We start from the raw sequence: 55,801 nt of genomic DNA, 5'->3' as shown, positions 1-55,801 counted from the left end.
GACCTTGGTCGCCGGCGTAAACGACCGGTTTGTGTAACGCACCGTGAGAGGCGCGGGGCAATTGGAGGAAAGCAATGAAGACCATCGCTAAACTGCTCTGCGGCGTCGTACTCGCGGCTGCCGCCATCGCGCCCGCATCGGCCAAGGACCTCAACAAGGTCGGCATCTCGGTCGGCCTGCTCGGCAACCCCTTCTTCGTCGCCACCATCAAGGGCATCGAGGACGCAGCCAAGAAGATCAACCCGAAGGTCGAGGTGACGTCAGTGTCGGCCGACTACGACCTCAACAAGCAGGTCTCCCAGGTCGATTCCTTCATCGCCGCTGGCGTCGACGTCATCATGCTCAATGCGGTCGATGCCAAGGCGATCGGCCCGGCGGTGAAGAAGGCGCAAGCAGCGGGCATCGTCGTTGCCGCCTTCGACGTCTCGGCGCCAGGCGCCGACGTCACCGTGATGACCAACAACGTCAAGGCCGGCGAAGAGGCCTGCCAGTACCTGGTCGACCACACCGGCGGCAAGGGCGACTACGTTATCCTCAACGGCCCGGCGTCGTCGTCGATCCTGGAGCGGGTGAAGGGCTGCAAGGACGTCCTTGCAAAACACCCCGACATCAAGATCCTCTCCGACGACCAGAATGCCGAAGGCTCGCGCGACGGCGGCCTGAAGGTCTTTCAGTCGCTGCTGACCCGCTTCGACAAGATCGATGCGGTGTTTGCCATCAACGATCCGACGGCGATCGGCGCCCAGCTTGCGGCCAAGCAGCTCAATCGCTCGGAGTTCATCTTCACCGCAGTGGATGGAGCGCCCGATATCGAGAAGGAACTCGCTTCCGGCACCTCGATGATCAAGGCCTCGGCTTCGCAGGATCCCTATGTGATGGCTGGCCAGTCGCTGACGATGGCGGCTGAGCTGCTTGCCGGCAAGAAGCCGGCGGAGCCGACCGTGCTGCTCGACCCGAAGCTGATCACGGCCGAGAACCTGAAAGACTACAAGGGCTGGACCGCAGCCCGCTAAGCCTCCCAAGGCCGATGCGGCCGGGGCAACCCGGCCGCATCTCAATTCAGAAACGGGAGACGATCATGTCGCGCATCGGTATTCATTCCTTCGTCTGGTCGGCGAGTTCGGCGCAAGGCGACCTCGAACGGACGCTGGCCAACACCAAGGAGGCCGGTTTCGACCTGATCGAGTTCTCCTATCTTGACCCGGCCAATGTCGACGTTGGCGGGTTGGCCAGGCGCATCGCCGACCTCAAGCTCGGCGTCGCGATCAGCATCGGCCTGCCGGCCGACGGCGACATTTCGAGTGCCGACAAGGCGGTTGCCGCGCGCGGCGTCGAGATCCTCAACGAGACGATCGCGCTCACCCGCGATCTCGGCGGCCAGAAGATTGGCGGCATCCTCAGTACCAGCCACGGCTTGCAGACGCAGGCGCCGACGCGCGATCAGTGGAACCGCAGCGCGGGTACACTTGCGAAGGTTGCGGAGACGGCCAAGGCCGCCGGCGTCACGCTCAATCTGGAGATCGTCAATCGCTTCGAAAGCAATCTTCTCAACACCGCTTCACAAGGCCTGGCCTTCATCGCGGACACCGGCTCCGACAACATCTTCCTGCATCTCGATACCTTCCACATGAACATCGAGGAGGCCGATGTCGGACTGGCTATCCGCCATGCCGCTGACAAGATCGGTTATGTCCATATCGGCGAGAGCCATCGCGGTTTCCTCGGCACCGGCAATATCGACTTTGCCGCCATCTTCGATGCGCTGACCGCGATCGGCTATAGGGACGACCTCAGCTTTGAATCCTTCTCGTCGAAGATCGTCGACGAGAACCTGTCACGGAAGACCGCGATCTGGCGCAATCTGTGGTCCGACAATATGGAATTGGCCCGGCATGCGCGCGCCTTCATCTCAATCGGTCTGGAGACGGCGCAGCGAAAGGCAGAGCTTGTTGCATCGAGACATCGTCCTTAGCAGGAGCGCGCTGCCAAAGCGCCAATGTTGTCGTTCATCCGGCCCGCGCCTTACGTGCAAGGAATCGACGTCGGAGGCGCTGAGTGTGGCGGAGGCAGTCGAGCGGGGTGACGCTGACGAGAGCTTTCTGATTTTGGCCCACGAAACGCAATAAAATCAACATCTTCATACGCCCTCCGGGGCCATCCGATCTCCATACTGGACGGGGATGACGTTTGACACAGCGCGGCGGAAAGAAGCAGGATGGCTGATAGAGTCGACATCGCATAATGATGTCACTATATAGCGGCGGCTTCGACCGTGTAGCTGTGGCGGTGTACCACGAAGCAGCAGAAAATGTGTTACGCGTTGCGATCCCTATTGTGATACAAATCGGCCGTCGACAGCAGGAAAAGATCGTAAGAACAACAGCATAGAGCCGAAGCCGATCCCGGCCAACGTACCACTCTATCAAACAATCAGAACGTGCTCATTGAACCCTTCCCTTCATTCGGCTCTTCGGACCTCCGACAAGATCAACTTGCCGGGCGAAGCCGACTCGGTTCGAATGGCAGCATGCATCCTTTACCGGGTGCGGACGTTTACGGTTACCAACCGGCATAGCCGCCAGGGAAAAGCAGTATGAGTGAACATGCGATCGAGTTCTTGCGCGGATGGATCGGTGAAAAGGTCCACTGCCAGCACTCGCCGGTAAAGATCGAGAAGCAGGCCGAGACCCTCGCCAAGGAGTGCGCGGCCAAGGCCGCTGAGGTCGGCATTCCGCTGGAAGATATCCAGGAAGAAGTCGGCGACATCCAGGAACTGATCGCATCGCGGCTCGAAGAGGCGGCCGAGGCCGACCAGAGCAACGCGGCCAAGCCGTGACGCAACAGGCCTGGCGCCGCCAGGCCTTGTCCTCTATCCAAATCGATCTTTCAGCCAGGCCTTCGGCAGCGCCGGCACGAAATTGCCGTCGCGTCCGCTCATATCCTCATTGGCGACCATTGCATTGAGGATCGCCTCCTCTACGCCTTGCGCCACCGCATCGAAGAACGGATCGATATCGACGTCCGGGATGTAAGCGGCGTTTGCGGTTCGTCCCGACGGTGCAAGTGCTGCTTGCGGATTGGCGGTGGTGAAGGCCAGAAAAATGTCGCCCGAACTGTGGTAGCCGAAGCCGCCTGTCATGGCGATGCCGAGCGGCACGCGCTTTGCCAGCCGCTTCATCTGGTGCGGCAGAAATGGCGCATCGGTGGCGACGATGGCGATGATCGAGCCCTTTTCGGCACGCGGCGTGCCTTCGCGCATCGCCGGCTCCACCAGATCGGGCCCGACGCGGGCGCCGCGCAGTGTGAAATTGCGCCGCTTGCCGAAATTCGCCTGCACGAATACGCCGACCGTATGCCTGATGCCCTGCCACTCGATGATGCGCGATGCCGTGCCCGAGCCGGCCTTGAAGCCAAAGGCAATCATGCCGGTGCCACCGCCGACACTGCCTTCCTCGATCGCTCCACCGGCGGCACCGTCGAGCGCGGCTTCGACATCTTCGAAGCCGACGTGATGACCGTTGATGTCGTTGAGGAAACCATCATAGGTCTCCGCCGCAACCGGCAGGCCCCAGCCGCTGTCGAGCGCCGCCGGCAGCACGCGTTGCATCCAACGCAGCGTGCCGTCGCGGGTGACGCCGCAGGAATGCGTGTTGGTGATCGTGACGGGCAGGTTGAAGGCGCCGACTTCCTCGATAATGTGCGACCCCGTCAACTCGCCATTGCCGTTCTGGCTGAAGACACCCGCAAACACCGGCGTGGCGAGCTCAGCCAACGGCCGCGGCAGAATGGCGGTGACGCCGGTGCGCACCGGCCCCGTGCCAACCTCGAGCAGACCCTCGCCGGAAATCAGCGTCGCATAGCCGACCGATACGCCGGGCACATCGGTGATGGCGTTGAAGCCGCCCGGCGTGCCCTCGAAGGCAATGCCGAAAGCACGGGCGCGCGGCTTGCCCGCCGGCGTTTGAAGATGCGGGTCATGTCCGGTCATGCGGTCCTCTAAAAAAGCGAGCCCTGATTGCCCGGTTCTTTCGGTTTGCTGGCCGTCGGCTTTGCGGCGGGTTTGCTGGCCGCTGGTTTGGCAACGGCCTGCACCCGCTCGGCGTCGCCGGTCGCGACTGCATTTACGATGCCGTCGGCGAACTCCAGCTGCAGGCCAGCGCCCGGCGCCACATCAACTGCCAGTTTGATCACCGCGCCGCCGGCATCCTTGACCAGCGCGAAGCCGCGGGCCAGCACAGCCTTGTGCGACAGCGTTGCCATCAGCCTCTCGGATTGGACGATGCGGCCGCGCAGTCGCTCCAGCCTGAGCAGTACCGCTTGCGTGCCTCGTCTCGTCAAAGCTGTCAGAAGATCCCTCTGCACGGTTTGCCGCCGTGCCGTTGGCTCGATCGTAATGCGGCCTTGCAGCAAAGCCAGTTGCTGCCTGTGCCGTTGCAGGGATGCTTTCGCACATTTTGGCAACTGATCCGCCGCACGATTCAACTCCGCGCGCCGGGCTCTCGCCAATGCGCGCAGCGCCCCCTGGGCGCGCAAAAGGTTGCGGTCGTTGGTGCGTCGCGCCTCGGCAATCCGCCGCGACAGCGTTGCCGGAGTGAGCTTCACGGCGAAGAACCGAGCTTGCTTTCTTTCGGTGGAGACCATCAGCCCCCGGCTAAGCCGGCTGGCCGCCTCGTCCAGCCGCCGTCGCGGCAGCGCCAGCAACTGGTCGGGCGAGGGCAGCGCGCGGGCGGCCGCACGCGAGGCCTGCCGCTTGCGTTCGAAATTGCGCAAGGTGGCTGCTTTGAGCCGTGCGCCAAGACTGGCTAGTGTCGCTTCGAGGTCCGCTTTCACCGGCACCGCGATCTCCGCCGCACCTGTCGGCGTCGGTGCGCGCATGTCGGCGACGAGGTCGATCAAGGTCCAGTCGGTCTCGTGCCCGACGGCCGAAATCACCGGAATGCGCGAGGCGGCGACGGCGCGCGCCAGCCCTTCATCGTTGAACCCCCAGAGGTCCTCGAGGCTGCCGCCGCCGCGCGCCACGATCAGAAGGTCGGGCTGGGCAATCGCGCCATCCCAGGCCAGCGCGTTGAAGCCGTTGACGGCGGCCGTCACTTCCGCCCCCGCCGTCTCGCCCTGGACTCTTACCGGCCAGACCAGCACATGCAGCGGAAAGCGGTCCTTGATGCGATGGATGATGTCACGGATCACCGATCCGGTCGGCGAGGTGACGACGCCGATGGTGCGCGGCATGAACGGCAGCCGCCGCTTGCGGCCGGCATCGAAAAGTCCTTCGGCCTGCAGTCGCCGCTTGCGCTCTTCCAAAAGCGCCATCAGCGCCCCGGCGCCGGCGGGTTCTAGATTGTCGATGACGATCTGGTAGTTGGATTTGCCGGGATAGGTGGTGAGTTTGCCGGTGGCGATCACCTCCATCCCCTCTTCGGGACGGAATTTCAGCCGGCTCATCGTGCCTTTCCAGACCACGGCATCGAGCCGCGCGCGGTCGTCCTTCAGGGTGAAATAGGCATGGCCGGAAGAGTGCGGCCCGCGATAGCCGGAAATTTCGCCGCGCACCCGCACATGGCCGAAGACATCCTCGACCGTGCGCTTCAGCGCGCCGGAAATCTCGCTCACCGTGTATTCGGTGGCATTGGTTCGTGATTCGGATTCTGCGTCGCTCATCGGCCGATTGAGCGGCTGTTGTCGCTCCGCGTCAAGATTCCATAACTTGATCTTAAGCCTGGCCTGATTGACTCTGGGCCAAGGAGGACGCATGAGCGCCCGCAAACAACGCAGCCCGTTGACGTTCCAGGTCACCCTGACGGTGCTGACGCTTGCCGTTTTTGCACTGGCCATCGTTGTCGGCTTCGGCCTTTACGCCACCATGCAGGCCGACCGGGTCTCGCTCGAGCGGGAGAAGGTTTTCCTTGCCAACGGCCTGCAGGACCTGATCGCCGCGGTAAAGCGCGAGCAGGAAAGCGTCGCCGTCTGGGATGATTCCGTTATAAACGCCAAGGCCGGCAACCAGACCTGGATGGCCGAGAATTTCAGCGTCTGGATGTACTCGTATTACGGCCACAACCGGGTCTATGTGCTGGACAACGCCAACCGGCCGGTCCACGCCATGCGCGAAGGCAAGGTCGTGTCGCCTGCCGTCTTTGGCGAGGACGAACCCGCTTTGCGGCCGACCATCGCCAGGTTGCGCCAGATGATGAGCAAGGACGCAAGCCAGGCCGGCGCAAAATTCGTTGCCGACGATCTGGTCTCGCTTGGCGGTCAGCCTGCCATACTCAGCGTCATGCCTCTGGTGCCGAGTTCGGATCGCGTCACCCAGGCATCCGGCAGCGAATATCTGCATGTCTCCATAGAGTTCATCAACGACGCGGTGATCGGCAAGATCGCGCAGAAATATCTGCTGGCGGGGGCGCATCTCCTGCCGATGGCTCAGCCGCTTGGCTCGGCTGCCATTCCGCTTATCGACAAACAGGGTGTCATCCTCGGCTATATTGCCTGGGACCAGGAACGGCCCGGCCTGACGCTGGTGGGCAAGGCCAGCCCGGCCCTGGCTCTGGCCGCGCTGGTTGCGGCGAGCGTGCTCGCCTTTCTGCTCCGGCGTCTGCGCCGTGCGTCATCGGCGCTGCAGACCAGCCAGGCCCAGGCGCAATATCTCGCCTTTCACGACACGCTCACCGGCCTGCCCAACCGGGCACTGTTCGAGGACAGGCTGCGGCGTGCCTTGCTTACCTCCGGCAATGAAAGCAAGGTCGCGCTGCTTTATCTCGATCTAGATCGCTTCAAGCATGTCAACGACACGCTTGGTCACCCGGCAGGCGACGAACTCGTGCGCCAGACGGCGGCCAGGCTTCAGCATACGGTTCGCGACGTCGACACGGTGGCAAGACTGGGTGGCGACGAATTCGCGGTGATCCTGATCGATGTCCGCGACGTAAGGAACGCCGAGGATATTTCCGAGAGGGTGCTGCAGAAACTGCAGGAGCCGTTCAAGCTGATGGACGATCAGGTCTTTATCAGCGCCAGCATCGGCATAGCCTTGTCGACAGGCCCTGATGCCGACGCAGACGATCTGCTGCGCAAGGCCGACATCGCGCTCTACGAAGCCAAGAAGAACGGCCGTGGCCGCTACCAGGTCTTCGCCGGCGACATGGACGACCTTTTGCTGCGCAAGCGCAAGGTCGAGAGCGAGCTGCGTAGCGCGCTGAATGGCGGCACCGGTATCAAGCTCGCCTACCAGCCGGTCTTTGCCAGCGACGGCAAGACCATTGTCGGCGCCGAGGCGCTGATCCGCTGGGCGCATGAGGTCCATGGCGCACTGCCGGCGGCGCAGTTCATCGCCATCGCCGAGGAACGCGGCATGATCGGGCAGCTCGGCGCATGGGCCCTGCTGGAAGCCTGCCGCTTCGCCCTGAAGACCAAACTGCCGTGGCTCGCCGTCAATGTCTCGCCGCTGCAATTGCGCGACGCCGGCTTTGCCGAAGAGGTTGCCTCGATCCTCGCCGAAACCGGACTGGCGCCGAAGCGCCTGCAGCTCGAAATCACCGAAAACGTTCTCCTGGAAAACAACGACACCACCAGAGCGGCTCTGGCAGCCTTGCGCCAGTCGGGCGTCGGCATTGTGCTCGACGATTTCGGCACCGGCTATTCGTCGCTGAGCTATCTGCGCCGCCATGCCATCGACAAGCTCAAGATCGACCGCTCCTTCGTGCGGCTTCTCGACGGCGACGGCAATTCGGGCGCCATCGTCAAGGCGCTGATCGATCTCGCCGGCGCGCTCAAGGTCGAGGTCACCGCCGAGGGCGTAGAGACCGAGGTGCAAAAGGCGCTGCTGGTCGCCATGGGCTGCCAGCAGCTGCAGGGCCACCTCTTGTCGCCGCCGCTGGAGCCGGCGCAATTGGTGGCGCTGCCCGGCCTGTCGTCGGCCAACGCAACGACGGAGGCGGCAGCGTCGGCCTGATCGTTCCTACCAGCCAGGCAGGATCTGGTTCGGCTTGCTCCGCTTCATCTTGGCGAAGGCGAGCGAGGCGAAATCGAAGCTTCCCGTTTCTTCGCCGAGCGGCACGGAAATATTGTCGAGGCTTTCCGAGATGTGTCGGGCCAGAGCGTCGACGATTTCGGGACGCGAGGTCTGGCCGCGCATGATGCCGATGCGGCAGTCGGGCAGGGCGCCAAAACCGTCGGCTTCGCCCAGCACTCGCATGCCGGGCCGCAGCGCGCATTCCGGCAGCACCGAGATCGCCAGCCCCGACAGCACCGCGGCGGTGATGACGGTGGCCGAGAAGCTGGTGAACAGGATTCGATAGTCGCGGTTTTGCCGGTCGAGCACATCGACGGCGGCGCGCCGCCAGATGCAGTTCGGCCGGCCGAAGGCCATCGGCAGCACTTCCTGTTCGTGCGTGGCATGGTTAGCCGAGGTCACCCATAGCAGCGGCTCGCGCCGCACCACTTCCGACTGGCCGCGCGTATCGTTGTGCGTCACCAGCGCAAGATCGAGATTGCCGCGCTTGATATGCTCGACCAAGCCTGGCGTAGGCTCGCAGATGACGGTCAGTTCGACGCGCGGGTTTGACCGTGTGAAGCGTGCCATGATTTCGGGCAGGAACCGGTCGGCATAGTCGTCGGGGGTGCCGATGCGGATGGTGCCTTCGAGCCGCTGGTCATCGAAGGCGGCTAGCGTTTCGCGGTTGAGATAGAGCAGGCGGCGCGCGTAGGAGAGCAGCTTGTCGCCTTCCTCGGTCAGCCTGTTGGTGCGGCCGTCCTTTTCGAACAGCGGCTTGCCGATCCGCTCTTCCAGCCGGCGCATCTGCATCGACACCGCCGATTGCGTGCGCAGCACTTCCTCGGCCGCGCGGGTAAAGCTGCCGGTATCGGCAATCGAGATGAAGGTCTGCAACTGGTCGAGATCGAGTGGCGCTTTCATCGGTCCAATCCATCAGTAGCGTTGATGCTAAAGATTAGAAACATTCGTTCGATTAATCAATCGGTGCGTGGCAAATTCACATTGTCCACATGAAGGCATGTGAATCCAGACCGGAACGGCCGCTGTCCCCAGCGCCGATCGCCTGGTCTTGTCCAGTTCGAGTCTGAAGGAGACCGACATGACCACGTTTGATTTCGCCACCGAGACCTCGCGCATCACCTCGCGTCCGGCCGTTGCGACGCGCGTGGCCAACACCCTTCTCAATGCCTACCAGGCCTGGAAAAATCGCCGGGCCTTCTATCGCCTCGGCGAGATGTCGGACGCCGAACTCGCCGATATCGGCCTGACGCGCGCGGATCTCCATGTCGCCATCGATGTGCCGTTCGGCGCCGATCCGACCGTGAAGCTGCGTGCGATTGCGAGCGATCGCGCCGATACAATCGAAGATCTCGCCCGCCAGATAGCGTGATATCGGGCGCATTGTTTCGGTTGCCGTGAACCTTTCTCAGGCTCGCTACGACCAACGAGTATAGCAGGCTCCCCACTCCCTGCCGGTTCCCCGCCGGCCAGCCTGCACACTGGCCCGGTCCTCCTCCAGGACCGGGCTTTTCTTTTAAAGCTCCGTCGTCATCGTGCGGTCTGCGCCGCGTCGCTTCGTTCCTTGCTCCGAAGCCGCGAAGGTCAGCGCCCAACTACCACCAACTACCGCCGGTCCATGTCCCGCTTGAACTGGTCGAAGATCGTTTCCACGCCCTTCTGATAGTCGTCGCGCTGCTGGGCGCCGGTCTCGAACATCTTGCCGAAAATATCGTCGAACGGATTGCGTGGCCTGCCGCTCGGATTGGCCTGCGGTTGCGGCGCCTGGCGCTCCTGCGGTGCCTGTCGCGGCTGGGGTGCTTGCGGCTGCTGCGGCGCCGGCTGCCCACCGGGCAGGCCGAAGCCGCCACCACCGCCTTGCCGCATCATCTCTTCAAAAATCTTGCCCAGCGGGTTGTCGCCGTAAGGGCTCTGCGTCTGTTGCGGCTGTGTTGGCTGCTGCGGCCGGCCCTGCGGTTGCTGTGCCGCGCCACCGCCGAACATATCCTGCAGCACCTTGCCCAGCGGATTGTCGCCATATGGGTTGGGCGCCTGTTGCGGCTGGCTTTGCGGCTGTTGGGCGCCGCCGCCGAACATGTCCTGCAGCACTTTGCCCAGCGGGTTCTCACCGTAAGAATTGGGTGCTGGCTGCGGCGCAGGCTGTGCCCCGCCGCCCGCCTGCCGCATCATCTGTTCGATGATCTCGCCGAGCGGATTGCTGCCGCCGCCGAAGCCACCGGCGGCCTGCATCTGCCCCCCGGTCAACTGGTTTGTCGTCTGCTTGAACAATCCGCCCATCACCATCGAAGCGATGGCCGGCAGCATCTGCTGCAGGATCTGCTGGCTGACGCCGGTCGCCTGCGCGGCCTGGCTGGCCACCGCGCGCGACAGCTCCTTCGAGCCGAACAGATGACCCAGAATGCCATCGCCCTCATTGACGCCTTGCGGTGAGAAAGCCCTGGTCGCGTCCTCGAAGTATTTGGCGTGCTGGCCGCTCGCCATCGCCGTCATGAAGGCGCCTAGCCCATAGGGATCGGCGGTGTTGCGTTGCAGCCCTTGCGAGAAGGCCGGCAGCAGAGCGGCGACAGCCGCCTGCGTCTGCTGCATGGAAAGCCCGTACTGCTGGGCAAGCGCCTGCATGCCGTTGCCGTTCTGCGCCTGCGCCAATATGTCGAACAAGGTAGGCATCGGTTTCTCCTCCGGGAAATCCTCGAGGGAGAACCTAGTTCGTTTCGATGTTCGATTGAAGCGGCTTTTGCCGCTGCTCAAGGCGCGACGCTAATACGCATATTCCATGAACACCGGCTCGATCGAGCCGCCCCAGCGCGTGTGGTAGGCCGACAGCATTTCCTCGGCACTGGTGGTACCGCGCGCCACGACTTCGTCCAGCGTGTTGAGGAACGAGGTCTCGTCATAGCCGTCGCGGTTCTTCCTGCCGCGATTTTTCAGCCCAAGGCGCGAAATCGTCATTACATCGCGGCCGATCTCACGCAGCGTCGTGTTGCGGAACGGCGCGGAAATGCCTTGTTCCGGCACCGCATTGCGCATCGCCAGCGTTTCTTCATAGGTCCAGCTCGAAGTCAGCGCCTCGGCGGCGTCGAGCGCGGCCTCGTCATAGAGCAGCCCGACCCAGAAGGCCGGCAGCGCGCAGATGCGGCGCCACGGCCCGCCATCGGCGCCGCGCATTTCGAGGAAGCGCTTCAGCCTGACGTCAGGGAACAGGGTCGACAGATGGTTCGCCCAGTCGCCCATGGTGGGCAGTCCGTCCGGTACTTCATTGCGGGCAACGCCGGCCATGAACTGGCGGAAGGTGATGTGCGTCATGTCGTGATAGTGGCCGTCGCGGATGACGAAATACATCGGCACGTCGAGCGCCCATTCGACATAGTCGGCAAAGCCGAACTCGGGCGAGAAGCAGAATTCGAGCAGGCCCGAGCGCTGGTTGTCGGTGTCGCGCCAGATGTCGCCGCGCCAGCTCTGCAGTCCGTTCGGCCGGCTGTCGGTGAAGGGCGAGTTGGCAAACAGCGCCGTCGACAGTGGCTGCAGCTTCAGCGACACCTGCATCTTGCGGCGCATGTCGGCTTCGCTTTCGAAGTCGAGGTTCACCTGGATGGTGCAGGTGCGATACATCATGTCGAGACCCTTGGTGCCGACCTTGGGCATGTAGCGGGTCATGATTTCGTAGCGCGATTTCGGCATTTTCGGCGTCTCGGCCAGCGACCATTTCGGGCTGCCGCCGAGGCCGAGAAAGCGGATGCCCATCGGCTCGGCGATCTCGCGGACCTGCGCCAGATGCGCATTGCCCTCGCGACAGGTCTGGTGGATCGTTTCCAGCGGCGCGCCCGACAGCTCGAACTGGCCGCCCGGCTCGAGCGAGATCGCGCCCTGGCCGGTCGGCTCGACCAGGCCGATGATGCGGCCGTCATCGATGATCGGGTCCCAGCCGAGCTTTTGCTGCATGCCTTCGAGGATGGCGCGGATGCCGCGCTCGCCGCCATAGGGCACCGGCGCGTTGCCGTCGACATAGAAGGGGAACTTCTCGTGCTCGGTCCCGATGCGCCACTTGTCGCGCGGCTTGTTGCCTTCGGCCAGATGTTCGACCAGTTCGTCGATGCCTTCGATTGGCCGGAAATCGGTTGTGTCGCGCGCCATGGGGCCCCCTCTGCGGCTCTCGGAGCCCGCCGGCGCTAAATGGACGAAATGTCAGCAGCCGATCAAGCGAAAAATCCTGAGCCACAGGTCAACAGGAATTGATCTTTACGCTTCTTACCAGTCTCCGACCGTCGCCTGCATCACCGCAAGCGCCGCTACAGCTGCTGTGTCAGCGCGCAGGATGCGCGGTCCGAGCGGGATGGCAGTGACGAAGGGGAGCGCCCGCAGCATCTTGCGTTCGTCATCGGAAAAGCCGCCTTCCGGCCCGACCAGCAGCGCCAGCTTCCTCTCAGGTATTGCCTGCAATGCCGGCAGCGGGTTGTTGGTCGAGGCATCCTCGTCGCAGAAGATAAGCCGGCGTTCCTTGTCCCAGCCGGAGAGCAGGCGCTCGAATTTCTCGGCCTCGCGCACTTCCGGCACCGCCAGTATGCCGCATTGCTCGGCCGCCTCGACGACATTGGCGCGCAGCCGGTCGATGGAGGGTTTTGCCACTTGCGTGTGCTGGGTGATCACCGGCTGCAGGATGCCGGCGCCCATCTCGACCGCCTTCTGCACGAGATAGTCGAGCCGGCCCTGTTTCAGCGGCGCAAAGCAATAGATCAGGTCAGGCAGGGGCGGTTGCGGTCTCTGCGAGGCCAGCACCTTCAGCCGCACCGCCCTTTTCGACCTGGTGGCAATCGCCGCCGACCACTCGCCGTCGCGGCCGTTGAAGACCAGGATCTCGGCGCCTTCGCCGAGCCGCAGCACATGCGTGAGATAATGGCTCTGCTGCTGGCCGGCATCGAATTCGATGCCTGCCGCGAGGTCGTCCGGCACGAACAGCCGCTGCATCTTGTAATTGGCGCGCATCGCCGAGGAATGGGGGAGGCGGTGCCTGGCGTCAAGTCTCGGCGGAACGATGCCACACCGGTTCAAAACCGTGCCGCAGCACCGAAACGGTCGTGGCCGGTGTGAGCAGGCGCAGCGACCGGCCGGCAAGGCTGTCGAAGGCCGCCGCATCGCCATAGCCTGCGAACGACCAGGGCAGCGCGTTGCCGCCGCGCAGCGCATAGGCCGAGCCGCCATCCGCGATCATCGCTCCGTCCGGCAATTCGGCAAGCTCTCCCATGGTGACATCAGGTGGCTTGCCGCCGGAAGCCAGCCGCTCCTTGTGCAGCCGCTTGTCCACCGTTGGCGCGCGCGGTTCGTTTACACCGAAGACTTTGCCGAAAAGCCCGACAAAATCCGTGGCTCGCTCACGCCGGCAATAGAAACAGGGACGGTGCCCGGCGGCCAGCGCCGTCACCTCGTCGAGGAAGAACAACTCGGTCCAGCCGGCCCTGCCGCCCGGCCTGTTCCTGCCCATCGGCTCGCGCCGCACATTGCGGAATTGGCAGACGCAGATGATCCAGGCCGGCAAGGCCCAACGCTTTTTCAGCAGCGTCTTGGTCTCAGGATCGTGGATGATGCCGCGATTGCCGGTGAACAGGCCGCGCTCGGATATGGCATGGATGGCGCCGAACGGATCGACCCGGTTCTGCAGTGGCATAGCTCTCTCCCGAATACGCATCTTGGCTGCAATACGGGCGACATGATATCGCTCGTCGCGTCATTTCATGTCAGCAGGGTTTTGCGATGCGGGTGCTGGTGGTCCAGAACTACGACAACACCGGCCTTGGCCAGGTTGGTGCCGCGCTCGCCGAAGCCGGCGCCGATCTCGACCTGCGCCGGCCCTACAAGGGCGATGCGCTGCCGGACGACGCGACCGGACACGATGCCATGGTGATGCTTGGCGGCGGTCAGAATGCGCTGGCCGACGATGACTACCCGTATTTCCCGGCGCTGCTCGAACTGACCCGCGATTTCGCCGCCAAGGATCGCTCGGTTCTCGGTATCTGCCTGGGCAGCCAGTTGGTTGCCCGCACTTTCGGCGGTGAGAACCAGATCGGCGCCGCCTCGGAATTCGGCTGGCACAAGGTATCGCTGACGCCGGACGCCAGAACCGATCCGGTGCTTGGCGCACTTCCCCAGGATTTCCCCATCTTCGAATGGCACGACGACACTTTCGCGCTGCCGTCAAATGCGGTGCGGCTTGCCGGCAGCGAGATTGCTGAGAACCAGGCGTTCCGTATCGGCCGCGCCGTCTACGGCTTCCAGTTCCATTTCGAGGCCGACCGGCCGATGGTGAGGGACTGGAGCACGTCCTTCGCGCCGCTGATTGCCGATCGCCATCCCGACTGGCACGATCGCCTCGACAGCGAAATGGCTCTCAACGGCCCCGAGGCTGATGCCGCGGGCTTGGCCATTGCCCGCGCCTGGGTGGCGACGATCTGAACCCAGCCAACGCGCGGCCGTTGCATAATTGGCACGCGGCGGGGAATCTGCCGGGGACAACTTCTTTCGTCCTTGGTTTGTGGCCGAACGCTATCCTACAAGGCGCGCGCTATGCATCGGCAATGCAACCGCGATGAACCTTCTGTGTGATCCGCGCGACACACCGCCGATACAGAATCGACCTACAAGCGCGAAATCGTCGAAACTTTGAGACGAATTCTCGGTTTCAACCCATTGGTAACCGCCTCGTGCCCAGATGCAGGAAGCTCAACTAGAGATGACGTCCGTGAAAGCAGCGCTTCTGTCCTTTGTCATGCTGTCTGCCATCGTTTTGTGCGGTCTCGGCATTTATTCCGCCGATGCAGCCAACAACCATCAGGCCGTCGACGGCTACGGCGTCACCGCCGCGCTTCGCTAAAACGCTTTTCCCTGCACAGTCAGGACACGCTTGTCCGCGCCGTCCACGGCGAGCGCGCTGAGCATGCCTGACTGCCAGGCGAGCGTGTCGACATTGACGCGGTTCGGCATCACCTCCGCCTCCGGCACCGGTGTGTGGCCGTGCACGATCACCTTCGGGTAAAGCCCTGGATGGTTGTGGAAGACGTCGCGTATCCAGACCAGATCCTGCGGGCTCTGGCTCTCCAGCGGCACGTCAGGCCTGACGCCAGCATGGCAGAAGAAGAAATCACCTGATATCAGTGACAATTGCAGCGACCGCAGGAAGTCGACATGGGCTTGCGGTACAGCATTGACCAGTGCCTGGTGTCCCCGCCGTAACGCCTCGGCCTTGCCGAACCAGCTTGCGTGTCCCGCTAGGTCGACGCCATAGGATTGTGCCGTCTGCACGCCGCCATAGCGGATGAACAGCCCTTCCGGGTCAGGCTCGTCGAGAAAATCGAGGAAGCCGATATCGTGGTTGCCGGCGAGCATCAGATGCCGTGGATCGCGTTTCTGCGCCTCGATCAGGAAGTCTATGACGCCCTTGGACTCTGGTCCGCGGTCGACATAGTCGCCGAGGTGGATGACGCGCCAATCGCTGGTCGGCTTGTATTCGAGTTCGCTCTCGATGCGGCGATGCATGGCGGCGAGCAGATCGAGCCGGCCATGCACGTCGCCGATCGCATAGAGGCGCATGCCATCGGGCGCGCGCGCGTCGAGGTAGTGGATGCCGGTCTCGGTCAAGGCGGCTTCGTCTCCGTGATCCAGCGAAGCTAGGGTCTAATCGGTGAACAAGACCCTATCGCCGCAACTGGTCCTTGCCCATCTCGGTCACCAGCCGTTTGCCGCACAGTGCCAGCGTGATGTCCATCTCCTTGCGGATGATGTCCAGCGCCAGGGTCACGCCTTGCTTGCCCATGGCGCCCAACCCGTACAGGAACGGGCGGCCGATATAGGTGCCCTTGGCGCCGAGGCAAAGCGCCTTCAGCACGTCCTGGCCCGAGCGGATGCCGCCGTCCATATGCACCTCGATCCTGTCGCCGACGGCATCGGCGATCTCCTCCAGCGCCATGATTGACGACGATGCGCCGTCGAGCTGGCGCCCGCCATGGTTGGAAACGATGATGGCGTCGGCGCCGGTCTCGACCGCCATCAGCGCGTCCTCTTTGTCGAGAATACCTTTCAGGATCAGCTTGCCGCCCCAGCGCTCCTTGATCCAGGCGACGTCCTTCCACGACAGGTGCGGGTCGAACTGCTCCGTCGTCCACGATGCCAGCGAAGCGACGTCGCCGACGCCCTTGGCATGGCCGACAATGTTGCGGAAGGTGCGGCGCTTGGTGCCGGCAATGCCCATCAGCCAGCGCGGCCGCATGGCGATGTTGGCAATGTTGGCCAGCGTCATCTTGGGCGGCGCCGACAGCCCGTTGCGGACATCCTTGTGGCGCTGCCCCAGGATCTGCAGGTCGAGCGTCAACACCAGCGCCGAGCATTTTGCAGCCTTCGCCCTGTCGATCAGGTCGAGCACGAAATCCTTGTCGCGAAGCACGTAGAGCTGGAACCAGAACGGCTTCTTCGTCACCGACGCGACATCCTCGATCGAGCAGATGCTCATCGTCGACAGCGTGAACGGCACGCCGAATTCCTCTGCCGCCTGCGCCGCCAGCATCTCGCCATCGGCATGCTGCATGCCGGTCATTCCAGTTGGGGCAAGCGCCACCGGCATCGCCACTTTCTCGCCGATCATGGTCGATTCCAGCGAGCGGTTGCTCATGTCGACCAGCACGCGCTGACGGAACTTGATCTTGCCGAAATCCTCCTCGTTGGCGCGGTAGGTGCTTTCCGTCCAGGCGCCGGAATCGGCATAGTCGAAGAACATCTTCGGCACCCGCCGGCGTGCCAGGTCCTTGAGATCGGCAATGGTGAGGATGTCGCTCATGGTGGTTCCTCGTTAGCCAGTCGTCTTGAAGCCGTCGTCGGCGTCGGAGCGCTGCTTAAGCCTGAGCCGCGACACGCGCTGCCAGTCGCCGCTGCGTTCGGCCTCGAGCATCGAGCGTTCGACATAGGAGATATGGTCCATCGCCGCTTGGCGGGCAGCTGAGGGATCGCCGGCCTTCACGGCTTTGTAGATCGCGCCGTGCTGGGCCAGCAGCGCCTCGCGCGCTCCGGGCACGCTGAACACCAGAAGCCGGTTCTGGAACACGCCTTCAGACAGCAGCCGGTAGCAGGAGCGCAGTGTGTGCAAGAGGATGATGTTGTGCGCGCATTCGCACACAGCATGGTGGAACTCGACGTCGATTTCCGCCTCGTCGTCGAAATCGCCGGTGCGGTGCGCCTCGTCCATGCGCGCCATGATGCGGTCGAGCAGCGCAATGTCGTCCGCTGTCGCGCGCCGCGCCGCATATTCGGCCGCAACACCTTCGATCTCGCGGCGGTATTCCAGATAGTCGGTCACCGCCTTGCGGTGCATGGAGACGAGGTCGGTCACCGGCTTGGTGAACAACTGGCCGATGACGTCGGCGACATGGGTGCCGCCGCCGGCCTTGGTGATCAGCAGCCCGCGCCCTTCCAGCGCCTTCAGCGCATCGCGCAGGATCGGCCGCGACACGTCGAACTGGCGCGCCAGCTCGCGCTCGCCCGGCAGCCGGTCGCCGGTGCGCAGCACGCCTTCAAGGATCAGGCTTTCGATCTGCTGCACCACCTCGTCGGCGGTGCGCGAATGCTCGATCCTGGAGAAAATATCGCTCAACGGGGGCCTGGGAAATTGAACCGGCGTCGCGCAAGATAAAGCCAGCGTCGCCAACTGGTCAAATTATTTATCCAATTTGCCCAATCGGGTCGGTCTGCGCGTCGCGCCGGCAGGACCTACGATGCTAGACTTTGGTGTTTACGCGCCTCATGGATTGCCTTTAGAGGACGCCATCACACGAAGGGTCGAGAACAGGGGGACCACCGTGTCGGACGAGACGTCCAACCTCGAATTCCAGCCGCGCGCCCAGGGCAGCGTGATGGGCTTTCCCGCGCATGAGGGACGGCCCGGCGCGATCGGCGAGGTCCATGCCCGGCCGCATCCGCTGATCGAGAAGCCGCGCGTGCTTGTGCAACTCGCCTTCATGACCGAGGGCGGCTCCGGCGTCGACATGGCCGTGCTCTCCGAACTGTCGCGGCGCCTCGGCATCGCGGCGCCCGACCGTCATGCCCGCCACCACGCCATGAAGTGGGGCAAGGGTACGCTGCGCTGGGAGCGGCATACGGAATTCTCGACCTATCTTTGGGAAGGGCCGCTTGCCGAAAGCGGCAGGGCGCAGGAGGATTCTCCTTTCGGCAACGGGTTCTCGCCGCCGGGAACGGTGATCTCAGGCATAAGGCTGGAGATCCGCAAATGGACGCCGGCAAGCGAGAAGCTGATTGCGGCCTTCGACCCGACGAGCCTCTGCTATTCGCTGGTCGAGCGCGGCAATGCGGCCATCGTCACCGATTTCCGCCAGGACGGCGACGGCCTGACCCGCATCCTGGTGCTTGATCGCGGCCTGACGCCGGCGCGGACCGGCGCGCTGTCGCAGCGGCTGATCGACGTCGAGACGTATCGCACGCTTGCCATGCTCGGCCTGCCGCTGGCGCTGACGCTGTCGGGCCGCGCCCGCCGCATCGAGGACCGGCTGGCGCAGACCACGCTGGAAATGAAGGCCGCTGAAACCCGCGACAGCCAGACGCTGCTCGCCGACCTGACCGAGCTTGCCGCTGAACTCGAGGCTGATGCCGCCTCCAGCCTCTATCGCTTCGGCGCCAGTCGCGCCTATGACGGCATCGTTGTCGAGCGGCTGGAAGCGCTGGAGGAAGAAGCCGTGCCCGGCTACGACACCTGGCGTGGCTTCCTGCAGCGGCGGGTGGCACCCGCCATGCGCACCTGCCGGTCGGTCGAGGAGCGCCAGGCCAACCTGTCGCGAAAACTGACCCGCGCCACGACGCTGCTGCGCACGTGGGTCGATGTCGAGGTCGAGAAGCAGAACCGCGATCTGCTGGCGTCGATGAACAACCGCGCCCGGCTGCAACTGCGGTTGCAGCAGACGGTCGAGGGCCTGTCGGTGGCAGCAGTGTCCTACTATGTCGTCGGCCTGATCTCCTATCTCGCCAAGGGCGCATCGATCTTCGGCCATGCCTTTGCACCCGAAATCGTCACTGCCGCGGCGGTGCCGGTCGCCATCCTGCTGGTCTGGTGGGGCGTGCGGCGAGTCAGGCGGATGCACTCCGAGCCGGCGAAACATCCGGGGGAGTAGGAGCGCACTTTACCCTCCCCCTTGTGGGGAGGGTCGATCCGCATAGCGGATCGGGGTGAGGGTGCTCGTAAAGAGCTTTCGTCGCGCGGACCCCCACCCCGCTCACTGCGTTCGCGACCCTCCCCACAAGGGGGAGGGTTAAGATCCATAGCGGCAGATTGCCGCTGCGGAAGGCTGGCAGTACGCTCTTTGCCCGACGCGGTGTTTGCAACATCCGGATGTAACTGGTAAAAGTTTTTTACCAGCCAAGCGGAGGACGCCGCCAATGTCCGGCCTTGTCATGCCCAAGCCAGACGACGCCACGATGCGAAGGCGCGCAGAGATCGTCGCCGATATGCGCATCATCGTGCCGGGCGAGGGCGTCGTCGACGCCACCAACGAAATGCGCGCCTTCGAAAGCGACGGTCTCACCGCCTACCGGCAATTGCCGCTGGTCGTGGTGCTGCCGGAAACGGTGGCGCAGGTGTCGCGGGTGCTGAAATACTGCAACGACCGCAACATCCGTGTCGTGCCGCGCGGCTCCGGCACCTCGCTCTCCGGCGGCGCGTTGCCGCTCGAGGATGCCGTGCTGCTGGTCATGAGCCGCTTCAACCGCATCCTTGCCATCGACTATCCCGATCGCGTCGTCGTCGCTCAGCCCGGCGTCACCAATCTCGGCATCACCACCGCCGTCGAGCAGGAGGGCTTCTACTATGCGCCCGATCCATCCTCCCAGATCGCCTGCTCGATCGGCGGCAATGTCGCTGAAAATTCCGGCGGCGTGCACTGCCTGAAATACGGCCTGACCGCCAACAATGTGCTGGGCATTGAGATGGTGCTGATGAACGGCGAGGTGGTGCGGCTTGGCGGCAATCATCTGGACTCGGAAGGCTATGATCTCCTCGGCGTCATGACGGGGTCCGAAGGCCTGCTCGGCGTCGTCACCGAGGTCACCGTGCGCATCCTGAAAAAGCCAGAGACGGCCCGTGCTCTGCTGATCGGCTTTCCGACCAGCGAGCAGGGCGGCCAATGCGTCGCCGACATCATCGGCGCCGGCATTATCCCTGGCGGCATGGAGATGATGGACCGGCCGGCGATCCATGCCGCGGAAGATTTCGTCCACGCCGGCTATCCCCTTGATGTCGAGGCGCTGCTGATCGTCGAACTCGACGGGCCGGGCGTCGAGGTCGATCACCTGATCGGTCTCGTCGAAGCGATCGCCTACAGGAACGGCTCCACCACATGCCGCGTCTCGCAATCCGAACAGGAGCGGCTGAGCTTCTGGGCCGGTCGCAAGGCGGCCTTCCCGGCGGTCGGCCGCATCTCGCCCGACTATTACTGCATGGATGGCACCATCCCGCGCAAGGAATTGCCGGGTGTGCTCGCCGGCATGCGCGAACTGTCGGAGAAATACGGCCTCGGCGTCGCCAATGTCTTCCACGCCGGCGACGGCAATCTGCATCCGCTGATCCTCTATGACGCCAACGTGCCGGGCGAACTCGACAAGGCGGAAAGTTTTGGCGCCGACATCTTGCGGCTCTGCGTCAAGGTCGGCGGCGTCTTGACCGGCGAGCACGGCGTCGGCGTCGAGAAGCGCGATTTGATGCCGGAGATGTTCAACCAGATCGACCTCGACCAACAAATGCGCGTCAAATGCGCCTTCGATCCCAACCATCTGCTCAACCCGGGAAAAGTGTTCCCGCAACTGCGCCGCTGCGCGGAGCTTGGACGCATGCATGTGCATCGCGGGCAGGTCGCGTTTCCGGATATTCCGAGGTTTTGATGGGGGCGGAATGTCTCACGTCGGCGATCCTTCGCGCCCCCCTCTGTCCTGCCGGACATCTCCCCCACAAGGGGGGAGATCACCAGTCATCTCTGCCTTCGCCAATCTTCGACGTTGCTAGAGAGGCGCGGTCGCCAAAGCTGCTAATCTCCCCCCAAGTGGGGGAGATGTCCGGCAGGACAGAGGGGGGCACGAAGGAACTCGACGTCTCTGCACTCGCAAGCGGCGCGTCGCCATGACCACCTTCACTCCCACCTCGTCCACCGAAGTCCTCTCCACCGTCCAATGGGCGGCTGCGGAGGAATCGCCGCTGGAGACCATCGGCCACGGCTCCAAGCGCGGCATCGGTCGGCCATCGCAAACCGAGCACACGCTCGATCTCTCAAAACTCACCGGCGTCACGCTCTACGAGCCGGCCGAACTGGTGCTGTCGGCGAAGGCCGGCACACCGCTTTCCGATATAGAAAGCCTGCTCGCCGAAAACGGCCAGCAACTTGCTTTCGAGCCGATGGACTACGGCCCATTGTTCGGCGGCATCAAGGGAAGAGGCACGATCGGCGGTGTGCTTGCCGCGAACCTGTCCGGCCCGCGCCGGCTGAAGGCGGGCGCCGCGCGCGACCACATCCTCGGCATCAACGCCGTTGCCGGCCGCGGCGAGGCTTTCAAGTCCGGCGGCCGCGTCGTCAAGAATGTCACCGGCTACGACCTGTCGAAGCTGATGGCCAACAGCTGGGGGACGCTGGCCGTGTTCACCGACGTCACCTTCAAGGTGTTGCCGGCGGCCGAGACCGAGGTCACGCTTGCCGTGCGTGGCCTGCTCGACGATGCGGCGGCCGCCGCCATGGCGCTGGCGCTCGGCTCCAGCGCCGAAGTGACGAGCGCCGCGCATCTGCCGGAGCGGATCGCCGCGCGTGTCGCCGACGGCGCGCTCGGCACTGACGCCGCGACGCTGCTGCGCGTCGAAGGGTTCGGCCCTTCGGTCGCCTATCGCATCGAGGCACTGAAAACCCTGCTGAAAAATGCCGGCCCGTTGCAGGACATTGCCGGCGAGGCCTCGCATGCCCTTTGGCGTGATATCAGGGATTGCGCTCCCTTCGCCGACGGCAGTGAAAAGCCGGTCTGGCGCGTTTCGATGGCGCCGTCCCAGGCCCACCAGATGGTACTGACGCTGCGCATGCAGATCGGCGTCAGCGCCTTTTACGACTGGCAGGGTGGGCTGGTCTGGCTGCGCATGGAGGAGGGCGATCCCGAGGCCGCCCTGCTGCGCGGGCTGATCAGAAAACATGGCGGCGGCCACGCGACGCTGGTGCGCGCCGCGCCCGCGCATCGCGCCGCCGTGCCGGTGTTCGAGCCACAGGCGCCGCATCTGGCCGCCCTGTCGGCTAGGCTCAAGGCCGAGTTCGATCCCAAGGCCATCCTCAATCCCGGCCGCATGGCCCAGGGCTAACGCGATGCAGACCAATTTCTCCCTTGCCCAGCTCGCCGATCCGCATGTCGCGGAATCGGAGAAGATCCTGCGCAAATGCGTGCATTGCGGCTTCTGCACCGCCACCTGCCCGACCTATGTCACACTCGGCAACGAGCTGGATTCACCGCGCGGGCGCATCTACCTGATCAAGGATATGCTGGAGAACGGCCGTCCCGCCGACAAGGAGATCGTCACCCATATCGACCGCTGCCTGTCCTGCCTCGCCTGCATGACGACCTGCCCGTCGGGCGTCAACTACATGCATCTGGTCGACCATGCCCGCGCCCATATCGAGGAGACTTACAGGCGGCCGCTGCTCGACCGGCTGACCCGCGCCCTGCTGGCCCTAGTGCTGCCTTACCCCGCGCGCTTTCGCGCCGCGCTGAAGCTGGCGAGGTTGGGCAAGCCGTTCATCGGCCTGTTCGAAAAGGTCCCAGCCTTGAAGCCGCTCGGTGCTATGCTGAAGCTGGCGCCGGCCTCTATTCCCGCCGCCTCGCCAATGGCCTCTCCTGGCGTCCATGCCGGGCAGGGAGCGAAAAAGGGCCGCGTCGCCATCCTCACCGGCTGCGCCCAATCGGTGCTCGATCCCGCCATCAACGAGACGACGATTGCATTGCTGACCAGGCTCGGCGTCGAGGTCGTGGTGCCTGAGGGCGAGGCCTGCTGCGGCGCGCTGGTCCATCATATGGGCCGCGAGGCAGCAGCCCTTGCCTCGGCCCGGCAGAATGTCGATGCCTGGACACGCGCCATCGACCAGGGTGGGCTCGATGCCATCGTCATCACCGCGTCCGGCTGCGGCACCACCATCAAGGACTATGGCTTCATGCTGCGCCTCGATCCGGCCTATGCCGACAAGGCTGCAAAGGTCTCGGCGCTGGCCAGGGACATCACCGAATATCTCGCAAGCCTCGACCTGCCGGAGCCGGTGCGCAAGCCCGGCACGGTCGTTGCCTACCACTCCGCCTGTTCGATGCAGCACGGCCAGAAGATCACCCGCCAGCCGAAGGAGTTGCTGGCCAAGGCCGGCTTCGTCGTGCGCGAGCCGCGCGAGGGCCATCTGTGCTGCGGCTCGGCCGGCACCTACAACATCCTGCAGCCGGAGATTTCGGAGAAGCTGCGCGACCGAAAGGTGAAAAACATCGAGGCCACCGGCGCGGAGATCGTTGCCACAGGCAATATCGGCTGCATCACCCAGATCGCTTCGGCTGCAAAGCTGCCGGTGGTGCACACGATCAAGCTGCTCGACTGGGCCTATGGTGGTCCGAAGCCGGAGGGCGTCTCCGAAGGAAACCTGGTCGCCGCCGAGTAAGCAGCTATTCCGCTGCCAGCCGGTCCACCACGCCATACGTCGCCTGGTAGCGCGCGCGCTGGCGGCTGAGCGCGACCATTGTGTTGCGCAAGAGGATCGCCACAGTGATCGGGCCGACGCCGCCCGGCACCGGCGTGATCCAGGACGCGACTTCCTTCACGCTCTCGGTGTCGACGTCGCCGACGATGCGGCTCGTGCCGTCCGGGCCGATCTCGGAATTGATGCCGATGTCGATGACGGCCGCACCGGGCTTCACCATGTCGGCCTTGATCAGCCGCGGCTTGCCGACGGCGACGAACAGCGCATCGGCGCGGCGCGCATGTGCCGCCACCGAGCGCGTCATGTGATGGCACACCGTCACCGTCGCGCCTTCGCTCATCAGCAGGAAGGCAATCGGCTTGCCGACGATCTCGGAATGGCCGACGACGACGACTTCGAGCCCCTTGAGGTCGAGGCCGGTTTCCTTGAGCAGCTCGACCGAGGCCGCAGCCGTGCAAGGCGCGAGGTCGAGCTGATTGTAGACGATATTGCCGATCGACGCCGGATGCATGCCCTCGACGTCCTTCAGTGGATGCACCGCCGCTTGCAGCGTCTTGATCGGGATATGCGCCGGCACCGGCCGCTGGATGATGATGCCGGTGACGCGCGGGTCGGCGTTCAGGCCGTGGATCGCCGCCTCGAGTTCGCCGGCGCTGATGTCGGCGGGGAACCGCCGCTCCTCGAAACCGATGCCGGCAAGGGCGGCCTTGGCGCGCTGGTTGCGCACATAGACATCTACGGCAGCGGTATCGCCGACGGTGATCGACACCAGCTTGGGCGGAAAACCTTCGGCGGTAGCGATGGCGGCATCCTCGCGCACGGATGCCATGATGCGCTGGGCGACCGGGCCGCCCCGGAGATAGCGGCTATCGTCTGGCGGAGACATGGCTGGACCTTTGCAGCGGAGTTTGGCGCAGGGGAGTTTGGCCGTCCCTATAGCAGGGGAAATGCGGCAAGGCAGCGTGAAAGCGAACCGTCATCCCCCTGGCGCGACGTTCTGGCGCAGCCTGGCTCAGCTATAGCCGCAAAGAGAAAGGGCAGCGCGGTTTCCCGGGCTGCCCTTTCCTGACTGGCCGCATCCCCACACGGCCCGTCCCCCGCAAACTCTTCCCGATCCTGAAGGTCTAACCTTCTGGATCAGATGATTCGGTAGCCGATTATATCACGACCACGGTCGTTCCAACATTGACCCTCTCGTAAAGGTCAACCACGTCCTCGTTGCGCATGCGGATGCAGCCGGAAGACACCGAGCCGCCGATGGTCCATGGCTGGTTGGTGCCGTGGATGCGGTATTCCGTCGTGCCGAGATAGAGCGCGCGGGCGCCAAGCGGGTTTTCCTCGCCGCCGGCCAGATAGGTCGGGAGGTAGCGGCCCTTGGCGGCCTCGCGCTTGATCATCTCCGCTGGCGGGCGCCAGTCCGGCCAGACGCGCTTGTTGGTGATCTTGTGCGTGCCAGACCATTCGAAGCCAGGCTTGCCTGTGCCGACGCCATAGCGCCGCGCCTTGCCGTTCTTCTCGACCAGGAACAGGAAGTTCTGCGTCGTATCGATGACGATCGTGCCCGGCTTCTGCGGGCCGTCATAGGCGACTTCCTGCGGCAGGTAGAGCGGATTGATCTGCGGCCGCATCACCACGCGCTTGGCCGGCGCCTGCACGGAAGCAGTGCGCACCCGATCGGGTCGCGCCGGCTGCGCATAGCGAAGTCGCGGCTGCTGGACCACCTGTCGGCTCTGCCGCACGATGCCGGGCGCCCGGCCAAGCTGCAGCACCCAGGGTGCGGAAAGGTCCGGGCTCACCATCACCGGCGGCCTGTCGGCATAGCGGTCGTTGGCGGCAGAGGAGGTGACGCCGGCGGCCAGAATGGCCACGGCGCCGAGCACGGAACGCAAAAAGATCTTCATCGGAACGCACCTTGATCGTCGAACGGACGGAGGCGGAACTTGCCCCCGGTTGCGCGATCCTTGGCGCGAAGCGGCAACCGAAACATGAATCGGAATGCGTAAAATGCCGCTTTGTCAGTAAACCTTTTGGTGTGGTTACCGCCGGGTTCAGGAATCTGGTAAAGCCGCGGTAAATGCAGCGCGAAAGCGCGTTAACGGATGGATTGGCCATGGCGCAAGACAACACCGGACTGCTTACCGGCTCCGACGGGATCACGCGCTGCTTCTGGCACGGCAATCTGCCGGACTATCTGCACTACCACGACCATGAATGGGGCCGGCCGGTCGCCGACGACCGCAGGCTGTTCGAAAAAATCTGCCTGGAAGGCTTTCAGTCCGGCCTGTCCTGGCTGACCATTCTGCGCAAGCGCGAGAATTTCCGCGAGGCCTTCGCCGGTTTCGACTTCGACAAGGTCGCTGCCTTCACCGACGAGGATGTCGAGCGCCTGGTCGCCAATGTCGGCATCATCCGCCACCGCGGCAAGATCGTCTCGACCATCAACAACGCCAAACGCGCGCGCGAAATGGTGGATGAATTCGGCTCGCTGGCCGCCTGGTTCTGGAAGTTCGAGCCGGGGTCGGAGGAGCGGCCGGAGATCGTCGACCTCGCCCACCTGCGGGCCAACCCGACGACAGCGGTCTCGATCAGGATTTCGAAGGAGTTGAAAAAGCGCGGCTGGAGCTTTGTCGGACCGACGACGGTCTATGCCTTCATGCAAGCGATGGGTCTGGTCAACGACCATCTCGAGGGGTGTGTTTGCCGGGAGCAGGTGGAGAAGGAACGCAAGGCCTTTAAGAGGCCGAAGTAGGGCGCTGTCCCCCTACCTCCCCCTTGTGGAGAGGTCGCGCCGAAGGCGCGGGTGGGGGGTATCTTGGCGCCGCACCCCCACCCCGACGCTACGCGTCGACCCTCCCCACAAGGGGAGGGTAAGGAACTCACGTCCCGCTGGCGCCAGTCAGGAACAATCCCGCCACAATCGCCGCCAGTGCCGCAAAGGCCGGATAAATCACCAGCAATCCGGTCATCAGCGCCTCGCGCATGGTGGAACCCTTGCGCTCGTCGGCGGTGACCTCGAACGGACCGAGGCTCGCCGTCACCTGCGCACGGCTCTCGGCCGGCCGCAGCCGGACTTCATGCAAGCCGTCGTCTCTGATATCGAACTTGTGTGCCGCAGTCATGGCCCCAACCCTTTGTTTCGGCGCGCTTATCGGCTCTGATTGTGTCGGCACGATGCCGCGCCGATGGCGGAATTGTTTCCTTTTGGTGCGTTTTGTTTCGGAGGAGAAGGAAAAAGCGCAAACCCTTGCCGCACAAAGCCGCTTCGGTTAGGACACGCCCACTCCAAACAAGTCATCGATTACTAAGCGAAAAGACCCATCCCATGGCCGACAAATCGGAAAAGACGAAAGCGCGGCTGCCGCGCGGCTTTGCCGACCGCAGTGCGGAAGACATCCGCGCCGTCGAGAAGATGATGGCGACGATCCGCTCGGTCTATGAGCTCTATGGTTTCGAGCCGGCCGACCAGCCGCTGATCGAATACACCGATGCGCTGGGCAAATTCCTGCCCGACCAGGACCGGCCTAATGAGGGCGTATTTTCTTTCCAGGACGATGACGAGCAGTGGCTGTCGTTGCGCTACGACCTGACCGCGCCGACGGCGCGTTATGTCGCCGAGAATTTTGAGCGACTGCCGAAGCCCTATCGCAGCTACCGCTCCGGCTGGGTGTTCCGCAACGAAAAGCCCGGCCCCGGCCGCTTCCGCCAGTTCATGCAGTTCGACGCTGACACCATCGGCACACCGGGCGTCGCGGCTGATGCTGAAATGGCGATGATGATGGCCGACGTGATGGAAGCGCTCGGCATCAAGCGCGGCGACTACGTCATCCGCGTCAACAATCGCAAGGTGCTCGATGGCGTGCTGGAAGCGATCGGCCTTGGCGGCGATGAGAATGCAGGGCGTCGGCTGACGGTGCTGCGCGCGATCGACAAGCTGGACAAGCTCGGACCGGAAGGCGTGAGACTGCTGCTTGGTCCGGGGCGCTGGGATGGCGGCAAGGAAGGCGAGGGTGACTTTGCCAAGGGTGCCGGACTGAATGAGGCGCAAGCCGAGGCCGTTCTTCTCGCGACAGCGAGGGAACAGGCCCGCCAGGATTCCAATGTCGATGCGAACGCGATCTATCAGGAAGGCGTTGGCGAGCTCTCCACGATTGAAGCCTTGGTCAGGGCGGCAGGGTACGGCGAAGATCGTATCGCCATGGACCGCTCCGTCGTGCGTGGCCTCGAATACTACACCGGCCCGGTTTTCGAGGCCGAGCTTCTGGCCGAAATCCCCAACGAAGACGGCCAGATCGTGCGCTTCGGTTCGGTCGGTGGTGGCGGCCGCTATGACGGGCTGGTCTCGCGCTTCCGTGGCGAGCCGGTGCCGGCGACCGGCTTTTCGATCGGCGTCTCCCGCCTGATGACGGCGCTGAAGAACCTCGGCAAGCTGGACACCACAGACGTGATCGCGCCGGTCGTCGTGCTGGTGATGGACAAGGATACCGAAAGCCTCGGCCGCTACCAGAAGATGGTGGCCGGCCTGCGCGCGGCCGGCATCCGCTCCGAAATGTATCTCGGCGGCGCCGGCATGAAGGCGCAGTTGAAATATGCCGACCGCCGCGGCAGCCCGGTTGCCATCATTCAGGGCGGCGACGAGCGCGCCAAGGGCGAGCTGCAGATCAAGGATCTGATCGAAGGCGCACGCATGTCGGCCGAGATCACCGACAACGCCGAATGGCGGGCCGCAAGGCCAGCGCAGGTGACCGTGGCGGAGAGCGAGCTGGTCGCCGAGGTGAAGAAGATTCTGGCGGCGCAGGCGGCCGACCGTGCGAAGGGTGGCGCTTGAACACCCCCCTCTGGCCTGCCGGCCATCTCCCCCTCAAGGGGGGAGATTGGATGTCATCGGCGCTTTGGCAAATCTTCATCGCTGCAGGAAACGATCCGACGCTAAAGCTGCCAATCTCCCGCCTTGAGGGGGAGATGGCCGGCAGGCCAGAGGGGGGTGCCTCGCACCCAACCAGCCGATGACTCGCTATCCCGCCATCGCATCCGAAATCACTAAGCTCTTCGCCACCCGCAACACCCATGCGGTTGAGGTCGCGGTGCTGCAGCCGGCCGACCCATTCCTCGATATGGCCGGCGAGGATCTGCGCCGCCGCATCTTTCTCACCGAAAGCGAGACCGGCAAGACGCTGTGTCTGCGGCCCGAATTCACCATCCCCGTCTGCCTCGACCACATCGCCTCGCAGGCGGGCACGCCGCGTCGCTATTCCTACATCGGCGAAGTGTTCCGCCAGCGCCGCGAGGGCGGCAACGAGTTCTTTCAGGCCGGCATCGAGGATCTCGGTGACCGCGATACGGCCGAGGCCGATGCGCGTTCGCTGGTCGATGCGCATGCGCTGCTGCAGCTGGTGCTGCCGGCGCAACCTCTTGCGATCACCCTCGGCGACCAGACCATCTTCGAGGCGGTGCTGGCGGCCCTCGGCCTGCCGCGCGGCTGGCGCATGCGACTTGCGCGTGCCTTCGGTTCGGCGCCGATGCTGCAGGCAGCGTTGTCCGATCTCGCCAACCCGCCACGCAACGGTGAGCTTGACGGCGAAGTCGCGGCCCTAGTGCTCGATGGCGATCTCGAAGCGCTTTCCGCCCACATTGCCGGCGGCATGGAAGAGGCCGGCCTTTTGGCATCCGGCGGACGCGCGCCAGTCGACATTGCCCGGCGGCTGATCGAAAAGGCCGAATTGCGCAGCGTGCGGCTGTCGAACGAGGCCTTTGCTGCACTCAGGGATTTCCTCGCCATCGACGTGCCGCTCGACGGCTCGAGTGCTGCGCTCGAAAGTTTTGCGGCCTCTGCCGGGCTTTCGCTGGGCGCGGCGCTGGAAAAATTCGCCGCCCGCGCCAAAGCCATCGAGGCACATGGCCTGCCTGCAAAGACGATCCGCTACGACGCTGCCTTCGGCCGTCCGCTGGATTACTACACCGGCATCGTCTTCGAGATCGAAGCACTTGGTGGCGAGCGGCCGCTGGCCGGCGGCGGTCGCTACGACCGGCTGCTGACCCTGCTCGGCGCCAAGACGCCGATCCCCGGCGTCGGCTTCTCTGTCTGGCTCGACCGCATCGAAGCGCTGCGGGGAGAGCCGCAATGATCACGCTGGCGATCCCATCGAAAGGCCGGCTCAAGGAGCAGGCCTTGGAGGTACTGGCCAGGGCCGGGCTTGCCGTCAGCCTGCCCGGCGATGAGCGCCAGTACCGCGCCCGCATCGACGGCGCCGAGGGCATCGAGGTGGCGTTCCTGTCGGCGTCCGAAATCGCCGGCGAGATTGGGCAAGGTTCGGTCGACCTCGGCATTACCGGCGAGGATCTGCTGCGCGAAAACCTCGCCGACTGGGAGGCGCGCGCCGAAATCGTCGCTCGCCTCGGCTTCGGCCATGCCGATGTCGTGGTCGCGGTGCCCGACATCTGGCTCGACGTCGATACTATGGCCGATCTCGACGATGTCGCCGCCGATTTCCGCCAGCGCCACGGCAGGCGACTGAGGATCGCAACCAAATACTGGCGGCTCACGCAGCAGTTCTTCTCGCAAAAGCACGGCATCCAGGTCTACCGCATCGTCGAAAGCCTCGGGGCCACCGAAGGCGCACCGGCGGCAGGCCTCGCCGACGTCATCGTCGACATCACCACCACCGGCTCGACCCTGCGCGCCAACCATCTCAAGGTGCTGGCCGATGGGGTTGTGCTGAAGTCGCAGGCCTGCCTCGTGGCTGCCAGGAAAGATCGTGCTGCTGCGGATGAGGCGCTAGTGCGGGAAATAGCCGCGAAGATGAGCGCGCTCCCTCCCCCTTGAGGGGAGGGTGGACAGCCGCCAAAGGCGGATGGACGGGTGGGGTCGCTCCGGCAGTGCTCGACGCGAGACCACCCAAGCCGGGTCGACCGTGACCAAGGAAGTCGAGCACTTCGCCGAGGACCCCACCCGCCTCGCTTCGCGAGGCACCCTCCCCTCGAGGGGGAGGGGAACCGCCTGTACTTTCCACCACCCCATCAGGCTGCTAGGCTCACTCATCGGGAGGAAACGGCGATGGCGATTAATCTCGACGAGCTCAAGAACGCCACCAATCTGCGCGGGCGCGGCAGGGCGTTCATCGCTCCGCTCGACGGCCGGGCACATGTGTCGGGCGACCGTTCGGTGCCGCTACTCGACAAGACGATCCCTCAGCTTTTCTCCGACACGGTCGGCAGATACGCCACGCAGGATGCTGCCGTCTTCGTCGGACAGGACAAGCGCTTCACCTGGAGCGAACTGTCGGACACGGTCGATACGCTCGCCGCCGGCTTCCTGGCGCTCGGCCTCGAAAAAGGCGACCGTGTCGGCATCTGGTCGCCCAACCGCTGGGAATGGCTGGTCACCCAATTCGCCACCGCTCGCATCGGCCTGATCCTGGTCAACATCAACCCGGCCTACCGGCTGACGGAGCTGGAATATGCCCTCAACAAGGTCGGCTGCAAGGCGCTGGTCACCGCCGCCAGTTTCAAGACCTCCGACTATCTCGGCATGATCGAGACGCTGGCGCCGGAGCTCGCCAACGCCACCCCCGGCAAGCTCAAGGCGCAGAAATTGCCGACGCTGAAGATCGTCATTCGCATGGGCGACGACAACTCGCCCGGCATGTTCAATTTCGCCGATGTGCTGTCGATGGCCGGCCGCGACGAGCATGACAGCCTCGACCGCATTTCCGAAGGGCTGAAGCCGGGCGAGGCCATCAACATCCAGTTCACATCAGGCACGACGGGCGCGCCCAAGGGCGCGACGCTGACCCACACCAACATCGTCAACAATGGCAATTTCGTCACCGCTGCGATCAAGCTCACCGTCGACGACCGGCTCTGCATCCCGGTGCCGCTCTACCACTGCTTCGGCATGTCGATGGGCACGATGGGCTGCGTCACCAAGGCCGCGACCATGGTGTTTCCTGGCGAGGGTTTTGACGCCGGCGCGACGCTGAAGGCGGTGGCGCAGGAACGCTGCACCGGCCTCTACGGCGTGCCGACCATGTTCGTCGCCATGCTCGACCACGCCGACTTCACCAGCTTCGATCTCTCCAGCCTGCGCACCGGCATCATGGCGGGCTCGCCATGCCCGATCGAGGTGATGAAGAAGGTGGTGTCGCTGATGCATATGGAAGAGGTGACCATCGCCTACGGCATGACCGAGACCAGTCCCGTCTCCTTTCAGAGCAGTGTCGACGACCCGCTGGAAAAGCGCGTCTCCACCGTCGGCCGCATCCATCCGCATGTCGAGGTCAAGGCCATCGACGCCGACGGCGCCACCGTCGCGGTCGGCGCGCCGGGCGAGCTGTGCACCCGCGGCTATTCCGTGATGAAGGGTTATTGGGACGATGCGGAAAAGACCCGCGAGGCGATCGACAGCGATGGCTGGATGCACACCGGCGACCTCGCCACGATCGACGCCGAGGGCTATTGCAACATCGTCGGCCGGGTCAAGGACATGGTCATCCGCGGCGGCGAAAACGTCTATCCCAGAGAGGTCGAGGAATTTCTCTATCGCCATCCCCAGGTCAAGGAGGTGCAGGTGTTCGGTATTCCCGACGCCAAATATGGCGAGGAGCTGTGCGCCTGGATCGTGCTGAAGCCCAACCAGATCGCGACCGAGCAGGAGATCAAGAACTTCTGCGCCGGCCAGATCGCCCACTACAAAATCCCCCGCTACATCCGCTTCCGCACCGAACTGCCCATGACGGTGACGGGAAAACCGCAGAAGTTTCTGATGCGCGAGGCGATGGTGGAGGAACTGGGGCTGGTGGTGCAGAAGACGGCTTGAGGGTTGAACGCCGGGGGACGGGATCGCCCGCTTCGAAACGACATTGGGGTGCTCGACAGGCTTCCGCAAGGTTCGCCGAACGCATTGGGGCTTGAATGAATGGTTTCGCACGATCAGCGACTTCCTATGCGATGCCTTTGGCCGCGCTGGCACTGGCCGTTGCGGTCAGAGTCAGCGGGCTACCGGTGGACGAAGGTTCGCCGAGCGTCAGGATTCTCGTCGGAGCGCTCTCGAGTGCGATCATGTTCATCACTATTTTCGTGGTGCTCGATCACGCCGAGACGGTGGCCCACCGTGTGGGGGAGCCTTACGGCACATTGGTGCTGACTTTTGCCGTGACGGCAATCGAAGTGTCGATTATCGTTTCCATGATGCTGCATGGAGAGAACAACCCCACGCTTGCACGTGAATCCGTCTTCTCGACAGTGATGATTGCCTCCACCGGCGTTGTCGGAATGTGTCTCACGTTTGGCGGCTGGCGGCATCGCAAGCAGGCAATTGTCCGGCAAGGGACCAGCGCATATCTGGCGGTTCTGGCCGCACTGACCGTCATGACGCTTATCCTGCCGACCTACACGCGGACCACCGATCCCGGCACATTTTCGGCAGCTCAGCTTGGCCTGGTAAGCGTTCTTTCCGTGCTGCTCTATGCAAGCTTTGTATTCGCGCAGACAGTCCGGCATCGGGACGATTTCATCGAAGGACTGGCACACGACCTTTCGGCGCGAACCGCCCCTCACAAAAGCATCTCTTCCAGCGCTCTGCTCCTGGTAATCGGACTGATCGGAATTGTCATGCTCGCCGAGCAGGTCGCCGCAAGTGTTGAAGATGCGCTTGTTGCTTACCAGGTGACCCAGGCTGACAGCATTGTGGGGGCAATGATCGCGGGTCTGGTTTTGATGCCGGAAGCCATTTCGGCGGTTCGCGCTTCACTCAACAATGAGCTGCAGCGCGGCCTGAATGTCGCAATGGGTTCGGCTTGCGCCACGATTGGTTTGACAATACCTGCGGTCGCAGCAGCCAGCCTGCTTACGGGACGAGGGTTGACCCTGGGGCTCCCGGAAGCTGACGCAGTACTTTTGGTTTTAGCGCTTTTCATATGCGGCGTAAGCTTTAGCAACGAAAGGACGACCTTCCTGACCGGAATCGTCCATGCCGTGGTATTTTTCGCGTATGTATTTCTGGTATTTATCCCTTGAGGCTTTGGTGCGATCTGGCGACCAGCCGTCAAGGCGGGTATTCTCGAACGCGCCTGATTTGAGTTTCTTTTCGGGGTTCCCAAGGCGCCATCTAAGACCCGAACGACTCACACCCCCAGCACCGCCGCATCCAACCCCCGAATGATCTTCGCCAGTTCCACGCATTCATCATGCCGCACCTTGTTGCGGCGCCAGGCGAGGCAGATCGTGCGTTGCGGCATTGGCTCCTGGAACGGCACGATCTTGAGGTCCGGCATGGCGCTGGCCGGCCTTGCCGCCATTTCGGGGATGAGCGTGACGCCGAGACCATGCGCCACCATCTGCAGCAGCGTCGTCAGGCTGGTGGCGCCGTAGCTTGCCATCGCTACGGGACGCACGCTGCCGCACAGGGCCAGCGCCTGTTCGCGCAGGCAGTGGCCTTCCTCCAAAAGCATCAACCGCTCCAGCGCCGGGCTTTCCGGCGGCACCGGTGGCGAGGCGAAGGCTGGATCTCCGGCTGGCACGGCGAGGAAGAAGCGGTCGGCGAACAGTTCCTCGGTGACCAGGCCCGGCTGCTCGAGCGGCAGCGCGGCGATGAAGGCGTCGAGCCGTCCGGTTGCCGTGTCCTCGACCAGTGATGCCGTCACTGCTTCGCGCAGTTCGAGCTGCAGGGACGGAAAATGCCGCTTCAGCTCCGGGAGCACATGCGGCAAAAGATAAGGCGCCACGGTCGGGATGATGCCCAGCCGGAAGCGGCCTTCCATGGCCGGGCGGCCGCGCCGGGCCGTCGTCTCGACATCACTGATGTCGCGCAGGATGCGCTCGATGCGTGGCAGCAGCGCTTGCGCCTCTTCCGTCATCCGCACCGTCTTGCCGCCGCGCTCGAACAGCCGGCAGTTCAGCCTTTGCTCCATCTCGGCGATCTGCGCGGACAGCGCCGGCTGGCTGACGCCGGCGAGTTTTGCGGCGCGGCCGAAATGCAGCGTTTGCGCCAAAGCCTCGAAATATTGCATCTGCCGCACGGTCAAGCCAATCATAAGGAAAGCCTATCGCAACAAACAGGAAAGGCAATTTGTTTTTATCGAAGAGACGGCTTAGTCTGGAACCATTCCAGAATGGCGCGGCTCCCGGCCGGCCCGGAAAAAACAACACATAAATCAGCAATTCGGAGGCCAAGATGGACGCGATGACCGACGACAACAGCGCCGGCAAATGCCCGGTCGCGCATGGAACCTCCGCCAGGACCAACCGCGACTGGTGGCCGAACCAGCTCGACATCGGCGTTCTCCACCAGCAGTCGAGCCTTTCGGACCCGATGGGCGAAGCTTTCGACTACGCCGCGGAGTTCAAGACGCTTGACCTCGACGCGGTGATCGAGGATTTGCACAAGGTGATGACGGATTCGCAGGATTGGTGGCCGGCCGATTTCGGCCATTACGGGCCGCTGTTCATCCGCATGGCCTGGCACAGCGCCGGCACCTATCGCATCGGCGACGGCCGGGGTGGCGCCGGTGCGGGCCAGCAGCGTTTCGCGCCGCTGAACAGCTGGCCGGACAACGCCAATCTCGACAAGGCGCGCCGGCTGCTGTGGCCGGTCAAGCAGAAATACGGCCGCAAGATCTCCTGGGCCGACCTGTTGATTCTCACCGGCAACGTCGCGCTGGAATCGATGGGCTTCAAGACCTTTGGCTTTGCCGGTGGCCGCGCCGATGTCTGGGAGCCCGAGCAGGATGTCGACTGGGGTTCGGAAACCAAGTGGCTCGACGACAAGCGCTATTCCGGCGACCGTGAGTTGCACGGCCATCTCGGCGCGGTGCAGATGGGCCTGATCTACGTCAACCCGGAAGGGCCGAACGGCAAGCCGGATCCGCTGGCCTCAGCCCGCGACATCCGCGAGACCTTCGCGCGCATGGCAATGAACGATGAGGAAACCGTGGCGCTGATCGCCGGCGGCCACACCTTCGGCAAGACCCATGGCGCCGGTGATGCAACACTGGTCGGCGCCGAGCCGGAAGGCGCGGGCATCGAGGCGCAGGGCCTCGGCTGGTCGAGCAAGCATGCCACCGGCATTGCCGGCGATGCGATCACGTCCGGCCTCGAAGTTACCTGGACGACGACGCCGACCAAGTGGAGCAACAACTTCTTCGACAATCTCTTCAACTTCGAATGGGAGCTGACCAAGAGCCCGGCCGGGGCCCATCAGTGGACGCCGAAGGGCGGCTCTGGCGCGGTTACGGTGCCGGACGCGCACAATCCCTCGAAGCGTCATGCGCCGGCAATGCTGACCACCGACCTCGCGCTGCGGGCCGACCCGGCCTATGAGAAGATCTCGCGCCGCTTCCATGAGCATCCGGAGCAGTTCGCCGATGCCTTCGCCCGTGCCTGGTACAAGCTCACCCATCGCGACATGGGGCCGGTCGTGCGGTATCTCGGCCCGTTGGTGCCGAAGGAAGAGCTGATCTGGCAGGATCCGGTTCCGGCCGTCGACCATGAGCTGGTCAGCGACCAGGACATCGCATTGCTGAAGGCCAAGATCCTGGCTTCGGGCCTCAGCGTTTCGCAATTGGTCTCGACCGCCTGGGCCTCGGCCTCGACCTTCCGCAACTCCGACAAGCGCGGCGGCGCCAATGGCGCGCGCATTCGCCTGGCGCCGCAGAAGGACTGGGAGGTCAACCAGCCTGTCGAACTGGCTACCGTGCTGGCGAAGCTCGAAGCCATCCAGAACGAGTTCAACGCAGGCGGCAAGAAGGTCTCGCTGGCCGACCTCATCGTGCTCGGCGGCGTCGCCGCGGTCGAGAAAGCCGCAACGGATGGCGGCAATGCGGTGAAGGTCCCCTTCACGCCCGGCCGCACCGACGCCTCGCAGGCGCAGACCGACGTCCATTCCTTTGCGGCGCTCGAGCCGAAAATTGACGGCTTCCGCAACTATGTCAGGGGCAAACCGCCGATGACGGTTGAAGCCATGCTGGTCGACCGGGCGCAACTGCTCAACCTGACGGCGCCGGAGATGACGGTGCTGGTTGGTGGCCTGCGCGTGCTCGGCGCCAACACCGGCGGCTCGAAGCATGGTGTGTTGACCGACAGGCCGGGCACGCTGACGAACGACTTCTTCGTCAACCTGCTCTCGATGAGCACCATCTGGGATCCGGCCTCCGAGCCGGGCTCGCATGAGGTCTACGAAGCACGCGACCGCAAGACCAGGGCGGTCAGGTGGACCGCCACGCGCGCCGACCTGATCTTCGGCTCGCATGCGCAGCTGCGCGCGCTGGCCGAGGTCTACGGGTCGGCGGATGCCGGGCAGAAATTCGTCGGTGATTTCGTCAAGGCGTGGACCAAGGTGATGAACGCCGACCGTTTCGACATCGCCGCCTGATAGCAGTGCCTCCCAAGCAAAAAGGCGCGGGCCGAGGCCCGCGCCTTTTTGTTATGCAGGCTTCGAAATCAGTCCTTTTCGAAGATGCGCGCCTTGGCGACGACGCCGGCGATCGCGCCCCCGATCAGCGGCGCAACGATAAACAGCCAGAGCTGGCCGAGGGCTGTGCCGCCCGTAAACAGCGCCGGGCCGATCGAACGCGCCGGATTGAGCGAGGTGCCGGTCACCGGGATCATGGCGAAATGCAGCCCGGCCAGCGTCAGGCCGATGACAAGGCCGGCGAACGCCGTCGAGTGCTTCTCGGCGGTGACGCCGAGGATGACGGTGACGAAGGTGAAGGTGCCGATCAGCTCCCACAGGAAGGCCGAACTCGTCCCCCACTTCGCCACGTCCCAGCCATTGGCGCCGAAACCGGTGGTGTGCCCGCCGGTCTGGCCGGAGACGATGATCCACAGCGCCAGCGAGGCCAGGATGGCGCCGATGATTTGTGCAATCCAGTAAGGAATGACATCCTTGGCCGGCAGCCGGCCGGCAAGGAAGACGCCGAGCGTGACGGCCGGATTGAGATGCGCGCCCGAGATCGGGCCGACCGCATAGGCCGCCGCAATCAGGCCGATGCCGAACGCCAGGCCGATGGCTTCCTGGCCGAGCGGCAAGTCGGCAAGAAAGCCACCCGTCGCCACCGACGCCGTGCCGATAAACACCAATAGAAATGTCCCTAGAACTTCCGCAAGATACGTTTTCATTGCCCTCTCCTCGTATCGATCCGCCGGTCCGCTTTTCCGCGCCGCGAATCATGGCGCAAAGAGTATTCCCAACGCAAAAGCTTGGAAAGCAGAGCAATTGCGCCACAGATCGTGCTTACGGCGGCCAGTTACCAACATTAGAGACCTTGCATATATTTGAGATTTGTTATCGCCGGCGTGCAGACATTTGCCGGCGGGGAAAATCGTCGGCCGCGAGCGGAAGGCCTCGTCGCCGCGAAATTCAAGCGGGGTTCAATCTCGACGAGAAACGCTCTAAGAGCAGGCCGAAAGATACTGTGCTCGATAGATGGAATGACGAATGCGACTGGGCGGACGGCTGGCGGCAGCCATTGAAGTGCTGGACGACATTGGCCGGCGCCACCGGCCGGTGGCCGATGCGCTGAAAGATTGGGGCCTGTCGCATCGCTTTGCGGGCGGCGGCGACCGCGCGGCGATCGGCAACATCGTCTACGACGCGCTGCGCCACAAACGTTCCGCCGGCTGGCTTTTGGGTGAAGACACGCCCCGCGCCATCGGCTTCGGCGCGCTGCTCATCGAATGGGGCCAGACGCCGCAGTCGCTCAACGATGCGCTCGAGGGCGACAAGTTCGCGCCACCGTTGCTCAGCGCCGCCGAGTTGCAGGCGCTGGCCGAGCGCCGGCCTGAAGACGCGCCGGAGGCGGTGCGGGCGGACGTACCCGACTGGTGCGCGCCGTTGTTCGAACGAGCCTTTGGCGCAGACTGGGTTGCGGAAGGGGCGGCTTTGGCGACCCGCCCGCCGCTCGACATCAGGGTCAACACGCTGCAGTCCGACCGCGCCAAAGTGCTGGCGGAACTCGCCGACACCGGCGCCAAGGCAGCTGCTATTGCGCCGCAAGGCATTCGCATCCCGCCCATCGACGGCGACGGCCGGCACCCCAACGTACAGGCCGAGCCGGCTTTCCAAAAGGGCTGGTTCGAGGTTCAGGACGAGGGTTCGCAGATCGTTGCAACCCTTGCCGGCGCGCAAGCCGGGATGCAGGTGCTCGATTTCTGCGCCGGCGCCGGCGGCAAGACGCTGGCGCTATCTGCGGCGATGGCCAACAAAGGCCAGGTCTTCGCCCATGATGCCGAAAAGGCGCGGCTGGCGCCGATCTTCGACCGCATCCGCCGTTCGGAAAACCGCAACGTCCAGGTTGTCACCAAGCCGGCTGAGCTCAGCCCCCTCGCAGGCCACATGGACATCGTGCTGGTCGATGCGCCCTGCACCGGCAGCGGCACCTGGCGGCGCCGTCCAGACGCCAAATGGCGGCTGACGCAAAGACAGCTCGATGCCCGCAAGGGCGAGCAGTCGGCGATCCTCGATGCGGCGAATGCCTATGTCAAACCGGGCGGCCTGCTGGTCTACATCACCTGTTCGGTGTTCGACGAGGAGAATGGCGAGCAGGTCGCCGCCTTTCGCGAACGGCACAAGGGCTTCGTCCCGGTCGATCATCGCGCGCTCTGGGATGCCAGCTTCCCCGGTCACGCAGCGGCCGCCCGGATCGGCAAGACAAGCGATATCTCGCTGTCGCCGGCTCTGAGCGGCACCGACGGGTTCCATTTCTGTGCGCTGCGTCGGGCGAATTGACGCTGCGATTGACAGGCTGACATAGCGCCAGTTGCAGATGCGCGGCGTCGGCCGCCAGACGGGGTAGAATTCTTGCAAAGATATGTGTCGCTTCTGCTTTTCCTCCTTCTGGTGCTCGGCGGCGGCCTGTTGATCGGCTATGCGACGCTGCCGGGTGAATGGTATGCCTCGCTCGCCAAGCCGCCCTTCAACCCGCCCAACTGGGTCTTCGCGCCGGCCTGGACGCTCCTCTATGTGCTGATCGCCGTGGCCGGCTGGCGGACATGGGAGCGGGAACGAGCAGCCGCCGCGATGAAGATCTGGGCCCTCCAGCTTGTTCTGAACTTCGCGTGGTCGCCGACTTTCTTCGGCGCCAAACAGATGGGGCCGGCACTGGTCGTGATCCTGGCTCTTCTCGCCAGCATTGCGCTGTTCATAGCCACGGTGTGGAACCGCGACCGGGTTTCCGGCTGGCTGTTTGCGCCCTATGCCGCGTGGGTAGCCTTCGCCACCTTGCTCAACGCGTCGCTGCTCCTGTTGAACTGAGTGCTTTGCTGCAGTGCAGCAAAAGCATTTGCGTGGCGTTCAGGCGTCTGCGATAAGCTTTGCAGATAAATCAGGGCGATGGCCATGGCAGCAAAGATCGTACCCGCACCCGATTATGAGGACCGCGTCAGGGCGTCGTTCGCGCGCCAGCAGGCGATGGCGACCATCGGCGCCGAACTGACGCTTGTGACGCCGGGCATCATCGAGATCGAAATGCCCTATTCGGCCGCACTCACGCAGCAGCATGGTTTCCTGCATGCCGGCGTGATTTCGACCGCACTGGACTCGGCTTGCGGCTACGCCGCGTTCTCGCTGATGCCGGAAAATTCCGGCGTGCTGACCATCGAGTTCAAGGTCAACCTCCTGGCGCCCGGCCGGGGCGAACGCTTCCTGTTCCGCGGCTCGGTGACCAAGCCCGGCCGCACCATCATCGTCGCCGACGGCCAGGCCTACGCCTTTGCCGCCGATGGCGAGGCCAAGCTGATCGCGACCATGACCGGCACGATGATGACGGTGGTTGGCCGTGACGGGATAGCAGGCTGATGGCCAAAATTACGCGAATTGGTGGCAAGGACGTCCTCTTCGTCATGGCGGCGCAGGCCGAGTACGGTCCGCATCTGCAAAAACTGTTCACGCCGCTGATGACGGGCGTCGGCCCGGTAGAGGCAGGTGTGCGGCTCGGCGCCGAACTGTCATGGCTGAAATCCGAGAAGGCGTTGCCCGATCTCGTCGTCTCGCTCGGCTCCGCCGGCAGCCGCACACTAGAGCAGACGGAAATCTACCAGGCGGTCTCGGTCAGCTATCGCGACATCGACGCTTCGCCGCTAGGCTTCGAAAAAGGCGCGACGCCGTTCCTCGACCTGCCGGTGACCGTCCCGCTATCATTCAGGATACCGGGCATGAAAGAAGCCAGCCTGTCGACCGGCGGCGCCATCATCACCGGCGCCGCCTACGACGCCATCGCCGCCGATATGGTCGACATGGAAACCTTCGCCTGCCTGCGCGCCTGCCAGTTGTTCGATATCCCGCTTATCGGCCTGCGCGGCATTTCAGACGGTGCAGCCGATCTGCGCCACGTTGGAGACTGGACCGAATATCTGCATGTCATCGACGAGAAGCTGGCGGATGCAGTCATGCGCCTCGAACAGGCCATCGGCTCCGGCACGCTACACAAGGAGCAGCCTGGGCAAGAGCCGGCAGCGCTCTGAAAGTCGGGCTACGCACCCCATTGCGCCGACTCGTTTCTTTCTCTAAAGGCTCGCCATGACGACAGCCAATCATCCCGATACAGTCCTGATTGTCGATTTCGGCAGTCAGTTTACGCAGCTCATCGCCCGCCGCATCCGCGAGGCCGGCGTGTTTTCCGAGATCGTGCCGTTTCAATCGGCCGAAGCTGCCTTCAAGCGTATCAATCCAAAAGCCGTGATCCTGTCGGGCGGTCCCGCCTCGACATCGGACATCGGCAGCCCGCGCGCTCCGCAGATCGTCTTCGATGCCGGCGTGCCGGTGCTCGGTATCTGCTACGGCCAGATGGCCATGTGCGTGCAGATGGGCGGCGTCGCCGAAAGCTCGAACCATCGCGAATTCGGCCGCGCCTTCGTCGAGATCGAAAAGGACAGCCCGCTGTTCGAAGGCCTGTGGGCGCCCGGCCAGCGTCACCAGGTGTGGATGAGTCATGGCGACCGCGTCATCTCGCTGCCCAAGGGGTTCGAGGTCTTCGGCAAGTCGGAAGGCTCGCCCTTCGCCATTTTCGGCAATGTCGCGCGCAAGATGTACGGCATCATGTTCCACCCGGAAGTTGTGCATACGCCGGATGGCGCCAGGCTGCTGAGAAACTTCGTGCACATCATCGCCGGCATCGAAGGCGACTGGACGATGCGCGCCTATCGCGAGCATGCGGTCGAAACCATTCGCAAGCAGGTCGGCAAGGGCAAGGTCATCTGCGCGTTGTCGGGTGGCGTGGATTCCTCGGTCGCCGCACTTTTGATCCACGAAGCGGTCGGCGACCAGCTGACCTGCATTCTTGTCGACCATGGCCTGATGCGCAAGGACGAGGCCGCCGGCGTGGTGGCGATGTTCCGCCAGCACTACAATCTGCCGCTGATCCTGGTCGACGCGTCGGAAAAATTCATCTCGGCGCTGGAAGGCGAGTCCGACCCCGAGAAGAAGCGCAAGACCATCGGCCGGCTGTTCATCGAAGTGTTCGAGGAAGAGGCCAAGAAACTCGGCGGCGCCGATTTCCTGGCGCAAGGCACGCTCTATCCCGACGTCATCGAGAGCGTCTCCTTCACCGGCGGCCCGTCGGTGACCATCAAGTCGCACCACAATGTCGGCGGCCTGCCGGCGCGCATGAACATGCAGCTGGTCGAGCCGCTGCGCGAACTGTTCAAGGACGAGGTGAGGGCACTGGGCAAGGAACTCGGCCTGCCCGAAAGTTTTATTGGCCGCCATCCGTTCCCCGGACCAGGCCTTGCCATCCGCTGCCCCGGCGGTATCACCCGCGAAAAGCTCGAAATCCTGCGCGAGGCCGACGCCATCTATCTCGACGAGATCCGCAAGGCCGGCCTCTACGACGCCATCTGGCAGGCTTTCGCCGTGCTGCTTCCGGTGCAGACCGTCGGTGTGATGGGCGACGGCCGCACCTACGAATTCGTCTGCGCCCTGCGCGCCGTGACGTCCGTCGACGGCATGACCGCCGACTTCTACCACTACGACATGGCTTTCCTCGGCGCGGCGGCCACCCGCATCATCAACGAAGTCCGCGGCATCAACCGCGTCGTCTACGACGTGACGTCAAAGCCGCCAGGCACCATCGAGTGGGAATGATTCAGGCCTACTCAAACGGCGCCGAAAAATACGCCATTGTACGCCACAACCGTTTGATAACTATAAATCCATTCGGAGACAATCAGCGACAATCGGTGCGGAGAAATTGGATTGACGGACCGGCTGACGGACCTTCCGCATATTGGTAGCTCAGATTTTTCGAAGTACCGTCAGATCCAATGAGGCTCTGACGGTGCTTTTTTATGCCTTAAGGAACTGAAGATAAAGCAAAATTTCTGCCGAAGAGCCTCGAAATTGTACTGACGGTACTTTTCAGACGGATGCCGCCCTTAAGGCACTGAAACCAAAAGAGAAAATCTATAAGATTGCAAACCGTGACGGCATGTATGTCCGCGCGATGCCCAGTGGTGCGATCTGGTTCGGCTGGACTACAGGCTCAACGGACGCCGCGAGACGGTCTATCTTGGCAGGTATGGACGGGACGGAATCTCGCTTGCCTCAGCCGGGAGAAGTGTCTCGACGCGAAGCGCGCTATTGGCGAGGGACGGTCGCCTGCGATAGAAAAGCAGCGCGACAAGCGCCGAGTTGTCACCCCGATCTCCGGCCGACTTCAGCGCCGAAATGGCTACCAAACCAAAGCGATGCCCGGGCCTTCAAGGCCTCTTCTTATTCCGGCCAAGCCGGCCCGGAGCGCCGCATTCACTCACATCCCTTGAACCTGACTGCAGAGTTGCCGCATCGAAGCCATTAGAGCAGCCGAGTTCGCGCCCGAACCCGTGCTGGTGCTGGCGGTCGTATCGCCAGCTGTATTCGAGGATCCCGACGTGCCGGTGGTTGTACCCGAACCAGTGCTGTTGCTGGCCGTGGTGTTACTGCCGGTCGAACCAGAGCTGCCTGAAGTGCCGGTGGCTGTGCCAGAGCCGGTGCCGATACTCGCCGTTGTATCACTGCCGGTCGAAGCCGAGCTACCTGACGTGCCGGTCATTGTGCCAGAGCCAGTGCCGTTACTGGCCGTCATTCTCGAGCAGTCGGAGCGAACCTGTGCCTGCTGTTCAGAGCTCAGGGACGACCAGTTCTTGCGGATCTCATCCTGCGACAGAAGTCTTCCCGAATTGGCGTCGCTGAAGAATGAGCCGGAGAGCTTGCTGTCCCAGCCGCTCGGGATACCGCTTTGGCCGGAGCCGGACGTAGAGCTCATACCCGACCCGGCCGATGAGCCGGACGTTCCGTTCGTGCCGCTGGATGTTCCCGACGACTGCGCCAAGGCCGCGGTGGCGAGACAGAGAGAGATCGCTGTAGCTGTCAAAATCTTACGTTTCATGTGAGTCTCCTTTGGGGTTCGACGCCGTTGCGGCGTCGAATCCTAATCCCGAGGAAAGGCACTTGTTCCTGTAAAGAGTGGAATTCAATGTCATGATCCTTGTGCACCAGCCTTGGGTCTCCAATGCGATGCCGGAGCGCCTCAAGGACGACTGACGCCTCAGGCGAGAGCTGTCCGCCCACTGGGGTGTTATAGGCGATATGCAGAGCGCTTCCCGAATGGTTGGGTGCCACCATCGGGTAATTGCGAGGCAGGTTCCATTTGGTTCGGTAATCGTCCGGAGTCATGCCCAGTCGGCCAAGGTGCAATATCCGTCGCGTCTCGGTTAGAGACAGGAGGGTGGCCTTTGCCGCAGCGTATAGCTCGACATGCGGAGCTCGTCTCGACCGCGCACACTCAATACGTTTACGATGACGCCGCCAGATGTCATATGAGCGAATGCCTTTCGGGCGAAATAAATTGCGCCCAGCAGGTCGACGCTCAGCACCTTCAGCCAGACCGCGCCAGTGAGCCTCAAGGGTTTAAAGATTACCAGGCCGGCGCGTTGTTGACGATTATCACCAACCTGCCGAACGCGTGAGCGCAAGTCGACAGCACCGTGATAGCGGTCTCCCCGGAGCGCCCCTTGTCGAACCGCATGCGCGCCTTCTGGACCTTGCCTCCACCCACGTCGGCTCACCCGTGCACCTTCGGTGCCCAACCGCATGGCGATGGCCAGTCCAATCCCGCTTGCAGCACCGGTTACGATTGCAGTCTTGTTATCCAGGCGCATCAGGTTCGACCTCTTTCTGGGGAGCAGCAAGTGGTTCAGTCCAGCCTTCAGCGAGCCGATCCACGCTCAGCAGGCTGCGCGCATAATCCTGTTGCGCGCGAACAATGGCATCGTCCTGCTGTGAGGGAAGAAAGACCGGCAAAGCAAGGCAGACACTTTGTGTGGCCAGCAGCTTGTTCCAGTTCGCGATCAGCGCCTTGAAAGCGCGCCCCACCGCCCTCGGATTTCGGTCGAGGTCATAGAGGCCGAGCGGATTGATCCGTCCGTTGTTCTCCCGAAGCGCACTGTCCCAGTCCACCTGATCCGTCAGCGAGTACCAGGTGAAGCCTACGATGGGGATGCCATCGTTGCGGATCCGCAGCACGTTGGCCCACTCTTTCCACAGCCAATAGACGGCCTCGTCTCCATTGGGGCCTTCGCTGATGTTGGTCTCCGTATGCATTACGGGAAGCCGGTAGCGGTTGAAGTACTGCCGCGTGATCTCGTCATAGCCAAACACCTCGCCGGACCCGGACGTCGTTCCGTCTGCCCAAACCCGATGTTCGTTGGTCTGGTAATAGTCGGTGCCCATCACGCAATGCCTGCGCAGATGGCTCTCCAGGAAGAAACTGTATTCTTCGGCCGTCATCCCGTTTTCGAGAAGATAGCGATAGGTGTGCGCGTCGACGTCATGACCGTAGTTGAGATCAAGCGACAGGAAACGCTCGCTGTTGAACCGTTCCGCTCTGCCGACCGCCTCGGGAGAATCGGCGTGGAAGTATTCCGAGGATTCGCTCTGTATGAAGATGGCGTCCGGCCGCACCTCGAGGATCGCCCGCATGGCAAGCACGTTCGCCTTCACGATGTGCTTGAGGGCGGTGACGAAAGCAGTGTCGCTGCTCAGTTGTTCGTTCCACCATCCCCAGCGAGCCGAAAAGGTGGCGCAGATGAACATCTCATTTATTGGGGTGAAGAGCTGGATCCACGGATAGCGCATCGCGAAATCCCTGGCGTAGTGCTCGAATAGTGTCGGAAAGTCCGGGTTCTGGAAGTTGCCAACCCAGTCCGGCACGCCAAAATGGCAAAGGTCGACGATCGGAAGAATGTCTTTCGCCTTCAGGTCCGCGAAGGTCTCATCGGCGAATGCCCAATCATAACGTCCATCACCCAGCCACGTTTTGTGGATGGGAGGTCCGTAGCGGAGGAAATGCACCCCGAGATCCTGGACCAGTTCGAAGTCGGTGCGCCATCGTTCGTAGAAGCGGCATTTTTCCATTTCGTCGACGCGCTCCCGGCCTTGTCGAATGGTGGGGGTGCTGTTCTCGATGCCGGTGGCAAACATGAACGTGAACATTGATGGTCCTTAGCCAAGGCGGAAATGCCCGCGCTTGGTCAAACGTTCAGTGCTCGACGCAGTTCCTGCAAGACTGCTTGTCAAGTTCGGTAGGCGCCTGACAACCACGTGCCTGAAATTGGCGGAATTCTATCCCACGGTTCAAGCGAGCAGCTTGCGCCGAACATGGTCGGACTATGCTGGACGGAGATGTCGGCTTCGGGCCAGACCAGTTGGCGTCAAACGCGCCTTTGCAAGTGAAAGCGGTATGGTAGCTATCCACGTTTGCAAACTGCAAGCGGACGTTCCGCTGCCGGCCCCATTTGAGCCATTCACTGGGAGGCAGACCCGCGGTACATCACCAATATTCTCGAAGCCAATAGTTAGTCTTGTTCATCGTCCTTTGGTTCGACAGACCCATACAAGAGAATACGAGAGATATGGACCGGCGAACCATCCGCTGTATTGATCTCCTGTAGAAAACAGTGCCCCTCAGAGACTAGCATGATCGTTATTCGTCAATGGCTACGGAGCTGTTCGCCAAATTGATTCAAGAAGCAGATCCAGCCATTCGCTGACCGCATTTATCTTCTGCCGAACAGCAGCAACGCGCCTGAATCCTGCCTCCGGATCAATGTTCGCGTACGCAAAAACGGCCGCTCGCGAACATACATTGACAGGTCCAGTTCCGAATAATAAGTTCGGTAATAGAACGAATTAACCGGAGTTCAATGTGACTGACCTGCCGCGCATATCCCGTCAGTTCTCACAGCGCTCCGTGATGGAAGCGATCGTCCAGGGCGGGCCGATCTCCCGCGCCTCGATCGCCAAGCTGACGGGCCTGTCGAAGCAGACCATCTCCGAAATCATGCGCGGGCTCGAGCAGGAGGGCTGGGTCCAGGAAACCGGCCGCACCAGCGGCCATGTCGGGCGCACCGCCGTCACCTACGAACTGGTCCACGACGCAGCCTATATCATCGCCGTCGACCTTGGCGGTACCAAGGTGCGGGTCGCGCTGACCGACCTTGCCTGCCAGATCTTTGCTGAAGCCGCCACACCGACCGATCCGCGCGGCGGCCAGTTCGTCGTCGATCAGATTGCAGCGCTGGCCTTCGATGCGGCGGCCAGACAGCACGTCGCGCGCAAGAAGATACGCCTGGCCGTCATCGGCGCGCCTGGCGCTCCTGACCCGGCCACCGGCCGCATTCTAATGGCGCCGAACATTGCCGGCTTCGACACAATGAATGTGCTGGATGCCTTCGAAGAAGCGCTCGGCGTCGCGGTGATGATCGAGAACGACGTCAATCTCGCGGTGCTTGGCGAGAACTGGCTCGGCCAAGGCCAGGGCATCGACAATCTCGCCTACATCGCGCTCGGCACCGGCATCGGCAGCGGGCTGATGCTGGGCGGCCATCTGGTGCGGGGTGCTGGGCACGCCGCCGGCGAGATCGGTTTTATGCCGATCGGCGCCGATCCCTTCGCCGAGGAATCACTGCGCACCGGCGCATTCGAACGCGCGGTGGCCACCCACGCCATGACCGATCGCTACCACGCCCTCACCGGCAGGCAGGTCTCGGTGCCGGCAATATTCGAGAATGCCGCGCTTGGCGACAAGGACGCGCTCACTGTGCTCGACGAAACTGCCCGCTATCTGGCGCAAGGCGTTGCGGCAATCGCGGCAATCGCCAATCCAGAAAAGTTTATCCTCGGCGGCTCGATTGGGTTGCGGCCCGAAATCCTGTCCAGGGTGCAGGCGCTTCTGCCGCTATGCTTCCCATATCCGGTCAGGGTCGAGGCGAGCGAACTTGGCGCACGCGCAGCCCTCATCGGCGCGGCGGCAATCGGCCTTGGCCAATTGCACAACACGCTGTTCGGCGTCGACGCGCCTGATGGCCGGATTTCGCTGCCGCCTGCCCAGGCCGCCGCCCTGAAGGAGGCCGCGATATGACTCACGATATTACCGCCCGCCTACAGGCAGCGCTCGACCGTGACGACGCACTAACGCTGTTTCGCGGCGCCATCGACCGCGAGAGCATCACCGGCAACGAAGCCAACTTCGTCGACTTCCTCGAAGCCAGGATGCGCGACCTTGACCTCAGCGGCCTGACCAGGACGGAATTCCTTCCCGGGCGGCCCAACATCTGGGGCGAGCGCAAGGGGGCCGACCAGGGAAAGCGCCTGCTGTTCATCGGCCATACCGACACCGTCCATGTCGACGGCTGGCGCGAGCATTGGGCAGGCACCGAGCGTGAGGATCCGTTCGCCGCCCCGATCATTGATGGTGCTGTCTGGGGCCGAGGCTCCGGCGACCTCAAGGCCGGCATCACTGCTTCGCTTGCGGCACTCGCGCTGCTCGACAAGGCCGGCGTTCGCCTCAAGGGCGACGTCGCCTTTGCCTTCGTCGGCGACGAGGAGAGCGGCCAGCCCGGCACCGGCATTTCCGCCGGGATCAAGCACTTCGTCGGACGCATCGAGACCGGCGAGGTCACAGCACCCGATTTCAGCGTCTATGTCGAGCCGACCCGCCTGGCCGTTTATGCGGCGCAGATCGGCTTCTTCATCACCGATATCTCGATTACCGGCAAATCCGCCTATTTCGGTGTGCCAGAACTCGGCAAGGATGCGCTCCGTGCAAGCCATGCCGCGATGACGGCGCTTTGGAAGCATTCGGATGAGGTCGCCGCGCGCGCCGAGCACAAACTGGTCGGGCGCGGCTTCCTGCTTATCACCGGGCTTGCCGGCGGCGGCTACATTGCCGTTCCCGAGCGCTGCACGCTCTCGCTGATCCGTAAGCTGTTGCCTGGCGAAGACCTCGACACCGCCGCCGCCGAGATCGAGGCTGCCGTGCGCGGCGCGATCACCGATCCGGATATTTCGGTAGAGTTCGCCTACCCCGCCGGCCGCGACCACAGGCTGGGCGGCACCGCTGCCGAGATCGGCGAAACGCGGGCGGAAGTCGCCATGCTGTCCGACGCGATGGCCGGCGCAATGAGCGGACGCGGCGTCATCGAGGGCGCACCGTTCTGGTCGGAGTCCCCCTTCTTCATCAATCAGCTCGGTATTCCTGCCGTCTATTGCGCGCCCGGCGACATCAGGAATTGCCACACATTCGAGGAGCACGTGGATGTCGAGGAATATTTCGCCGGCATAGTCGGCTTCGCCGCCTTCATGGCCCGCTATTGCGGCGTGGCCGACTGAACCACCAACGAAGCAAAATGGGAGAACTGACATGCCGATGAAGACACTGATCGCCGCCGCCTTTGCCGGCGGATTGATGCTTGCCGCCAACCCAGCTTTCGCACAGACGGTCGGCCCGCAGGGCGAGAGCGCCACGCCGAGCGCCGACGTGATCCTAAGCGATGCCGACATCGCCGCGCTCAAGGACAAGGGCTACAAGGCTGCCTTGCTCTGGCACACCTCGTCCGATTTCACCAATGCGGTAACCGCCGGCGCCACCGACGAATTCGCCCGCGCCGGTATCACCATTGCGGTCAAAACGGATGCCCAGTTCGACTCCGCCCGCCAGCGCAGCGACATCGAGACGGCGTTGGCCGCAAAGCCCAACGTCATCTTGGCGCTGCCGCTCGACCCGGTCACCTCGGCAGAAGCCTTCCGCCAGGCGGTCAAGGACGGCACCAAGCTGGTGTTCCTGTCCAACTTGCCCAAGGACTACAAGCAGGGCACCGACTACGCTTCGATCGTGACTGACGATCTATTCCAGATGGGCAAGCAGGCTGCGGACGCGATGGCCAAGGCGATCGGCGGCAAGGGCAAGGTCGGCTACATTTTCCACGACGCTGCCTACTACGTCACCAACCAGCGCGACCAAGCCTTCAAGACCACCATCGAGAAGGTCTATCCCGACATCAAGATCGTCGCCGAACAGGGCATATCCGACCCGGCCCGCGCCGAGGAACTGGCCAACGCGATGCTTTTGCAACATCCCGATCTCGACGGCATCTACGTGACCTGGGCCGAGCCGGCCGACGGCGTGCTGTCGGCGCTACGCGGCGCCGGCAACGCCAGGACCAAGATCGTCACGCTCGACCTCGCCGAGCCGGTCGCGCTCGACATGGTCAAGGGCGGCAATGTCGCAGCCCTCGTCGCCGACAAGGCCTATGAACTCGGCCGCGCCATGGCTGCTTCCGGCATGAAGTCGCTGCTTGGCCAGCCGACACCAGCCTTCGTCGTCGCCCCGGCCCTGACCGTCACCAAGGAGAATGTCGCGCAGGGCTGGAAGGACTCGCTCAACCGCGACGCGCCGCAGCCGGTGCTCGACGCGTTCAAGTAAGGCTCTCGCTCCGGCGCGGCCCGCCGCACCGGAGCTTTTCTTCGACAACAAAAAGGGGAATCGGGACATGCGCATAGCATCTGCAATCATAACGACGGTGGCGAGCCTGCTAGCCATGCACGCCTTCGCCGCCGAAGGCGTCACCACAGGACCGAATGGTGAAAAGCCGGTGCCGGCGAGCAGTCTTACGCTGACGCCAGCCGAAGAGCAGCAGATCAAGGACGGCAAGTTCACCGCCGCCCTCGTCTGGCACGAGATGAGCGAATACACCAACGCCGTCAATGCCGGCGCCCATGACGAATTCAAGCGCCTCGGCATCGAGGTGGTGGCGCAGACCGATGCCGGTTTCGACGCCGCGCGACAGAAGGCCGATATCGAGACGGTGATGGCCAAAAAGCCGTCGATCATCCTGTCGCTTCCCGTCGATCCGGCGACTGCAGCTTCGGTCTACGATCCGGCACGACAGGCCGGCGTCAAGCTCGGCTTCGTCGACAATTCCCCGGCCGGCTACAAGCAGGGCAGGGACTATGTCACCATCGTCTCCGACGATCTCTTTCAGATGGGCAACAAGGCCGGCATCGCCATGGCCGAGGCGCTCGGCAAGAAAGGCAAGGTCGGCTACATCTTCCACGATGCCGACTTCTACGTCACCAACCAGCGCGACCAGGCCTTCAAGAAGACCATCGAGCAGGACTATCCCGATATGAAGATCGAGGCCGAGGCCGGCATGGCCGACCCGGCGCGCAGCGAAGACATCGCCCAGGCGATGATCACCCAGCATCCGGACCTGGACGGCATCTATGTCACCTGGGCCGAACCGGCGCTGAGCGTGCTTTCGGCCTTGCGCGGTGCCGGCAACACGCACACCAAGATTGTCACGCTCGACCTCAATGAGCCTGCCGCGCTCGACATGGTCAAGGGCGGCAACATCGCGGCCCTCGTCGCCGACGAGGCCTACAGCATTGGCGTGACGCTGGCGCGCGCCTCGGCAGGTTCTCTGGTCGGCAAGAAGGCCGAACCATTCTATGCCGTAGATTCCATCGCCGTCACCAAGGACACGGTGAAGGACGGTTGGAAGAAGTCCCTCAACAGGGACGTACCGGCGGCTATCGCGGACGCGGTGAAATAGGCTCGAGGCGAAGCGCTCACCACCGGAGGAATAAAATGTCCAGTGCCAACACCAGCGCCGGTAGCAGCTTCGCCAGCCGCTTCAATCTGCAGCAATATGTCGTCTACCTCGGTTTCCTGGCGATCTTCCTGTTCTTCGCCATTGTGCTGAGGGACAGCGGCTTCCTCACCGTCCGAAACTTATCGAACATCGTGTTGCAGACGACGCCGGTGACGATCATGGCCATCGGCCTGGTCTTCGTCATGTCGGCCGGCGAAATAGATTTGTCGATCGGCTCGATCGTGGCGGTGGCGGCCCTTGCAGCCGCCGTCACCATCAACGCGTACGGCATGCCGGCAGGGATAGTCGCCGGCCTCGGCGCCGGCCTGCTGATCGGCGTCATCAACGGCGTGCTGGTGGCGTATGTCAGGCTGCCCTCCTTCCTGGTGACGCTGGCGACGCTCGGCCTGTTCGCCGGCGTTTCGCGTTCGATGACAGACCTTCGCTCGATCTCGGTGACCAACGAAGCGTTCACCGGCTTCTTCGGTTCCGGCTCGCTGCTCGGTGTCCCCTCACTCGTCTGGTGGTCGGTGATTGCCGTGGCCATCGGCCACCTGGTGTTCCGCGAAACCCGTTTCGGCGCGCATGTGCTGGCGACCGGCGACAATGCCCGCGCCGCAAGCGTATCGGGCATCAGCGTGCCCAGGATCAGGCTCGCCGTGCTGACCATCAGCGGCGGGCTCGCCGGTCTTGCCGGCTTGCTCTATGCCGGTCGCCTGCAGGCGGCGAAATATACTCTCGGCGAAACCGACCTGATGACGGTCATCGCCGCCGTCATCGTCGGCGGCACGCTGCTCAATGGCGGCAAGGGCTCCGTGGTCGGCGCGCTGGTCGGCTCGTTGATGATGGGCATGCTCAACAACGGCCTGATCCTGATGGGCCTGTCGGTCTCCGACCAGATGATCGTGCGCGGCCTCATCATCCTGACCGCAGTCGCCGTGTCGCTGCGCGAAAAGAACCGCTGAAGGAAGCCATCCATGTTTCTCGACATTTTGCGCCGCCGCAACCCCGCCTTCATCGAATCAGCTATCCGGTTGCACCAGCAAGGTAAGCTGCCGGCCAATGCTTATGTGCTCGATCTCGACACGGTTGAGGCCAATGCGCGGGTTCTCAAGAGCGAGGCCAACCGCAACGGCCTGAAGATCTTCGCCATGACCAAGCAGGTCGGCCGCTCCTCGTCGTTCTGCCGGGCTGTGATGCGCGGCGGCATTGACCGCGCGGTCGCCGTCGACATGGCTTGCGCCCGCGCCACCCACAAGGCAGGCATGAAGCTTGGCCATCTCGGCCATCTCCAGCAGGTCGCAAAATTCGAAGCGGCGGCTGCGGCGAAAACCTTCAAGCCGGACTACTGGACCGTGTTCAATGATACCAAGGCTGGGGAAGCGGCAACAGGCGCCAAGGCGGCCGGCTATGTGCAGCATCTGCTGGCCCGCATCGCCGCCGAAGGCGATATCTTCTATCGCGGCCATGAAGGCGGTTTCAATGCCGCCGACATTATCGATGTCGCCGACCGGCTGGATGCCGTCGAAGGCGGCCGTTTCGCCGGCATCACCACTTTCCCTGCTCTGCTGTTCGACCATGCTTCGCGAAAAGTGCTGCCGACCCCCAATCTGGCGACGCTCGCGAAAGCTGCGGAAGCGCTGGCTAAGGCAGGCCGCAAGGACATTGAGATCAACGCGCCGGGCACCACGTCGAGCGTTATGCTGGCGGCACTCGCCGAGGCCGGCGCGACGCAGTGCGAGCCCGGCAATGGACTACATGGCACCACCGCGCTGCATGTCATGGAAGATTTGCCGGAGCTGCCGTCGGTGCTCTATCTCGCCGAGGTCTCGCATCTCTCCGGCGGCAAGGCCTATTGCCTTGGCGGCGGCTTCTACATCGATCCGATCTTCCCCGACTACGACGTCAAGGCGATCGTCTCGGCTGAACCGACAACGGCAGGCTCGGCACTGCGCAGCGTCGAGGTGCCGCCGCCCTCGGCGATCGACTATTACGCCATGATCGATGCCGCCGGCGCGAACGCGCCGAAGCCTGGCGACAGCGCCGTGTTCGGCTTCCGTGGCCAGGCCTTCGTCACCCGCGCCCATATTGTCGGCGTGTCGGGCATTTCGACGGACAATCCGAAAGTGGAAACCATCGAGAACGGCTTCGGTGAACCCTATGCCTGGCCAGTCTAGGAGAAACACATGACGGTGAGCGCGCCCATCCTTCAGCTGCACGACATTCGCAAGAATTTCGGCGGCATCACCGCGATCGAGAGTTTTTCGCTCGAGGTTTTCCCGGGCGAGATCGTTGCACTCGTCGGCGACAACGGCGCCGGAAAGTCGACGCTGGTCAAGATCGTCTCGGGGGTCCACCCGCCCTCGTCCGGCACCATCGTCATCGAAGGAAAACCGGTGACGATGTCGAATGCCACCATGGGGCGCGCGCACGGCATCGAGGTCGTCTACCAGGACCTGGCGCTGGCCGACCAGCAGACGGTCTACATGAACATGTTCCTCGGCCGCGAGCCGCTGAACCGCCTCGGTTTGCTCGACCGCCGCCGCATGATCGACGAGACCGAGAAACTGGTGAAGGAACTGGACGTGCGCATCCCCTCCGCCCACGCCACTATCCGCGATCTCTCCGGCGGCCAGCGCCAGGGCGTTGCGATCGCGCGCGCCACGCATTGGGCAAGCAAGCTGATCCTGCTGGATGAGCCGACGGCGGCGCTGGGCGTTGCCGAAACCGCCCGGGTGGAGGCTATCGTCCAGTCGCTGAAGCAGCGCAATGTCGGCATCCTGATCATCAGCCACAGCCTCGACCAGGTCTTCAAGCTCTCCGACCGCATCTGTGTTCTCAGGCGTGGCAAGCAGATTGGAATTCGCGAGACCGCGAAGACCGATAAGAACCAGATCATTGCCATGATCACCGGCCTGCAGCAGCAATAGCAGGAACCTCTCTGAGAGCCCCCGCCCGAGATCCGGATGTTGTCGGCAATCACGCGATCGATCAGCTTGTGCCGCGTGGTGATCGCCATCGGCCCGTCCTGGTCGTAGCTGCCTTGCCACTCCGGATGCGGCGCCAGCAGCGCTGGCACATACATCGTGTCGGCCGAAATCATGCGCTGTTCCTTGCCGTAGTTTGCGAGGTAGACCGAGTGGCCGGGCGTGTGGCCGGCGCAGCGATGATCTGGAAGCCGGGCGCGACTTCGGCGCCGTCATGGATGCTGCTGGAACTGCTGCGTCTGGTGAAGCTGCCTGCATCGCCTGAATTTCTCCAGGCGTATCCGCACCAGCTTTCTGGCGGCCAACAGCAGCGCGTTGGCATCGCTGTCCCAGTCTCGATTTGATAGGACCTATGCAATGTATGGCGGCGCCGACATCACCGTGCCGCCCGGCGGAGTCAAGCTGTCCGGTTTCGGTCGCGACAAGTCGCTGCATGCGCTGGACAGATACACCGTCTCAAAACAGCCTGGATTTCTCTCGGCTGCCCGTTTTTCGCTAAGCGCTGCCGAGGATGAAATCGGCGCAGCGGTCGGCGATCATGATCACCGGCGCGTTGGTTTTGCCGCTGATGAGACGCGGCATGATCGAGGCGTCGCAGATGCGTAGGCGCGGCACGCCGCGCACGCGCAATTGCGGGTCGACCACCGCCTGGTCATCGCTGCCCATCCGGCAGGTGCCGCAGGGGTGATAGACCGTTTTGGCGTGTTCGAGGATGTGGTCTGTTATGGACTGATCGGAAAGGTCGGCGGCCCCGCCCAGCGACAGCTCCTCGGCGATCACCGCCTGCAGGGCCGGCTGACGCAGGATGGTGCGGGCGATCTTCATGCCGGCGAGCAGCAGGGCAACACCAAGATGCGACGGCAGGCTTTCCCTACGAAACCCGCTTCGAGGATCTGGAATATCTCACCACCGGTCGCACCGATCTGGTTTCGGTTCTTACCAACAATGCCTACCTCCATTCCCATTCCTCATTCTTTTGTCTTCCTGCTTGTCCTGGCGGCGGTGATGTTGGTCGTTCTGCACCGTACCGCCTTCGGACTATACCTCTACGCCGTCGGCAAAAATGAAGAGGCCGCGCGGTTTTCGGGAATCCGTACCGGCCGGGTTATCATCTGCGCCTATGTGATCTGCGCCGGGCTGACGGCGCTGTCATCCATCTTTCTCGCAATGTACACACG

At 63.5% G+C, this 55,801-nt stretch carries 52 protein-coding genes and 2 pseudogenes (1 of these 54 running past the window's edge); 34 read left to right on the top strand and 20 right to left on the bottom strand.

The window, feature by feature from the left end; genetic code table 11:
* The first annotated feature begins 74 nt into the window (after window positions 1-74).
* From NKJ77_RS20130 to NKJ77_RS20120, 3 genes are all read left to right on the top strand, one after another.
* Window positions 75-1,013, top strand: a complete 939-nt coding sequence (locus tag NKJ77_RS20130; RefSeq protein ID WP_023830460.1) for an ABC transporter substrate-binding protein — start codon at window positions 75-77, stop codon at window positions 1,011-1,013.
* A gap of 65 nt (window positions 1,014-1,078) precedes the next feature.
* Window positions 1,079-1,972 (top strand): sugar phosphate isomerase/epimerase family protein, encoded by an 894-nt coding sequence (locus tag NKJ77_RS20125; protein ID WP_023707957.1) that lies wholly within the window; start codon window positions 1,079-1,081, stop codon window positions 1,970-1,972.
* Window positions 1,973-2,593: 621 nt separating this feature from the next.
* Window positions 2,594-2,836 carry a DUF768 domain-containing protein gene (locus NKJ77_RS20120; protein ID WP_023670565.1) on the top strand — a complete coding sequence of 81 codons (243 nt, stop codon included), beginning with the start codon at window positions 2,594-2,596 and terminating at the stop codon, window positions 2,834-2,836.
* A 33-nt stretch (window positions 2,837-2,869) separates the two neighbouring features.
* On the opposite strand, the gene NKJ77_RS20115 is transcribed toward NKJ77_RS20120, so the two are convergent.
* A complete protein-coding gene (locus NKJ77_RS20115; RefSeq protein WP_023695092.1) occupies window positions 2,870-3,988 on the bottom strand; it encodes a DmpA family aminopeptidase in 1,119 nt (372 codons plus the stop codon).
* Window positions 3,989-3,996: 8 nt separating this feature from the next.
* Window positions 3,997-5,658 carry an exodeoxyribonuclease VII large subunit gene (xseA, locus tag NKJ77_RS20110; protein ID WP_023830459.1) on the bottom strand — a complete coding sequence of 554 codons (1,662 nt, stop codon included), beginning with the start codon at window positions 5,656-5,658 and terminating at the stop codon, window positions 3,997-3,999.
* A gap of 91 nt (window positions 5,659-5,749) precedes the next feature.
* Between xseA and NKJ77_RS20105 the strand changes: the two genes are divergently transcribed.
* Entirely contained in the window at window positions 5,750-7,948 is a 2,199-nt protein-coding gene (locus tag NKJ77_RS20105) for a bifunctional diguanylate cyclase/phosphodiesterase (RefSeq protein WP_050589839.1), read from the top strand.
* A 6-nt stretch (window positions 7,949-7,954) separates the two neighbouring features.
* On the opposite strand, the gene NKJ77_RS20100 is transcribed toward NKJ77_RS20105, so the two are convergent.
* Complete coding sequence (locus tag NKJ77_RS20100; RefSeq protein WP_023695095.1) at window positions 7,955-8,911, bottom strand: LysR substrate-binding domain-containing protein; 957 nt, start codon at window positions 8,909-8,911, stop codon at window positions 7,955-7,957.
* A 178-nt stretch (window positions 8,912-9,089) separates the two neighbouring features.
* Between NKJ77_RS20100 and NKJ77_RS20095 the strand changes: the two genes are divergently transcribed.
* Window positions 9,090-9,380 (top strand): DUF1127 domain-containing protein, encoded by a 291-nt coding sequence (locus tag NKJ77_RS20095; RefSeq protein WP_023670560.1) that lies wholly within the window; start codon window positions 9,090-9,092, stop codon window positions 9,378-9,380.
* Window positions 9,381-9,613: 233 nt separating this feature from the next.
* On the opposite strand, the gene NKJ77_RS20090 is transcribed toward NKJ77_RS20095, so the two are convergent.
* The 4 genes from NKJ77_RS20090 to NKJ77_RS20075 all read right to left on the bottom strand — a co-directional run bounded on the left by NKJ77_RS20090 (window position 9,614) and on the right by NKJ77_RS20075 (window position 13,667).
* The gene (locus NKJ77_RS20090) at window positions 9,614-10,675 is read right to left on the bottom strand and encodes a DUF937 domain-containing protein (protein WP_023830457.1); all 1,062 of its coding nucleotides are present in this window, start codon (window positions 10,673-10,675) and stop codon (window positions 9,614-9,616) included.
* Window positions 10,676-10,765: 90 nt separating this feature from the next.
* A complete protein-coding gene (locus NKJ77_RS20085) occupies window positions 10,766-12,139 on the bottom strand; it encodes a glutamate--cysteine ligase (protein ID WP_023670558.1) in 1,374 nt (457 codons plus the stop codon).
* 114 nt (window positions 12,140-12,253) lie between these two features.
* Window positions 12,254-12,988, bottom strand: a complete 735-nt coding sequence (locus NKJ77_RS20080) for a 16S rRNA (uracil(1498)-N(3))-methyltransferase (RefSeq protein ID WP_023715634.1) — start codon at window positions 12,986-12,988, stop codon at window positions 12,254-12,256.
* 31 nt (window positions 12,989-13,019) lie between these two features.
* Window positions 13,020-13,667 carry a hypothetical protein gene (locus NKJ77_RS20075; RefSeq protein WP_023830456.1) on the bottom strand — a complete coding sequence of 216 codons (648 nt, stop codon included), beginning with the start codon at window positions 13,665-13,667 and terminating at the stop codon, window positions 13,020-13,022.
* A gap of 86 nt (window positions 13,668-13,753) precedes the next feature.
* On the opposite strand from NKJ77_RS20075, the gene NKJ77_RS20070 reads away from it, so the two are divergent.
* Together NKJ77_RS20070 and NKJ77_RS20065 are read left to right on the top strand one after the other, a co-directional pair.
* Window positions 13,754-14,452 carry a type 1 glutamine amidotransferase gene (locus NKJ77_RS20070; protein WP_023751995.1) on the top strand — a complete coding sequence of 233 codons (699 nt, stop codon included), beginning with the start codon at window positions 13,754-13,756 and terminating at the stop codon, window positions 14,450-14,452.
* 277 nt (window positions 14,453-14,729) lie between these two features.
* On the top strand, window positions 14,730-14,870 hold the full coding sequence (locus tag NKJ77_RS20065; protein ID WP_006206855.1) for a hypothetical protein: 141 nt from the start codon (window positions 14,730-14,732) through the stop codon (window positions 14,868-14,870).
* On the opposite strand, the gene NKJ77_RS20060 is transcribed toward NKJ77_RS20065, so the two are convergent.
* From NKJ77_RS20060 to NKJ77_RS20050, 3 genes are read right to left on the bottom strand one after another with little or no spacing between them, the layout of a single operon-like run.
* Window positions 14,867-15,634 (bottom strand): metallophosphoesterase family protein, encoded by a 768-nt coding sequence (locus NKJ77_RS20060; protein WP_023830455.1) that lies wholly within the window; start codon window positions 15,632-15,634, stop codon window positions 14,867-14,869. The genes NKJ77_RS20065 and NKJ77_RS20060 overlap by 4 nt on opposite strands.
* A 55-nt stretch (window positions 15,635-15,689) precedes the next feature.
* Window positions 15,690-16,826: an alpha-hydroxy acid oxidase gene (locus NKJ77_RS20055; protein WP_023830454.1), complete on the bottom strand. Its 1,137-nt coding sequence runs from the start codon at window positions 16,824-16,826 to the stop codon at window positions 15,690-15,692.
* A 12-nt stretch (window positions 16,827-16,838) separates the two neighbouring features.
* The gene (locus NKJ77_RS20050) at window positions 16,839-17,636 is read right to left on the bottom strand and encodes an FCD domain-containing protein (protein WP_023815111.1); all 798 of its coding nucleotides are present in this window, start codon (window positions 17,634-17,636) and stop codon (window positions 16,839-16,841) included.
* A gap of 205 nt (window positions 17,637-17,841) precedes the next feature.
* On the opposite strand from NKJ77_RS20050, the gene NKJ77_RS20045 reads away from it, so the two are divergent.
* The 4 genes from NKJ77_RS20045 (at window position 17,842) to glcF (ending at window position 23,703) form a co-directional block, all read left to right on the top strand.
* Window positions 17,842-19,164: a DUF3422 family protein gene (locus NKJ77_RS20045; RefSeq protein ID WP_352535633.1), complete on the top strand. Its 1,323-nt coding sequence runs from the start codon at window positions 17,842-17,844 to the stop codon at window positions 19,162-19,164.
* Window positions 19,165-19,429: 265 nt separating this feature from the next.
* Window positions 19,430-20,926 (top strand): FAD-linked oxidase C-terminal domain-containing protein, encoded by a 1,497-nt coding sequence (locus NKJ77_RS20040; protein ID WP_023686828.1) that lies wholly within the window; start codon window positions 19,430-19,432, stop codon window positions 20,924-20,926.
* A gap of 235 nt (window positions 20,927-21,161) precedes the next feature.
* The gene (locus NKJ77_RS20035) at window positions 21,162-22,373 is read left to right on the top strand and encodes an FAD-binding protein (RefSeq protein ID WP_352535632.1); all 1,212 of its coding nucleotides are present in this window, start codon (window positions 21,162-21,164) and stop codon (window positions 22,371-22,373) included.
* A gap of 4 nt (window positions 22,374-22,377) precedes the next feature.
* The gene (gene glcF, locus NKJ77_RS20030; protein WP_023732343.1) at window positions 22,378-23,703 is read left to right on the top strand and encodes a glycolate oxidase subunit GlcF; all 1,326 of its coding nucleotides are present in this window, start codon (window positions 22,378-22,380) and stop codon (window positions 23,701-23,703) included.
* A gap of 4 nt (window positions 23,704-23,707) precedes the next feature.
* Here the strand turns inward: glcF and NKJ77_RS20025 are convergent, their stop codons facing one another.
* Window positions 23,708-24,628: a bifunctional 5,10-methylenetetrahydrofolate dehydrogenase/5,10-methenyltetrahydrofolate cyclohydrolase gene (locus NKJ77_RS20025; RefSeq protein ID WP_023670547.1), complete on the bottom strand. Its 921-nt coding sequence runs from the start codon at window positions 24,626-24,628 to the stop codon at window positions 23,708-23,710.
* Between the two features lie 271 nt (window positions 24,629-24,899).
* Window positions 24,900-25,643 (bottom strand): L,D-transpeptidase, encoded by a 744-nt coding sequence (locus NKJ77_RS20020; protein ID WP_023686831.1) that lies wholly within the window; start codon window positions 25,641-25,643, stop codon window positions 24,900-24,902.
* A gap of 209 nt (window positions 25,644-25,852) precedes the next feature.
* Between NKJ77_RS20020 and NKJ77_RS20015 the strand changes: the two genes are divergently transcribed.
* Entirely contained in the window at window positions 25,853-26,491 is a 639-nt protein-coding gene (locus NKJ77_RS20015; RefSeq protein WP_023686832.1) for a DNA-3-methyladenine glycosylase I, read from the top strand.
* 127 nt (window positions 26,492-26,618) lie between these two features.
* Here NKJ77_RS20015 and NKJ77_RS20010 read toward each other — a convergent pair whose 3' ends face one another.
* Window positions 26,619-26,861 (bottom strand): hypothetical protein, encoded by a 243-nt coding sequence (locus NKJ77_RS20010; protein ID WP_023681830.1) that lies wholly within the window; start codon window positions 26,859-26,861, stop codon window positions 26,619-26,621.
* Between the two features lie 203 nt (window positions 26,862-27,064).
* Between NKJ77_RS20010 and hisS the strand changes: the two genes are divergently transcribed.
* From hisS to NKJ77_RS19985, 5 genes are all read left to right on the top strand, one after another.
* A complete protein-coding gene (gene hisS / locus NKJ77_RS20005; protein ID WP_023686833.1) occupies window positions 27,065-28,567 on the top strand; it encodes a histidine--tRNA ligase in 1,503 nt (500 codons plus the stop codon).
* Window positions 28,568-28,745: 178 nt separating this feature from the next.
* On the top strand, window positions 28,746-29,864 hold the full coding sequence (locus tag NKJ77_RS20000; protein ID WP_352535631.1) for an ATP phosphoribosyltransferase regulatory subunit: 1,119 nt from the start codon (window positions 28,746-28,748) through the stop codon (window positions 29,862-29,864).
* Window positions 29,861-30,562, top strand: a complete 702-nt coding sequence (gene hisG, locus NKJ77_RS19995; protein ID WP_352535630.1) for an ATP phosphoribosyltransferase — start codon at window positions 29,861-29,863, stop codon at window positions 30,560-30,562. Before NKJ77_RS20000 ends, hisG begins: the two co-directional genes overlap by 4 nt.
* Before the next feature lie 231 nt (window positions 30,563-30,793).
* On the top strand, window positions 30,794-32,554 hold the full coding sequence (locus tag NKJ77_RS19990) for an AMP-binding protein (protein WP_352535629.1): 1,761 nt from the start codon (window positions 30,794-30,796) through the stop codon (window positions 32,552-32,554).
* A gap of 95 nt (window positions 32,555-32,649) precedes the next feature.
* Window positions 32,650-33,753, top strand: coding sequence for a calcium:cation antiporter (locus NKJ77_RS19985; RefSeq protein WP_352535628.1), 1,104 nt, complete (start codon window positions 32,650-32,652; stop codon window positions 33,751-33,753).
* 107 nt (window positions 33,754-33,860) lie between these two features.
* On the opposite strand, the gene NKJ77_RS19980 is transcribed toward NKJ77_RS19985, so the two are convergent.
* The gene (locus tag NKJ77_RS19980) at window positions 33,861-34,769 is read right to left on the bottom strand and encodes a hydrogen peroxide-inducible genes activator (RefSeq protein ID WP_023667719.1); all 909 of its coding nucleotides are present in this window, start codon (window positions 34,767-34,769) and stop codon (window positions 33,861-33,863) included.
* Window positions 34,770-34,909: 140 nt separating this feature from the next.
* On the opposite strand from NKJ77_RS19980, the gene katG reads away from it, so the two are divergent.
* Entirely contained in the window at window positions 34,910-37,105 is a 2,196-nt protein-coding gene (gene katG / locus NKJ77_RS19975) for a catalase/peroxidase HPI (RefSeq protein ID WP_352535627.1), read from the top strand.
* A 68-nt stretch (window positions 37,106-37,173) separates the two neighbouring features.
* On the opposite strand, the gene NKJ77_RS19970 is transcribed toward katG, so the two are convergent.
* Complete coding sequence (locus NKJ77_RS19970) at window positions 37,174-37,851, bottom strand: MIP/aquaporin family protein (protein WP_023834020.1); 678 nt, start codon at window positions 37,849-37,851, stop codon at window positions 37,174-37,176.
* 319 nt (window positions 37,852-38,170) lie between these two features.
* On the opposite strand from NKJ77_RS19970, the gene NKJ77_RS19965 reads away from it, so the two are divergent.
* The 7 genes and pseudogenes from NKJ77_RS19965 (at window position 38,171) to NKJ77_RS19935 (ending at window position 44,097) form a co-directional block, all read left to right on the top strand.
* Window positions 38,171-39,460: an RsmB/NOP family class I SAM-dependent RNA methyltransferase gene (locus tag NKJ77_RS19965; RefSeq protein ID WP_023704462.1), complete on the top strand. Its 1,290-nt coding sequence runs from the start codon at window positions 38,171-38,173 to the stop codon at window positions 39,458-39,460.
* Between the two features lie 72 nt (window positions 39,461-39,532).
* Window positions 39,533-39,985 carry a TspO/MBR family protein gene (locus NKJ77_RS19960; protein ID WP_023704461.1) on the top strand — a complete coding sequence of 151 codons (453 nt, stop codon included), beginning with the start codon at window positions 39,533-39,535 and terminating at the stop codon, window positions 39,983-39,985.
* 84 nt (window positions 39,986-40,069) lie between these two features.
* Window positions 40,070-40,528, top strand: coding sequence for a PaaI family thioesterase (locus NKJ77_RS19955; protein WP_023686843.1), 459 nt, complete (start codon window positions 40,070-40,072; stop codon window positions 40,526-40,528).
* Entirely contained in the window at window positions 40,528-41,193 is a 666-nt protein-coding gene (locus NKJ77_RS19950) for a 5'-methylthioadenosine/S-adenosylhomocysteine nucleosidase (protein WP_352535626.1), read from the top strand. The genes NKJ77_RS19955 and NKJ77_RS19950 overlap by 1 nt, the downstream gene beginning before the upstream one ends.
* A 55-nt stretch (window positions 41,194-41,248) precedes the next feature.
* Entirely contained in the window at window positions 41,249-42,811 is a 1,563-nt protein-coding gene (gene guaA, locus NKJ77_RS19945) for a glutamine-hydrolyzing GMP synthase (protein WP_352497997.1), read from the top strand.
* A 232-nt stretch (window positions 42,812-43,043) separates the two neighbouring features.
* Window positions 43,044-43,359: pseudogene (locus NKJ77_RS19940) on the top strand (Arm DNA-binding domain-containing protein); the annotation flags it as partial.
* Between the two features lie 195 nt (window positions 43,360-43,554).
* On the top strand, window positions 43,555-44,097 hold the full coding sequence (locus NKJ77_RS19935) for a protein TonB (RefSeq protein WP_352519028.1): 543 nt from the start codon (window positions 43,555-43,557) through the stop codon (window positions 44,095-44,097).
* Here the strand turns inward: NKJ77_RS19935 and NKJ77_RS19930 are convergent.
* Genes NKJ77_RS19930 through NKJ77_RS19920 form a run of 3 tightly spaced genes read right to left on the bottom strand, consistent with a single transcriptional unit; the run spans window position 44,090 to window position 46,198 of the window.
* On the bottom strand, window positions 44,090-44,380 hold the full coding sequence (locus NKJ77_RS19930) for a MucR family transcriptional regulator (RefSeq protein ID WP_502896302.1): 291 nt from the start codon (window positions 44,378-44,380) through the stop codon (window positions 44,090-44,092). The two genes, NKJ77_RS19935 and NKJ77_RS19930, sit on opposite strands and share 8 nt — an antisense overlap.
* 38 nt (window positions 44,381-44,418) lie before the next feature.
* Window positions 44,419-44,799 (bottom strand): hypothetical protein, encoded by a 381-nt coding sequence (locus NKJ77_RS19925; RefSeq protein ID WP_352535640.1) that lies wholly within the window; start codon window positions 44,797-44,799, stop codon window positions 44,419-44,421.
* Window positions 44,800-44,851: 52 nt separating this feature from the next.
* Window positions 44,852-46,198 (bottom strand): family 1 glycosylhydrolase, encoded by a 1,347-nt coding sequence (locus NKJ77_RS19920; protein ID WP_352535625.1) that lies wholly within the window; start codon window positions 46,196-46,198, stop codon window positions 44,852-44,854.
* Window positions 46,199-46,910: 712 nt separating this feature from the next.
* Between NKJ77_RS19920 and NKJ77_RS19915 the strand changes: the two genes are divergently transcribed.
* The 7 genes from NKJ77_RS19915 to NKJ77_RS19885 all read left to right on the top strand — a co-directional run bounded on the left by NKJ77_RS19915 (window position 46,911) and on the right by NKJ77_RS19885 (window position 54,566).
* Complete coding sequence (locus tag NKJ77_RS19915) at window positions 46,911-48,125, top strand: ROK family transcriptional regulator (protein WP_352535624.1); 1,215 nt, start codon at window positions 46,911-46,913, stop codon at window positions 48,123-48,125.
* Window positions 48,122-49,375: a M20 family metallopeptidase gene (locus NKJ77_RS19910; protein ID WP_352535623.1), complete on the top strand. Its 1,254-nt coding sequence runs from the start codon at window positions 48,122-48,124 to the stop codon at window positions 49,373-49,375. Before NKJ77_RS19915 ends, NKJ77_RS19910 begins: the two co-directional genes overlap by 4 nt.
* Before the next feature lie 31 nt (window positions 49,376-49,406).
* The gene (locus tag NKJ77_RS19905; RefSeq protein WP_031194643.1) at window positions 49,407-50,468 is read left to right on the top strand and encodes a substrate-binding domain-containing protein; all 1,062 of its coding nucleotides are present in this window, start codon (window positions 49,407-49,409) and stop codon (window positions 50,466-50,468) included.
* A 67-nt stretch (window positions 50,469-50,535) separates the two neighbouring features.
* On the top strand, window positions 50,536-51,597 hold the full coding sequence (locus tag NKJ77_RS19900; protein ID WP_023735717.1) for a substrate-binding domain-containing protein: 1,062 nt from the start codon (window positions 50,536-50,538) through the stop codon (window positions 51,595-51,597).
* Window positions 51,598-51,632: 35 nt separating this feature from the next.
* A complete protein-coding gene (locus NKJ77_RS19895) occupies window positions 51,633-52,601 on the top strand; it encodes an ABC transporter permease (protein WP_023686847.1) in 969 nt (322 codons plus the stop codon).
* 12 nt (window positions 52,602-52,613) lie between these two features.
* A complete protein-coding gene (locus NKJ77_RS19890; RefSeq protein ID WP_352535622.1) occupies window positions 52,614-53,813 on the top strand; it encodes an alanine racemase in 1,200 nt (399 codons plus the stop codon).
* A 9-nt stretch (window positions 53,814-53,822) separates the two neighbouring features.
* Window positions 53,823-54,566, top strand: a complete 744-nt coding sequence (locus tag NKJ77_RS19885; RefSeq protein WP_352535621.1) for an ATP-binding cassette domain-containing protein — start codon at window positions 53,823-53,825, stop codon at window positions 54,564-54,566.
* Between the two features lie 23 nt (window positions 54,567-54,589).
* Here NKJ77_RS19885 and NKJ77_RS19880 read toward each other — a convergent pair.
* Window positions 54,590-54,843, bottom strand: a pseudogene (locus NKJ77_RS19880) (MBL fold metallo-hydrolase); the annotation flags it as partial.
* Between NKJ77_RS19880 and NKJ77_RS19875 the strand changes: the two are divergent.
* A complete protein-coding gene (locus NKJ77_RS19875; RefSeq protein ID WP_155922419.1) occupies window positions 54,803-54,967 on the top strand; it encodes a hypothetical protein in 165 nt (54 codons plus the stop codon). The pseudogene NKJ77_RS19880 and the gene NKJ77_RS19875 overlap by 41 nt on opposite strands.
* A gap of 151 nt (window positions 54,968-55,118) precedes the next feature.
* Here the strand turns inward: NKJ77_RS19875 and NKJ77_RS19870 are convergent, their stop codons facing one another.
* The gene (locus NKJ77_RS19870) at window positions 55,119-55,448 is read right to left on the bottom strand and encodes a GMC oxidoreductase (protein WP_023740511.1); all 330 of its coding nucleotides are present in this window, start codon (window positions 55,446-55,448) and stop codon (window positions 55,119-55,121) included.
* Window positions 55,449-55,568: 120 nt separating this feature from the next.
* On the opposite strand from NKJ77_RS19870, the gene NKJ77_RS19865 reads away from it, so the two are divergent.
* Window positions 55,569-55,801, top strand: the 5' end (the start) of a protein-coding gene (locus NKJ77_RS19865) for an ABC transporter permease (protein WP_502882089.1). 301 nt of this gene lie beyond the right edge of the window; 233 of the gene's 534 nt are visible here — the first part of the coding sequence; its start codon is at window positions 55,569-55,571; the stop codon falls past the right edge of the window.

Origin of the sequence: Mesorhizobium sp. M0052, assembly GCF_040323255.1 — a bacterium.
Classification (GTDB): Bacteria; Pseudomonadota; Alphaproteobacteria; order Rhizobiales; family Rhizobiaceae; genus Mesorhizobium.
This window is presented reverse-complemented; position numbering and strand designations above follow the sequence as displayed.

Excerpts from the sequence above, each read along its gene's own strand:
- NKJ77_RS20055 (WP_023830454.1), bottom strand. The coding sequence starts at position 16,826 with ATGAGCGACATCCTCACCATTGCCGATCTCAAGGACCTGGCACGCCGG.
- NKJ77_RS20085 (WP_023670558.1), bottom strand. The coding sequence starts at position 12,139 with ATGGCGCGCGACACAACCGATTTCCGGCCAATCGAAGGCATCGACGAA.
- NKJ77_RS20080 (WP_023715634.1), bottom strand. The coding sequence starts at position 12,988 with ATGCGCGCCAATTACAAGATGCAGCGGCTGTTCGTGCCGGACGACCTC.
- NKJ77_RS19900 (WP_023735717.1), top strand. The coding sequence starts at position 50,536 with ATGCGCATAGCATCTGCAATCATAACGACGGTGGCGAGCCTGCTAGCC.
- NKJ77_RS20115 (WP_023695092.1), bottom strand. The coding sequence starts at position 3,988 with ATGACCGGACATGACCCGCATCTTCAAACGCCGGCGGGCAAGCCGCGC.
- NKJ77_RS20070 (WP_023751995.1), top strand. The coding sequence starts at position 13,754 with ATGCGGGTGCTGGTGGTCCAGAACTACGACAACACCGGCCTTGGCCAG.
- NKJ77_RS19955 (WP_023686843.1), top strand. The coding sequence starts at position 40,070 with ATGGCAGCAAAGATCGTACCCGCACCCGATTATGAGGACCGCGTCAGG.
- NKJ77_RS20130 (WP_023830460.1), top strand. The coding sequence starts at position 75 with ATGAAGACCATCGCTAAACTGCTCTGCGGCGTCGTACTCGCGGCTGCC.
- NKJ77_RS19930 (WP_502896302.1), bottom strand. The coding sequence starts at position 44,380 with ATGACTCCGGACGATTACCGAACCAAATGGAACCTGCCTCGCAATTAC.
- katG (WP_352535627.1), top strand. The coding sequence starts at position 34,910 with ATGGACGCGATGACCGACGACAACAGCGCCGGCAAATGCCCGGTCGCG.
- NKJ77_RS20095 (WP_023670560.1), top strand. The coding sequence starts at position 9,090 with ATGACCACGTTTGATTTCGCCACCGAGACCTCGCGCATCACCTCGCGT.
- NKJ77_RS19990 (WP_352535629.1), top strand. The coding sequence starts at position 30,794 with ATGGCGATTAATCTCGACGAGCTCAAGAACGCCACCAATCTGCGCGGG.
- NKJ77_RS19870 (WP_023740511.1), bottom strand. The coding sequence starts at position 55,448 with ATGAAGATCGCCCGCACCATCCTGCGTCAGCCGGCCCTGCAGGCGGTG.
- NKJ77_RS20040 (WP_023686828.1), top strand. The coding sequence starts at position 19,430 with ATGTCCGGCCTTGTCATGCCCAAGCCAGACGACGCCACGATGCGAAGG.
- NKJ77_RS20120 (WP_023670565.1), top strand. The coding sequence starts at position 2,594 with ATGAGTGAACATGCGATCGAGTTCTTGCGCGGATGGATCGGTGAAAAG.
- NKJ77_RS20065 (WP_006206855.1), top strand. The coding sequence starts at position 14,730 with ATGACGTCCGTGAAAGCAGCGCTTCTGTCCTTTGTCATGCTGTCTGCC.
- NKJ77_RS19895 (WP_023686847.1), top strand. The coding sequence starts at position 51,633 with ATGTCCAGTGCCAACACCAGCGCCGGTAGCAGCTTCGCCAGCCGCTTC.
- hisG (WP_352535630.1), top strand. The coding sequence starts at position 29,861 with ATGATCACGCTGGCGATCCCATCGAAAGGCCGGCTCAAGGAGCAGGCC.
- NKJ77_RS20105 (WP_050589839.1), top strand. The coding sequence starts at position 5,750 with ATGAGCGCCCGCAAACAACGCAGCCCGTTGACGTTCCAGGTCACCCTG.
- NKJ77_RS19875 (WP_155922419.1), top strand. The coding sequence starts at position 54,803 with ATGATCTGGAAGCCGGGCGCGACTTCGGCGCCGTCATGGATGCTGCTG.
- NKJ77_RS19950 (WP_352535626.1), top strand. The coding sequence starts at position 40,528 with ATGGCCAAAATTACGCGAATTGGTGGCAAGGACGTCCTCTTCGTCATG.
- NKJ77_RS19905 (WP_031194643.1), top strand. The coding sequence starts at position 49,407 with ATGCCGATGAAGACACTGATCGCCGCCGCCTTTGCCGGCGGATTGATG.
- NKJ77_RS19890 (WP_352535622.1), top strand. The coding sequence starts at position 52,614 with ATGTTTCTCGACATTTTGCGCCGCCGCAACCCCGCCTTCATCGAATCA.
- NKJ77_RS20035 (WP_352535632.1), top strand. The coding sequence starts at position 21,162 with ATGACCACCTTCACTCCCACCTCGTCCACCGAAGTCCTCTCCACCGTC.
- NKJ77_RS20000 (WP_352535631.1), top strand. The coding sequence starts at position 28,746 with ATGACTCGCTATCCCGCCATCGCATCCGAAATCACTAAGCTCTTCGCC.
- NKJ77_RS19910 (WP_352535623.1), top strand. The coding sequence starts at position 48,122 with ATGACTCACGATATTACCGCCCGCCTACAGGCAGCGCTCGACCGTGAC.
- NKJ77_RS19980 (WP_023667719.1), bottom strand. The coding sequence starts at position 34,769 with ATGATTGGCTTGACCGTGCGGCAGATGCAATATTTCGAGGCTTTGGCG.
- NKJ77_RS20010 (WP_023681830.1), bottom strand. The coding sequence starts at position 26,861 with ATGACTGCGGCACACAAGTTCGATATCAGAGACGACGGCTTGCATGAA.
- NKJ77_RS20020 (WP_023686831.1), bottom strand. The coding sequence starts at position 25,643 with ATGAAGATCTTTTTGCGTTCCGTGCTCGGCGCCGTGGCCATTCTGGCC.
- NKJ77_RS20025 (WP_023670547.1), bottom strand. The coding sequence starts at position 24,628 with ATGTCTCCGCCAGACGATAGCCGCTATCTCCGGGGCGGCCCGGTCGCC.
- guaA (WP_352497997.1), top strand. The coding sequence starts at position 41,249 with ATGACGACAGCCAATCATCCCGATACAGTCCTGATTGTCGATTTCGGC.
- NKJ77_RS19920 (WP_352535625.1), bottom strand. The coding sequence starts at position 46,198 with ATGTTCACGTTCATGTTTGCCACCGGCATCGAGAACAGCACCCCCACC.
- NKJ77_RS20125 (WP_023707957.1), top strand. The coding sequence starts at position 1,079 with ATGTCGCGCATCGGTATTCATTCCTTCGTCTGGTCGGCGAGTTCGGCG.
- NKJ77_RS20075 (WP_023830456.1), bottom strand. The coding sequence starts at position 13,667 with ATGCCACTGCAGAACCGGGTCGATCCGTTCGGCGCCATCCATGCCATA.
- NKJ77_RS20100 (WP_023695095.1), bottom strand. The coding sequence starts at position 8,911 with ATGAAAGCGCCACTCGATCTCGACCAGTTGCAGACCTTCATCTCGATT.
- NKJ77_RS19925 (WP_352535640.1), bottom strand. The coding sequence starts at position 44,799 with ATGCGGTTGGGCACCGAAGGTGCACGGGTGAGCCGACGTGGGTGGAGG.
- NKJ77_RS19985 (WP_352535628.1), top strand. The coding sequence starts at position 32,650 with ATGAATGGTTTCGCACGATCAGCGACTTCCTATGCGATGCCTTTGGCC.
- NKJ77_RS20015 (WP_023686832.1), top strand. The coding sequence starts at position 25,853 with ATGGCGCAAGACAACACCGGACTGCTTACCGGCTCCGACGGGATCACG.
- NKJ77_RS19970 (WP_023834020.1), bottom strand. The coding sequence starts at position 37,851 with ATGAAAACGTATCTTGCGGAAGTTCTAGGGACATTTCTATTGGTGTTT.
- NKJ77_RS19965 (WP_023704462.1), top strand. The coding sequence starts at position 38,171 with ATGCGACTGGGCGGACGGCTGGCGGCAGCCATTGAAGTGCTGGACGAC.
- NKJ77_RS20090 (WP_023830457.1), bottom strand. The coding sequence starts at position 10,675 with ATGCCTACCTTGTTCGACATATTGGCGCAGGCGCAGAACGGCAACGGC.
- NKJ77_RS19885 (WP_352535621.1), top strand. The coding sequence starts at position 53,823 with ATGACGGTGAGCGCGCCCATCCTTCAGCTGCACGACATTCGCAAGAAT.
- xseA (WP_023830459.1), bottom strand. The coding sequence starts at position 5,658 with ATGAGCGACGCAGAATCCGAATCACGAACCAATGCCACCGAATACACG.
- glcF (WP_023732343.1), top strand. The coding sequence starts at position 22,378 with ATGCAGACCAATTTCTCCCTTGCCCAGCTCGCCGATCCGCATGTCGCG.
- hisS (WP_023686833.1), top strand. The coding sequence starts at position 27,065 with ATGGCCGACAAATCGGAAAAGACGAAAGCGCGGCTGCCGCGCGGCTTT.